This is a genomic window from Citreicella sp. C3M06, from assembly GCF_018860705.1.
Classification (GTDB): Bacteria; Pseudomonadota; Alphaproteobacteria; order Rhodobacterales; family Rhodobacteraceae; genus Salipiger.
Map to the genome: position 1 here is coordinate 1 of NZ_JAHKQA010000082.1, position 55,888 is coordinate 55,888.

The 55,888-nt window shown below is 64.9% G+C and carries 53 protein-coding genes, 1 tRNA gene and 1 pseudogene (1 of these 55 cut by a window edge); 30 read left to right on the forward strand and 25 right to left on the reverse strand.

Features of this window, described 5'->3' with window-relative positions; translation table 11 throughout:
* The 7 genes from KO516_RS19840 to KO516_RS19870 all read left to right on the forward strand — a co-directional run.
* A partial coding sequence (locus KO516_RS19840; protein ID WP_216005532.1) for a hypothetical protein occupies positions 1–315 on the forward strand: 315 nt, incomplete at its 5' end.
* Between the two features lie 137 nt (positions 316–452).
* Positions 453–680 carry a helix-turn-helix domain-containing protein gene (locus KO516_RS19845; RefSeq protein WP_216005533.1) on the forward strand — a complete coding sequence of 76 codons (228 nt, stop codon included), beginning with the start codon at positions 453–455 and terminating at the stop codon, positions 678–680.
* Positions 681–707: 27 nt separating this feature from the next.
* Complete coding sequence (locus KO516_RS19850; protein WP_252737728.1) at positions 708–2,813, forward strand: tyrosine-type recombinase/integrase; 2,106 nt, start codon at positions 708–710, stop codon at positions 2,811–2,813.
* Between the two features lie 37 nt (positions 2,814–2,850).
* Entirely contained in the window at positions 2,851–4,170 is a 1,320-nt protein-coding gene (locus KO516_RS19855) for a hypothetical protein (protein ID WP_216005534.1), read from the forward strand.
* 398 nt (positions 4,171–4,568) lie between these two features.
* Complete coding sequence (locus tag KO516_RS19860; RefSeq protein ID WP_216005535.1) at positions 4,569–4,961, forward strand: hypothetical protein; 393 nt, start codon at positions 4,569–4,571, stop codon at positions 4,959–4,961.
* On the forward strand, positions 4,961–5,365 hold the full coding sequence (locus KO516_RS19865) for a hypothetical protein (RefSeq protein WP_216005536.1): 405 nt from the start codon (positions 4,961–4,963) through the stop codon (positions 5,363–5,365). The genes KO516_RS19860 and KO516_RS19865 overlap by 1 nt, the downstream gene beginning before the upstream one ends.
* A 545-nt stretch (positions 5,366–5,910) precedes the next feature.
* Positions 5,911–6,198: a hypothetical protein gene (locus tag KO516_RS19870; RefSeq protein WP_216005537.1), complete on the forward strand. Its 288-nt coding sequence runs from the start codon at positions 5,911–5,913 to the stop codon at positions 6,196–6,198.
* 188 nt (positions 6,199–6,386) lie between these two features.
* On the opposite strand, the gene KO516_RS19875 is transcribed toward KO516_RS19870, so the two are convergent.
* The 5 genes from KO516_RS19875 to KO516_RS19895 form a co-directional block, all read right to left on the reverse strand.
* Positions 6,387–6,896 carry a hypothetical protein gene (locus KO516_RS19875; RefSeq protein ID WP_216005538.1) on the reverse strand — a complete coding sequence of 170 codons (510 nt, stop codon included), beginning with the start codon at positions 6,894–6,896 and terminating at the stop codon, positions 6,387–6,389.
* Positions 6,896–7,975, reverse strand: a complete 1,080-nt coding sequence (locus KO516_RS19880) for an ankyrin repeat domain-containing protein (RefSeq protein ID WP_216005539.1) — start codon at positions 7,973–7,975, stop codon at positions 6,896–6,898. Before KO516_RS19880 ends, KO516_RS19875 begins: the two co-directional genes overlap by 1 nt.
* Positions 7,976–8,167: 192 nt before the next feature.
* Positions 8,168–10,141 carry a tyrosine-type recombinase/integrase gene (locus KO516_RS19885; protein ID WP_216005540.1) on the reverse strand — a complete coding sequence of 658 codons (1,974 nt, stop codon included), beginning with the start codon at positions 10,139–10,141 and terminating at the stop codon, positions 8,168–8,170.
* 233 nt (positions 10,142–10,374) lie between these two features.
* Positions 10,375–10,449, reverse strand: a tRNA-Asn gene (locus KO516_RS19890).
* 74 nt (positions 10,450–10,523) lie between these two features.
* Positions 10,524–11,444, reverse strand: a complete 921-nt coding sequence (locus KO516_RS19895; RefSeq protein WP_216005541.1) for an MBL fold metallo-hydrolase — start codon at positions 11,442–11,444, stop codon at positions 10,524–10,526.
* A 43-nt stretch (positions 11,445–11,487) separates the two neighbouring features.
* On the opposite strand from KO516_RS19895, the gene KO516_RS19900 reads away from it, so the two are divergent.
* Positions 11,488–12,759, forward strand: coding sequence for an ATP-binding protein (locus KO516_RS19900; RefSeq protein ID WP_216005542.1), 1,272 nt, complete (start codon positions 11,488–11,490; stop codon positions 12,757–12,759).
* A gap of 186 nt (positions 12,760–12,945) precedes the next feature.
* On the opposite strand, the gene KO516_RS19905 is transcribed toward KO516_RS19900, so the two are convergent.
* On the reverse strand, positions 12,946–13,260 hold the full coding sequence (locus KO516_RS19905) for a DUF1476 domain-containing protein (protein WP_216005543.1): 315 nt from the start codon (positions 13,258–13,260) through the stop codon (positions 12,946–12,948).
* 162 nt (positions 13,261–13,422) lie between these two features.
* On the opposite strand from KO516_RS19905, the gene purC reads away from it, so the two are divergent.
* The 5 genes from purC to KO516_RS19930 all read left to right on the forward strand — a co-directional run bounded on the left by purC (position 13,423) and on the right by KO516_RS19930 (position 18,696).
* A complete protein-coding gene (gene purC / locus KO516_RS19910) occupies positions 13,423–14,184 on the forward strand; it encodes a phosphoribosylaminoimidazolesuccinocarboxamide synthase (protein ID WP_216005544.1) in 762 nt (253 codons plus the stop codon).
* Between the two features lie 87 nt (positions 14,185–14,271).
* Entirely contained in the window at positions 14,272–14,502 is a 231-nt protein-coding gene (gene purS, locus KO516_RS19915) for a phosphoribosylformylglycinamidine synthase subunit PurS (RefSeq protein ID WP_216005545.1), read from the forward strand.
* Between the two features lie 346 nt (positions 14,503–14,848).
* A complete protein-coding gene (gene purQ, locus KO516_RS19920) occupies positions 14,849–15,517 on the forward strand; it encodes a phosphoribosylformylglycinamidine synthase subunit PurQ (protein ID WP_216005546.1) in 669 nt (222 codons plus the stop codon).
* A gap of 37 nt (positions 15,518–15,554) precedes the next feature.
* Complete coding sequence (locus KO516_RS19925) at positions 15,555–17,321, forward strand: ATP-binding protein (RefSeq protein WP_216005547.1); 1,767 nt, start codon at positions 15,555–15,557, stop codon at positions 17,319–17,321.
* Between the two features lie 40 nt (positions 17,322–17,361).
* Entirely contained in the window at positions 17,362–18,696 is a 1,335-nt protein-coding gene (locus KO516_RS19930; protein WP_216005548.1) for a sigma-54 dependent transcriptional regulator, read from the forward strand.
* Positions 18,697–18,924: 228 nt separating this feature from the next.
* Here the strand turns inward: KO516_RS19930 and KO516_RS19935 are convergent, their stop codons facing one another.
* The gene (locus KO516_RS19935) at positions 18,925–19,926 is read right to left on the reverse strand and encodes a Fe(3+) ABC transporter substrate-binding protein (RefSeq protein ID WP_216005549.1); all 1,002 of its coding nucleotides are present in this window, start codon (positions 19,924–19,926) and stop codon (positions 18,925–18,927) included.
* Between the two features lie 82 nt (positions 19,927–20,008).
* Positions 20,009–20,821: a nucleoside triphosphate pyrophosphohydrolase gene (gene mazG / locus KO516_RS19940; protein WP_216005550.1), complete on the reverse strand. Its 813-nt coding sequence runs from the start codon at positions 20,819–20,821 to the stop codon at positions 20,009–20,011.
* Positions 20,822–20,884: 63 nt separating this feature from the next.
* Here mazG and KO516_RS19945 point away from each other — a divergent pair, with 63 nt between their 5' ends.
* From KO516_RS19945 to KO516_RS19970, 6 genes are all read left to right on the forward strand, one after another.
* Positions 20,885–22,045, forward strand: coding sequence for a M20 aminoacylase family protein (locus KO516_RS19945; RefSeq protein ID WP_216005551.1), 1,161 nt, complete (start codon positions 20,885–20,887; stop codon positions 22,043–22,045).
* Between the two features lie 39 nt (positions 22,046–22,084).
* Positions 22,085–23,053 (forward strand): agmatinase, encoded by a 969-nt coding sequence (gene speB / locus KO516_RS19950; protein ID WP_216005552.1) that lies wholly within the window; start codon positions 22,085–22,087, stop codon positions 23,051–23,053.
* 107 nt (positions 23,054–23,160) lie between these two features.
* On the forward strand, positions 23,161–23,571 hold the full coding sequence (locus KO516_RS19955) for a DUF1499 domain-containing protein (RefSeq protein ID WP_216005553.1): 411 nt from the start codon (positions 23,161–23,163) through the stop codon (positions 23,569–23,571).
* Between the two features lie 44 nt (positions 23,572–23,615).
* Entirely contained in the window at positions 23,616–24,665 is a 1,050-nt protein-coding gene (prfA, locus tag KO516_RS19960; RefSeq protein WP_216005554.1) for a peptide chain release factor 1, read from the forward strand.
* Entirely contained in the window at positions 24,662–25,534 is an 873-nt protein-coding gene (gene prmC / locus KO516_RS19965; protein ID WP_216005555.1) for a peptide chain release factor N(5)-glutamine methyltransferase, read from the forward strand. The genes prfA and prmC overlap by 4 nt, the downstream gene beginning before the upstream one ends.
* A gap of 203 nt (positions 25,535–25,737) precedes the next feature.
* A complete protein-coding gene (locus KO516_RS19970; RefSeq protein WP_216005556.1) occupies positions 25,738–26,415 on the forward strand; it encodes a DUF4167 domain-containing protein in 678 nt (225 codons plus the stop codon).
* Positions 26,416–26,496: 81 nt separating this feature from the next.
* Here the strand turns inward: KO516_RS19970 and rsmA are convergent, their stop codons facing one another.
* The 6 genes from rsmA to lptF are packed head-to-tail and all read right to left on the reverse strand — an operon-like array spanning position 26,497 to position 33,939.
* Positions 26,497–27,333, reverse strand: a complete 837-nt coding sequence (gene rsmA, locus KO516_RS19975; RefSeq protein WP_216005557.1) for a 16S rRNA (adenine(1518)-N(6)/adenine(1519)-N(6))-dimethyltransferase RsmA — start codon at positions 27,331–27,333, stop codon at positions 26,497–26,499.
* A gap of 28 nt (positions 27,334–27,361) precedes the next feature.
* Positions 27,362–28,336 (reverse strand): 4-hydroxythreonine-4-phosphate dehydrogenase PdxA, encoded by a 975-nt coding sequence (pdxA, locus tag KO516_RS19980; RefSeq protein ID WP_216005558.1) that lies wholly within the window; start codon positions 28,334–28,336, stop codon positions 27,362–27,364.
* The gene (locus tag KO516_RS19985) at positions 28,333–29,577 is read right to left on the reverse strand and encodes a peptidylprolyl isomerase (RefSeq protein ID WP_216005559.1); all 1,245 of its coding nucleotides are present in this window, start codon (positions 29,575–29,577) and stop codon (positions 28,333–28,335) included. The genes pdxA and KO516_RS19985 overlap by 4 nt, the downstream gene beginning before the upstream one ends.
* On the reverse strand, positions 29,568–31,745 hold the full coding sequence (locus tag KO516_RS19990; protein WP_216005560.1) for an LPS-assembly protein LptD: 2,178 nt from the start codon (positions 31,743–31,745) through the stop codon (positions 29,568–29,570). The genes KO516_RS19985 and KO516_RS19990 overlap by 10 nt, the downstream gene beginning before the upstream one ends.
* A complete protein-coding gene (gene lptG / locus KO516_RS19995; RefSeq protein ID WP_216005561.1) occupies positions 31,742–32,836 on the reverse strand; it encodes an LPS export ABC transporter permease LptG in 1,095 nt (364 codons plus the stop codon). The genes KO516_RS19990 and lptG overlap by 4 nt, the downstream gene beginning before the upstream one ends.
* Positions 32,833–33,939 carry an LPS export ABC transporter permease LptF gene (gene lptF, locus KO516_RS20000; RefSeq protein WP_216005562.1) on the reverse strand — a complete coding sequence of 369 codons (1,107 nt, stop codon included), beginning with the start codon at positions 33,937–33,939 and terminating at the stop codon, positions 32,833–32,835. The genes lptG and lptF overlap by 4 nt, the downstream gene beginning before the upstream one ends.
* A gap of 150 nt (positions 33,940–34,089) precedes the next feature.
* Here lptF and KO516_RS20005 point away from each other — a divergent pair, with 150 nt between their 5' ends.
* From KO516_RS20005 to KO516_RS20015, 3 genes are all read left to right on the forward strand, one after another.
* Positions 34,090–35,598, forward strand: coding sequence for a leucyl aminopeptidase (locus tag KO516_RS20005; RefSeq protein ID WP_216005563.1), 1,509 nt, complete (start codon positions 34,090–34,092; stop codon positions 35,596–35,598).
* A 37-nt stretch (positions 35,599–35,635) separates the two neighbouring features.
* Entirely contained in the window at positions 35,636–36,094 is a 459-nt protein-coding gene (locus KO516_RS20010; RefSeq protein WP_216005564.1) for a DNA polymerase III subunit chi, read from the forward strand.
* A 141-nt stretch (positions 36,095–36,235) separates the two neighbouring features.
* Entirely contained in the window at positions 36,236–38,461 is a 2,226-nt protein-coding gene (locus tag KO516_RS20015; protein WP_216005565.1) for a molybdopterin-dependent oxidoreductase, read from the forward strand.
* A 5-nt stretch (positions 38,462–38,466) separates the two neighbouring features.
* Here KO516_RS20015 and KO516_RS20020 read toward each other — a convergent pair whose 3' ends face one another.
* Genes KO516_RS20020 through KO516_RS24430 form a run of 5 tightly spaced genes read right to left on the reverse strand, consistent with a single transcriptional unit; the run spans position 38,467 to position 40,537 of the window.
* The gene (locus tag KO516_RS20020; protein WP_252737729.1) at positions 38,467–39,009 is read right to left on the reverse strand and encodes a hypothetical protein; all 543 of its coding nucleotides are present in this window, start codon (positions 39,007–39,009) and stop codon (positions 38,467–38,469) included.
* Positions 39,006–39,137, reverse strand: coding sequence for a hypothetical protein (locus KO516_RS24605; protein ID WP_256444198.1), 132 nt, complete (start codon positions 39,135–39,137; stop codon positions 39,006–39,008). The genes KO516_RS20020 and KO516_RS24605 overlap by 4 nt, the downstream gene beginning before the upstream one ends.
* Positions 39,134–39,688, reverse strand: coding sequence for a hypothetical protein (locus tag KO516_RS20030; RefSeq protein WP_252737730.1), 555 nt, complete (start codon positions 39,686–39,688; stop codon positions 39,134–39,136). Before KO516_RS20030 ends, KO516_RS24605 begins: the two co-directional genes overlap by 4 nt.
* Positions 39,688–39,918 (reverse strand): hypothetical protein, encoded by a 231-nt coding sequence (locus KO516_RS24425; RefSeq protein WP_252737731.1) that lies wholly within the window; start codon positions 39,916–39,918, stop codon positions 39,688–39,690. Before KO516_RS24425 ends, KO516_RS20030 begins: the two co-directional genes overlap by 1 nt.
* Entirely contained in the window at positions 39,881–40,537 is a 657-nt protein-coding gene (locus KO516_RS24430; protein ID WP_252737732.1) for a hypothetical protein, read from the reverse strand. Before KO516_RS24430 ends, KO516_RS24425 begins: the two co-directional genes overlap by 38 nt.
* Positions 40,538–40,916: 379 nt before the next feature.
* Here KO516_RS24430 and KO516_RS20045 point away from each other — a divergent pair.
* The 3 genes and pseudogenes from KO516_RS20045 to KO516_RS20055 form a co-directional block, all read left to right on the forward strand.
* Positions 40,917–41,309 (forward strand): annotated as a pseudogene (locus tag KO516_RS20045) (ABC transporter ATP-binding protein); the annotation flags it as partial.
* A 203-nt stretch (positions 41,310–41,512) separates the two neighbouring features.
* Complete coding sequence (locus KO516_RS20050) at positions 41,513–42,700, forward strand: DNA repair exonuclease (protein ID WP_216005566.1); 1,188 nt, start codon at positions 41,513–41,515, stop codon at positions 42,698–42,700.
* A complete protein-coding gene (locus KO516_RS20055; protein WP_216005567.1) occupies positions 42,697–46,065 on the forward strand; it encodes a YhaN family protein in 3,369 nt (1,122 codons plus the stop codon). Before KO516_RS20050 ends, KO516_RS20055 begins: the two co-directional genes overlap by 4 nt.
* On the opposite strand, the gene KO516_RS20060 is transcribed toward KO516_RS20055, so the two are convergent.
* The gene (locus KO516_RS20060) at positions 46,062–47,072 is read right to left on the reverse strand and encodes a substrate-binding domain-containing protein (RefSeq protein WP_371742118.1); all 1,011 of its coding nucleotides are present in this window, start codon (positions 47,070–47,072) and stop codon (positions 46,062–46,064) included. The genes KO516_RS20055 and KO516_RS20060 overlap by 4 nt on opposite strands.
* A 370-nt stretch (positions 47,073–47,442) precedes the next feature.
* On the opposite strand from KO516_RS20060, the gene KO516_RS24835 reads away from it, so the two are divergent.
* Genes KO516_RS24835 through KO516_RS20075 form a run of 3 tightly spaced genes read left to right on the forward strand, consistent with a single transcriptional unit; the run spans position 47,443 to position 50,019 of the window.
* Entirely contained in the window at positions 47,443–48,249 is an 807-nt protein-coding gene (locus KO516_RS24835) for an ABC transporter permease (RefSeq protein ID WP_371742119.1), read from the forward strand.
* Entirely contained in the window at positions 48,249–49,034 is a 786-nt protein-coding gene (locus tag KO516_RS20070) for an ABC transporter ATP-binding protein (protein WP_216005569.1), read from the forward strand. The genes KO516_RS24835 and KO516_RS20070 overlap by 1 nt, the downstream gene beginning before the upstream one ends.
* 10 nt (positions 49,035–49,044) lie before the next feature.
* Positions 49,045–50,019: an ABC transporter substrate-binding protein gene (locus KO516_RS20075; protein WP_216005570.1), complete on the forward strand. Its 975-nt coding sequence runs from the start codon at positions 49,045–49,047 to the stop codon at positions 50,017–50,019.
* Here the strand turns inward: KO516_RS20075 and KO516_RS20080 are convergent, their stop codons facing one another.
* From KO516_RS20080 to KO516_RS20100, 5 genes are all read right to left on the reverse strand, one after another.
* On the reverse strand, positions 50,020–50,664 hold the full coding sequence (locus KO516_RS20080; RefSeq protein WP_216005571.1) for an aspartate/glutamate racemase family protein: 645 nt from the start codon (positions 50,662–50,664) through the stop codon (positions 50,020–50,022). It abuts the gene before it with no gap.
* Positions 50,664–51,500, reverse strand: a complete 837-nt coding sequence (locus KO516_RS20085) for an ABC transporter permease (RefSeq protein ID WP_216005572.1) — start codon at positions 51,498–51,500, stop codon at positions 50,664–50,666. The genes KO516_RS20080 and KO516_RS20085 overlap by 1 nt, the downstream gene beginning before the upstream one ends.
* A 3-nt stretch (positions 51,501–51,503) precedes the next feature.
* Entirely contained in the window at positions 51,504–52,358 is an 855-nt protein-coding gene (locus KO516_RS20090) for an ABC transporter permease (protein ID WP_216005573.1), read from the reverse strand.
* A 129-nt stretch (positions 52,359–52,487) separates the two neighbouring features.
* A complete protein-coding gene (locus tag KO516_RS20095; RefSeq protein WP_216005581.1) occupies positions 52,488–53,753 on the reverse strand; it encodes a PotD/PotF family extracellular solute-binding protein in 1,266 nt (421 codons plus the stop codon).
* A gap of 28 nt (positions 53,754–53,781) precedes the next feature.
* Positions 53,782–54,750 (reverse strand): ABC transporter ATP-binding protein, encoded by a 969-nt coding sequence (locus KO516_RS20100; RefSeq protein WP_216005574.1) that lies wholly within the window; start codon positions 54,748–54,750, stop codon positions 53,782–53,784.
* 248 nt (positions 54,751–54,998) lie between these two features.
* Between KO516_RS20100 and KO516_RS20105 the strand changes: the two genes are divergently transcribed.
* Entirely contained in the window at positions 54,999–55,682 is a 684-nt protein-coding gene (locus KO516_RS20105) for a GntR family transcriptional regulator (RefSeq protein WP_216005575.1), read from the forward strand.
* Positions 55,679–55,888, forward strand: partial view of a GNAT family N-acetyltransferase gene (locus KO516_RS20110; protein ID WP_216005576.1) — the 5' end (the start) only. It continues 609 nt past the right edge of the window; the window shows 210 of its 819 coding nt (coding positions 1–210); its start codon is at positions 55,679–55,681; its stop codon lies beyond the right edge, outside the window. The genes KO516_RS20105 and KO516_RS20110 overlap by 4 nt, the downstream gene beginning before the upstream one ends.

The window sequence follows — 55,888 nt, forward strand, 5'->3', positions numbered from 1 at the left end:
ATGCATCCTGACCCTAAGAGGCAAATACTGTCGGCAATAAAATCTGTATTGGATTTATTGAATTGGACTATTTATATGGGGCTCGTTCAGAAGGAAGATGTGCCGGAACCGTCGCATTTCCATGTGCGTATAATCCACTCAGAGGCTAAATGGCGGTATCACTCCTACATGAAGTTTAAGAGAGCGAAGGTCATCTGGAAGATCGACGGCCTCGAGGTCCAGAAGTTCGATCCGGTGACGGTCCGAGATCGGCGCGCAGAATTGGTTTGTGCCGCCGACTTGGGTTGGGATCATAGGGGAAACGACTCGAATTAGGCCTCCACAGCAATGGCGCAGAGCAAACCAGTCGGTCCGAAGCCCTTGCACCGAACCGCCGTGGGCAACTTCGGTCGACCCGTTTTGATCCCTCGCCGCATTTTCCTAATTCCCCGTTGCCATCAACGGAGGAAAACATGTCGGCACCAAAATACTACTCAGCAAAGAAGCTCGGCCAGATGTTCGAGCGGCATCCGCACACGATCCGAGACTGGATCAACAAGGGATGCCCCACACCGGACGGACGGGTCCGTTTGCAGGCGGTCAAATTAGGGAAATCTTGGCAGGTGCGGGACGAATGGCTCGCGGTCTTCGAGCTTCGAGTCCGGCCTGACGCTGGAAGGCCGGATCTCGAGCTCGACTGAGCCGGTCACCAGTTCAGGAGACAGACCATGACCCTCGTCGAAACACTAAAGAAATACCTCGAAACCAGTGGGGAGTCGAAACGAGCGCTGTCACTCCGCTCCGGTCTCGGAGAAAGTGCGGTGAAAGACATTCTGCGGGTTCCCGGCCTGAAGCCTCGAGCTACGACGCTCGCGGCTCTATCGCGCACCACGGGAACTGACCTTTTCGCGTGCTTCGAGCTCCCGCAGGTCTACTACTCTGACCTCCTTGCCCGCTTCGACGCGAAGGGCGAAAAACGCAAAGCGAGCAGGGTGCGGTGGCTGACTCGCGTCGCCGGGTGGGTTCCTGAAACAACGATCGTGTGTCGACGCGACGTCACCGAGTTCCTCCGGACCCATCGTGCTGCGGAGTTCAACCTGACTAAAGGCAGCTACGCGACCTATTCGAGCGAGGCGATCAACATCGTCAGTGAGTTGGGCGTGCGCAATCGGAAGCGAGGTTCCTCTGACCTGACCGGGGAGCATGCGGCCATCCTGACGGCGATCTCTGACGAGGAGAGCGGTCTTCGGAAGTGGCAGGTAGGTGTGGCTCGACCTTTTTTGTTGTTCCTGCATGACCGGCAGATACAGGTCTCGGAGGTCACGTCGGAGACGCTCGCAGCCTACTATGCCGAGCGGCTCGAAGTGTCGTCGAAATCCGAGGAGAAGTGCCGGCGACATGTCATCGAAGTCGCCAAGTTTCTCAAGGACGCCAGCAGGTTAGATCTGTTGCAGATCTACGGCTTCCGTCCTGTGGAGCGGCCGTTCGAAAAATATGCTGGCAAATACGGCGTTGCGGACGAAGTCGTTTCCGGTCTGATGATGGAATTTGATCGCTATGTGGCGCCTTGGGCAACTGGGGAAGTATCCCGGACAGGCCAGCCGCTTGCCGCTTTCATCGAGGAGCTGGACAAACGCGAGACGTCGGTTTCCGATAGAAAGGCGCTGTTGCAGAAGCGGCGGGCGGAGAAGGCAGCGCGCCCTGGACAAAAACCGGTCGGGGACACCCGTTCGAATGACGATGTGCTTACCGCGAACGGCTTCCTGACAGACAAGCAGAAGTGGTCGGAGAAAACGCTGAAAACGCGACGAGGCTACGTCGTCTCGTTGGCGAAAGCGACCGTTGCGACCGTCGATATGGTGCCGGAATCCATGGAGGAGCTGCTCGATCCGGATTTTCTGGAAACCGCCATTGATGCCATCAGGGATGCCAATATCGGCGAATTCTCGAGCGGCTATCTCGGAAGCGTTCTGAAGTGCGCGCGGAAGATTGCCAAGGACTTTCAGTGCCGGTCGAAGGAGGACCTGGACCGGATCAGCAAGCTGATCACGATCCACGACCGAAAGCGCAGGGGCCTCGCGCCGCGCAACCGAGCAAAACTGCGCGAATTCGACGAATGCCGCATTCAACGCACCATCGATTTGGGAGACGTGATCATTGCCGATGTGAACGCTGAAATCGACCGGCGTCGGGTGGCCCACCGGAAAAAGCACGGCGTGCTGCCGTCCCGCGTCGAGGTGATCGACGCAGAGCTCGGTAGGGACCTCATGGCGGCGATTGCCCATGAGATTCTGCTCCGCAATGCACCGCGTAGCGACAACCTGATCAATGCACGACTGGATTGGATCAGCTGGCAAGGCGACTTGGCGCGCATCACTGTTCCTGCGGTGCGGGTCAAAATGCGCGGCCGCGATGATGAAGACCTCACGCTGTTCCTCAACGGGCGACAGAGCAAGCTCTTGAGGTCCTACCTCGGTATGGTGCGGGCGAAATGTCTCGTCTCCGGCGATAACCGGAATCCTTACCTTTTCCCCGCACAAGTTTGGAAAGAGGAGGCCGGGCAGCCCTACAAGACTATCCTCAAGCGGGTCACCCGCGTTCTAAACGAAAAGGTTGGCAGTCGGATCAATCCGCATCTCTACCGCCATCTGATCGGGTGGATATGGCTGAAGCAAAGCATCGACAACCTACCCAAGGTGCAGCGGATGCTCGGGCACACGCGTCTCCAGACGACGATCGACTACTACGCCGAGCTCGATGCCAGCCTCGTCTTCGACGACTGGAACGAGCATCTGAACAACGTGTCCACCACCGGCAAGGCCAAGGCCGCGTAGCAAATCCTGACCAACGCGCCTGAAAAGGAAAATAGTCATGAATTCCCATCTCGACATGCTCACGCACATCCGTGCGGATGGGCCGACACAGCCTGTGCCGGGCATCAGCGAACTGACCGAGCATCTGCGCGAGCGAATGGCGGCGGTGGGAGACACGGCCTTTCAGGAATTTGCCTACCTGCAAAGGGTCGCCGCCGAGACGTGGGGCGCGGCGGCGACAAGCCATTTCGCGCTCGTTCTGCGAAAGGCGCGTGTGGTGCCGAAAGAGGTCAGGGTCAGTCGCTGGAAGATGGCCAACACCGCGATTGATCGTCTTCCGTCCGAATGGCAGACCTCCCTGCGGGCGATCGCAGCGCGGTCCGAGGCAGGAAACGTTATGTCGGGCCTCCCCATTCTGAGCTCCGACTATCTCGGCGCAGTCACGACTGCGCTCTGCCGCTACGTCGACTATGCGCGAAGTCGCGGTGTCGCCCTGGTCCCCTCGGGGGCGGACTTGCATTGCTACGCGCTTTGGCTGACCGATCCTGAGAACACTCAATACGGCGTCTCCGTCAGGGCAGCGGCAGATTACCTGTCGCGGATCAAAGCAGGATTGAACCTCATGGAGCCGTCGATTGCGTCGCCCGCCCGGGAGTTCGTGTGCCGCTTTTGGCGGGAGAGGGGCAGGGCGGCCGGGACGCCGACCAAGACGGGAGATCAGCTTGTTGGCGCTGCCGCCATCTACAATCTCGGGTTTCGGCAGATTGGGGACGCCCGGCGGGCGCCCATGCGCGGAGTCCGGGCCGCCACTGTCTATCGTAATGGCCTGATTTTGGCCCTGGGCATTGCGTTGCCGCAGCGTGCGCGGGCGATCTCGGCCCTCGACTTCGGTAACACTCTGTGGATTGAGGCGTCTGATCGCCTTCATGCACGTATTCCCGCGCGGATGCTGAAGAAGCGCGAGGATCAGAAGGCTGGCGATCCCTTCGACATCGTGTGGCACAACGCCCGGCTTGTCGCAGCTTTAGAAGATTACCGTCGCTGCTACAGGCCGCTCTTCGATGATGGCACCAGCCTCTTTCCTTCGGTTCACGCCCCGTGGCAAACGATTAGCGAAGAACGTATCGGCCAGCTGTCCGCGGACATCACTGAAAAGAAACTCGGTGTTCGCATCCCGATACATCGCTTTCGGGACAACGCCGGAACCGACGCGGCAGAACATCTTCGTGCCGGACGTCTCGCGACGAAGGCTTTGCTGGACCACGCCGACATCGGGACTGGTGATCCCTATGATCACTCCGGCAATGCGAAATCAGCAGCCGAGTTTGGGGAGTTCATCGACAGCCGCCGGTCCACTCCGACGGATCTTCTGCTGTAACCTTGGCCCGGATCTCTTTGCGACCGTCGCCGTGCACCGCCGTAATTTCCGCATTTTCCGGATCGAGTTGAAAACGCTGTGTCATCATCCGCACGGGATGGAGTGGACCCGTTCTCAACTTCTTCCTCGACCCGCCGCAACTTCCCTGAGCCACCGGGTCTTCAAGCACGTTCTCTCAACTTGCTTGTGTCCATCGCATGCCGATCTGGAAATGAACGTGCGCGCGTTTGTTTGTGGACCTTGTTGGTCCGCGCCCCTCGGGTGAGGGCGCGGCCAAACCGGCCACAATTGGAAAATAGGAGAAATCGGAGGAAGCAGCAGCGCTGATATCGGACCGGAAGCGCGGTCCGAGCTTGACCCGGGACATTGGATGCCCGGAGTTCTCGAAGGAGATCAACATGGAATACAACAACAAAGAAATGCGTGCCTCGCTTCGGGCCGCTGCGCAACGCCGCGAATTCATTGCCTGGCTTCGAGCCGACGCGGATCGTCTTGTCTCGTCAGCCGAGCTTCTCGGAGGAAAGGACTGGGAGACCCGCTCACTGGCCGTGGCCGAAGCGATGGCGCGCGGGGAAGTGCCCGAGGCGGTGGAGGAAGACCTGAAAGACCTGCACCGGCTTCTGAAGCTCGAGTTCGCGGATGACATCGAAAGCGAAGAAGCCGCCCGCTTCGCTGCTGTGCATCCAGACGACCCCCGCGCCGACGATGCGCGCCTATGCGCCGAGGCGTTGGAGCGGGGGCTCGATGCGTTGCGCGCCTTCGCTGCCGTGTCGGTCAAGGAGGTGGCGTGATGGACAGGATCACAGAGATTATCGCCGACGCGCTCGGACAATCCCGCCTCGTGCGGAAATGTCTCGATGAGAAGATCATTCCGATGCTCGATACGCAGCATAAAACCTTTGCTGGCGACATCAGTCGGCGGATTTCATCGCGCAATATCGTTAACGAGGCGTTCCTGCGCGACATCGAGACACTGATCATTCGCTTTGGCGACGAGGTCGCAAGCGAGACCTCCTATGCCTGGCGTGGCCACGAACACGATCCGGAGTGCGGCTACTCTGTCCCGGTCCACACCGAGCGCGCGGGAGCGCTTCGGCTCGTGCAGGACGAGCTGGTCGAGCTTGCCACGCTTGTGCAGTCGGCACTCGACGCCGCCGAGGCCTGCGTCATCGCCAACAAGCTCTTCGACACATGACGGAAGCGGCGCATCGTCAGATGCGCCGTCTGCACCGAAGGGTTCTGGATAGCCTCTAATCTAAGATGCCTTCACGTGGCGGGTGCCTTACCCACCACATCTCCAAGCAATCTGTGCAGCGCTCTCGATCAGGCGGCCTCGGATCATCCGTCAAGCACTGCAAGAAGGGTGTGCGGTGCAATCCTGCACCTCGCACCCCACCGCCGGTCGCTCCTCCGGCGGTGCTTGACGATCCGATTTGCCGGTCGCGCGACAGCTGACGCAAAGCTCTGGAGAGTGCCTCATAGGCGCACATTCCTCGCTCAATGCCGGGCTGGGCTTCGACAGCCTTGCCACGGCACAGGAGTTCCGTCGCGTGACCGGGTCGAACTTGTTCGGTGGCATTCTCAACGAAGCAAGCCTTCGGGCCACCAACCAGATCCGCGATGCCCGAGGCCGACATGACGGGCTCGATCACCACGTGCGGGATATCCTTTGTCTACGCGGCGAAAAGGAAATGAGCTTGCGCTGCCGTCATCCGGCGGTCGCTTTTCAGGAGAATTGTCATGCCGCTGAAGATAGACCTGAGCGATGTCAGGATCGTTCATGACATCGAGACCCAGAATCTTGTGGCCTATTACGGGCACGCCTTGCTTTGGTCGACACCGGTGGAGACGCTTGGTTCAGAGGGCGAGGCAACCGAATTCTATACGGTAACGATCATCGCGCTTCAGAACGCGTGGTCTGGCATGTCGAACCATAAGAGAATGGTCCTTGCTTCGGCCTGCGACCCAAGCACCGTGGACGCCGCTCACCCACAAGACCCTGTTTTGGGAGTGTATCGCGCCGCCTGAACGGCGTGCTTCCAGCCTGGACGCATCATGTGTCCGCTTACCGGGCCCGGCTCTTGAGCTGGGCACGGGCAGCCCGAACATCGGTTTTACGCGCTACCGGAACCGGCGCGCTGCCGATCTCACTCCATTCTCCTTAGTCCAAGGCCTTAGGGCGTCCGTATTCGCTCTCGCTCGGTCGCCAGGGATGCTCAAAAAGGAATTCCGATCAGCAGGCGGACCAATGAGAAAACACCGAACGGTGAGACGGCGTCCTCGAACAGCGTGTCCGTGACCGCGCTTTCCAGCGCGGCGTTCTCGATTCCTGCATCAATGACCACGTCCGATCCGATCTGGGCCGCGACCTCGGAGGTCACTGCGAAAGCGATTTCGGGATCATCCTGCATGGCGGCGGTCACGTAGCTCACGGAATCCGTAGCTTTCAGCTGTATCTCCGTCACGGCATCGATATCTCCAAACACGATGACATCCGTGCCGGGGTGGTTGGTATGCTCGAAAAGGCTTGCTTCTATCCCGCCTGTCTCCAGAGCGTCTGTGTATTCCTGTTCGAAGAGAATACCCTTGATGTGGTTCGAATGCCCCAGAATACTCGCTGGTTCTACGGCGTCGAAATAGGCCGTGATTTCTTCCTCGGATGCCACTTCCAGTTCGGCGTATCCGCGCCTGACAGCATCGAAGACATCCTCACGGACGATTTCCATTATCGACCACCGAACTCTTTCAGGACAGCTTCTGTCGAACTCATTCGGCTTCCGAGGCCGCTTGGGGCAAGAGTGTAGGGGGTCTTTCCCCTGTCGTTCGCGCGGTTTTGGTCTGCGCCGTGCTCCAATAGTAATTTCACAGTGTTGGCGTGACCTCCCTGTGCAGCGAGCATCAATGCCGTGTGTGATGCATGCCCAAGCTGATCGACTGATGCGCCGGCTTCGAGTAAGAGCTTGCACAGTTCCGATTGACCATAGCGCGCGGCGAGGTGGATCGCTGCCCAATTGGGCCCTTTGACATTCACAGACGCGCCATGCTCAACAAGCCGAATAGCAGCCGGGCACTGTGCATTTGCAATAGCGCTCACCAAGGCTGGATCGCCTGTGGTGTCCCGAATATTGACGTCCGCACCCGCGCTCAGAAGGCGATCAAGCATCGCAAGGTCGCCGCGTGCAATGGCGAGAATGAGAAGAGGTTGCCCATCCGCCGTTCCGATATTCACGCTGACGCCATCGGAAATAAGGGATGTCACAATCTCCGTTGAGCCGTGCTCATAGGCCGACAATAGGGCAGCCTCTTGATATTTCTCCCCGAACTTTGCGCCGTTGCCTGCCAGGAGCTTCACGACCGATGTATGATTCTTGAAGAACGCACCGGTGATCGCGTTCCAGCCGTCATTGCAGCACACGTGGATGTCGGCGCCTCGGGCAATCAGAAACTCGACCATCTTCTCCCGGCCCTTGATCGCAGCCCATATAAGAGGGGTCCAGCCTTTCTGATCACGAATAGAGATCTCTGCGCCGTGGCTCAGCATGAGGTCCACCAATTCGAGATACTCGTTCTCCAACGCCGTGACGATCGCACACTTTCCTCGTCCCGCCGCCGCGTTCGGGTTTGCGCCGTGCTTCAAAAGACGCGTGGCGAGGTCCAGATAGCCAAGTTCGATAGAGATTTTGAGTGGTAGGCCGTCCTGCGCGTTGACGTCAAATCCGGGCGCGTCCATGGCACTCAGAGCGCTTCGTTTGAGGCCTTTCTTCAACGCGTCGATGAATTCCTCTGCGAGGTCGGCCGATTGCACTGAGGGAGGACTATCTTCCAAAACAGACTACCTTTTTTAGATACCGTGCATCATAGGGCTTCGAGCCGCAATGGTTCTCGCTGAAGTGCCTGCTGCGGCGAGGTGTCATTCCTGAGCTGGACAAGCAGCGGCAGGCACGGCGCCGTGCGTGTTCGGCGAAATCGGGCTTCTAACCAGTTCTCCGAGGGCAGGTCAGGCAGTTGTCTTTGTCCGATGGGCAGCAAGGTCCATAACACGGGCTGAATTGACCTCGGCGAACGGCGAGCGGATCATCGATATGTCGATCTCGACGGCATTGACACAATCCCGGAGCGTTTTCATCGAGAAGCCACTCGGGTTGTAGTTTGTGATGCCCACGTCGCGTTCCACATGGCCCATCAGTGCTCTTCGATGGGAGTCTTGGCGTTCGGTCTGAATCAGGAAGTGGTTGAACGTCGTGCGGAAGCTGTAGAAGTCCCGCTGCGCGTCGTAGATGTTGTGATCCTGGCGATACCTGGTGAACCGCTTAGAGAAGGTCTCGGTGTATGTCTTCTTGGACTGGCTGCGCTCCAGCCATGGGAAAAGGCGGGGCTCCTCCTCGCGCCGTCGAAAGGCGACAAGTTGCATGAGACCCAGTTTCAGCAGGTTGTCGTGGATCGGTATGGTTCGGCGCGATGCCTTGCTCTTGAGACTCTGGCCTGGACCCTTTTTAAGCACGATGCACGGGATGTCATCGATGACCTGGATATCGTCAATGTAAAGCTGGAGGACCTCTTCGCTCCGAAGGCCCATGTGGACGGCGATAAGTGGCGCCCAGAACATCGGATCGCCCACATCGTCGAGCTTGCCCTGGAAAATCGGCGTGCGGAACAGCCCCTTGAGCTTGCCGCACCAGGTCTGGCGCTCGTTGTCTTCCTGAAGGATTTCCCTGCGTTCGTATTCCGCCTTCTCCCAGATGTGATCGGCCATGATGTTCGTCAGCAGCTGGCCCTTCTTGACGAGGAATTTGCAGATGCGCTGGGCGTCCTGCATGTGGCGGTAGATCGTGGCGGGCCGCAGGCGTGGGATGCGATCCTTCAGAAGCTCGGATTCGATCTTGCCCGGGCTGGCGCCCTTCTTCTCCAGCCTCGCGCGCGTGAGCCCGTGGTTGCGCCTCTCGGTCGCATCCGCATCGTCGACAGCCTCCTGGGGTGATTGCTTGCTCGTCTTGGCCTGGTAGTTCTTGGGCAGACGCGCCAACAATTCCCAGATCATTTTCAGTTCGGCATCGGTGATGTCGTCAACAGACTTGTTGCCGACGATCCGCGAGAGCAGAAGGCCGGTTGACTTGACGTTCGGTCCGCTGTTTCGAGCCCAGTTCGCGCCGGCTGTCTCGTCCGCCTGTTCGGTCGGCTTGAACGACTTATATCCCCGGCTGCGCGCCTCGACGTAGAGTTCCGTGGCCTCCGTAATCTTGGGGCATGGATTGCAGTTTCTGGATGGCTCTGACGCTGGAGGGACAGCTGCGATGCGGTCGTGCGCAGGGGCCGCTGTCGGCGCGCTTGCAGGCGCACCCGGCCGCGTCACAGGCGCCGCTGTTCGGCAAGTCGCGGCGCCGTTGTGTGCTGACGGCACCGCAGGCAACGCGACTGGATTAGGGCGGGGAGCCGGGCTGAATGTGGCGGGTGTCGGCGCGCTGCTGATCGGGACTGTGCCGTCGACGAGCGGCCGGGCGGCCTGAAGGGCAGCGGAGGGCCCCTGAAATTCGCCGCGGTCCCGTCGGGCGTTCTCTTCCTCCGCCTCCAGCATGACCCGCAGCGCACGGAACGCGAGCCTCTGCCAGTCCGGATCGCTCTCGTCGAGCGCGATACCGAGCCGATCGGCGACCTCGCGAAGCGGGTTGCGCGCTCTCTCGCGGTCTCGGATCGCGATCGCGTGCCGCAGGGTCTCGACGGCTGCATTGGCGCAGGCCAGCTCGTAGGCCGCAGCTTCGGGTGTGCGCGCGGGAGCCATTTCGCGGGCAACATCGGCCGCCTCGATCAGGAAGCGGCAGAGCTCCACGAGGAGCTTCTCCATGATGTCGGGCGCGATCGCCATCGTTCTCTCCGTCACTCCGGCGAAGGCGATGTCGCTCAGAAGTGTGAGCTTCTGAGCGAGCACCTTCGCGTCGCGCATGACATGGGAACGAAGTGGAAAGAGGAGTGACATTTTTTTGGGAGCACTCTCTTGCCCTTTAGCGCGCAGGGCCTGGGGCCAGCGACGGCGCCAATGGAATCCGCTGGGCCGATATTCGAGATGGGGCTGTGAAGGGGTCCTGAAACGCAAATGCGCGACTCCTGTGCCAACGATTGTGCCAATCGCGGAGACAGGAGTCGCGCATTTCAGAGCGTCTGCGATTCTCATCGCATTTTTGCCAAAAACCTCAGTAACTTAGAGATTTTTGGCTCCGGCGGTAGGGATCGAACCTACGACCAATTGATTAACAGTCAACTGCTCTACCGCTGAGCTACGCCGGAACTTGTGAGGGGGCGTATAGCAACCGCGACTGACGGGGTCCAGAGGCTTTCAGCAGTTTTTTCCATTTTTCTCGTCACGCCGCGGTGGCTCCATAAAAATAAGCGTTTTCAGACAGCTCTCCGGCAAACGTCACTTGCTGGCGAAGCGACAGATCGACGAGGTGGGCAAAAACGTTGCGCGTTGCTGCGGGCAGCAGGGCCGGGGATAGCTCTGTGTAGATTCGAGCCGCGATCGATGCGGCGTTGCCGCCGCAATGGGCGAGGGCGTCGAGGATCTGGCCTTCGCGCGCGCGTCGGTGGTTTGCCAGAAAGCCGATGCGCTCGGATGGCGTGTGCACCGGCGCTCCGTGCCCGGGGTGCAGCACCGACCAGTCGCGGGCGGTGAGCTTGTCCAGCGAGGACAGGAAGGCCGCGATGTCTCCATCCGGGGGGGATACCAGCGAGGTTGCCCATCCCATGACAAGATCGCCGGAAAACAGCGTGTCGTCCCAGGCAAAGCACAGGTGATTGCCAAAATGCCCCGGCGTGTGCAGCGCTTCGAGCGCCCAGCAGTCGCCCGACAGGGTGGCGCCGTCGGCAAGCACCTCATCCGGCGCGAAGGCGGCATCGACGCCTTCGCCGCCGCCAGCGAGGCCGCTCGCAGCAAGGCGCTGCATGATCGGTGATCGGCCCTCCAGCGCATCGCCAAAGGCGCAGACCGGGGCGCCGGTGGCCTGCGCCAGCGCGCGCGCCAGCGGCGAATGGTCAAGATGGGCATGGGTGACCAGCACTGCCGCAACCCGCGCGCCGCCGATCGCCGCCAGCAGGGCATCAAGATGTTCGGCGCTATCCGGCCCCGGATCGATCACCGCGACCTCGTCTTCGCCGAGGATATAGCTGTTGGTGCCTCGAAAGGTCATGGGCGAGGGATTCGGCGCAAGGATTCGCCGCAAACCGGGCGCGAGCCAGTCGGCCTCTCCGGGAACGGGATTGAATTCGGCTTGCGGGTCCTGCATCGGTCGGGCTTTCTGTCATCGGTCCGGCGCAAAGGGTACACGGATGTTCGACTGGCTCAAATCCTATATGCCGCGCGGTCTTTACGGGCGGGCGGCGCTGATCCTGTTGTTGCCGGTGGTGACGCTGCAACTGGTGGTCTCGGTGGTGTTCGTGCAGCGCCACTTCGAGGGCGTCTCGTCGCAGATGAGCCGCGAGCTGGCGCGCGAAATCCGCCTCGTGCTGGCGGAGCCCGAGCTTGCGGCGCGGCTGGAGCTCGAGGTCAGCGATGTCGCGGCGATGCCAGAGGTGGATGAGCGACGCTGGTATGATTTCTCGGGGCTGGTGGTGGCCCGCACGCTGCGCGACGCGGTGCCGGGGGTCGACCGCATCCTGCTGCCCGATGATTTCACCGTGACGCTGTATTTGCGCGAGGGGGATCGCATCGTCGAGATCGGGTTTCCGCGCCGCAGGGCGTCGCCAACCAATGCGCACCAGCTGTTCGTCAACATGATGGTGTTCGGCGTGGTCATGACGCTGATCGCGTTCCTGTATCTGCGCAACCAGTTGCGGCCGATCACGCGTCTGGCGGCAGCAGCCGAGGCCTTTGGGCGCGGGCGCAGCGTGCCCTATTCGCCCGCCGGGGCGGTCGAGGTGCGGGCGGCGGGCAGCGCCTTTCTTGATATGCGCAACCGGATCGAGCGTCATATAGAGCAGCGCACCCTGATGCTGTCGGGGGTCAGTCACGATCTGCGCACGCCGCTGACGCGGCTGCGGCTTGGCATTTCAATGCTTGATGACGAGGATCGCGAGCCGCTGGAACGCGACGTGGAAGACATGCAGGGGCTGATCGACGCCTTTCTCGATTTTGCCCGTGGCGACAGCCAGTCCGGCGAGGCCGAGCCCGTCGATCCAGCGGAGTTTCTACGCCACATCGCCGAGGATGCGCAAAGGGCAGGGCGCGCCGTGGTGCTGCGCGAGGTCGAGGGGAGCGGAGAGGTCATGCTCAAACCCGGCGCCATGCGCCGCGCGCTTGAAAACCTCGTGGGCAACGCGGTGCGCCATGGCACGCGCTGCGAGGTGTCCGTGGCGCTGACCGAGCGCAGCCTGCGCTTTCGGGTCGAGGACAACGGCCCGGGCATCGCGCCCGAACAGCGCGGCGATGCGCTGCGCCCGTTCGTGCGGCTCGATCCGGCGCGCAATCAGGACAAGGGCTCTGGCGTGGGGCTAGGGCTGGCCATCGCGGCGGATGTAGCGCGCGCTCATGGCGGCATCTTGCGGCTGGGGAAAAGCGACGCGCTTGGGGGGCTGCGGGCGGACATTGTCATCGCACGCTAAGGGCGCATGGTGGGGTGGCTCCGGCGGCAACCTGCGCGGCACCTCACACCCCGCCGAGGCTAGATCATGGCGCCTGCGATGCCCATACCAATCGCCACGAGCGCAGGTGGCGGTCCGGAGCATTGGCGCCGTCCTTGGCGGTCGTTCCAAGCGGTTCAAAGCCGCCGGAAGGACCGTGCGGGCCGATCAGCTCTCTAGCAGGATCTGTCCGCGCGCCTCGACCAGCAGTTCGGCGCGGCGCTGGCGGATCTCTTCGGCGTTGGCCTTGCCACCAAGATCGGCAACCAGCTTGCGCACCACGTCTTCATGGCCGGCTTCTTCGAAATCGGCCTTGACGACCTCGCGCGCGTAGGCATCGGCGTCGGTGCCCTGCTTGCCGAGCAGCTCTGCGGCCCAGAGCCCGAGCAGCTTGTTGCAACGCGCCTCGGCGCGGAAGTTCAGGTCTGCATCGTGAACGAAACGGGCCTCGAATGCGGCTTCGCGATCGTCGAATGTGGTCATGTCGGTCTCACTCCCCAATCGTTATCAAACGATATAAGGTTTATTCCACTGGGGCGTGTATGCGCAACTGAAACCGTTCGCTTGCGACCCGGCGAGGCATGATTTATAGGGCCTCGCAGGACGCAACGTGTTTTCGCTGCCGGTCCCCCTGAAAGGAGTCCCATGGCACGCCGCAAGAAGATCTACGAAGGCAAGGCAAAGATCCTTTATGAAGGCCCCGAGCCGGGGACCATCGTTCAGTATTTCAAGGACGACGCAACCGCTTTCAACGCCCAGAAAAAGGACGTGATTGAAGGCAAGGGTGTGCTGAACAACCGCCTGTCTGAATTCTTCATGACCGGGCTGAACAACATCGGCGTGCCGACCCACTTCCTCAAGCGCCTGAATATGCGCGAACAGTTGGTGCGCGCCTGCGAGATCATCCCGCTCGAGATCATCGTGCGCAACTTTGCCGCTGGCTCGCTTGCCTCGCGGCTGGGTCTCGAAGAAGGCACGCCGCTGCCCCGTCCGATCGTGGAATACTGCTACAAGGACGACAAGCTGGGCGACCCGCTGGTCACCGAAGAGCACATCGCCGCCTTTGGCTGGGCCAGCCAGCAGGATATGGACGACATTCTCAGCCTGTCGCTGCGGGTGAACGATTACCTGTCCGGGCTGATGTATGGCGTTGGCATCAAGCTGGTCGATTTCAAGATCGAAATCGGCCGCGTCTATGATGGCGATTTCCAGCGGCTGATCGTGGCAGACGAGATCTCACCCGATTCGATGCGCCTGTGGGACATCGAAACCGGCAAGAAGCTCGACAAGGATGTGTTTCGCCGCGATCTGGGCTCGCTGACCGATGCCTATACCGAAGTGGCGCAGCGCCTTGGCGTGATGCCGCGTCAGGCAACCCATGTCAGCAAGCCCACGCTGATCAACTGATCAAGGCGGCGCCCATGGCGGGCGTCACCTGCAAATTTCTGGAAAGATGAAAGGCATGTGCCTTTCGCAAGCGATGGAGAGAGTGCCATGAAGGCTCGGGTTCACGTGATGCTCAAGGATGGCGTTCTCGATCCGCAGGGCGAAGCAGTGCGTCATGCGCTGCTGGGTCTGGGGTTCGACAAGGTTGGCGGTGTGCGTCAGGGCAAGGTGATCGAACTCGATCTGGCCGAGGGCACGACCGAGGCCGATGTCACCGAAATGTGCGAAAAGCTGCTCGCCAATACGGTGATCGAAAGCTACGCCATCGAACTGGCCTGAGACGCTGACGTCTTCGGAACAGACAGCGAAATGAACGGCTCTGGACGCCCCGAAAGGTTTCTTTCGGGGCGTTTTGGCATGGCGTGAGCAACTTGGCGTTCTGACGCCGCGCTGGCCTTGGGGCGCGTATCTGGGCCATGCGCTGGCAGGGATTTCGCGCGCAGCGAATTGCCCGGCGCAAGACGGCGGCGAGCGGATTGATGTTCGTGGCAAAGACGGCTAAGGGATTCCAAGGCCGCACAGGACGCCGCGCCGCGTTCCCGGCCTGCGCAGGTTTCGCGGCGGTGGGTCGCGCGCCGCGTTCAGAACAGCAACCGGGCCGCCTGTCGGCCAGTGGAGACCGCCCATGAAAGCTGCCGTCATTGTCTTCCCCGGGTCCAACTGCGACCGCGATCTAGCAATGGGATTCCGCCAGGCGGGGCTCGATGTTCAGATGGTGTGGCACAAGGACACGGCGCTGCCGCAAGGCATCGACATCGTGGGCATTCCGGGCGGGTTCTCGTTCGGCGATTACCTGCGCTGCGGCGCCATCGCGGCAAACTCGCCGATCTGTCAGGAAGTCAAGGCGCATGCCGAGCGCGGCGGATATGTCTTTGGCGTGTGCAACGGCTTTCAGGTGCTGACCGAAACCCGCATTCTGCCGGGCGCACTGCTGCGCAACGCCGGGCTGAAATACATCTGCCGCACCGTCGGGCTGTCGGTTGCGGAAAGCCAGTCGGTGTTTACCCGAGCCTATGAGACTGGCGAACAGATTCAGGTTCCGATCGCCCATCACGATGGCAATTACACCGCCGATGCCAAGACGCTGGATTTGCTGGAAGGCGAGGGGCGCGTTGCCTTCCGCTACACCGACAATCCGAACGGGTCGGATCGCGATATCGCGGGCATCCTGTCGGAAAACCGCCGGGTGCTGGGGATGATGCCGCATCCCGAACGGGCCTGCGACCCGCTGCAGGGCAACACCGATGGTGCGCGCCTTTTCGCCCATCTGACCACAGAGCTTGCCAGCGCATGACTTGAGGCCGCCGCCCGCGCAGCGTAATCTGCGCGGCATGGCCAACAGGACACGGGATCAGATCTTGCGACCACGACGACAGGGCCCGCTTGGCTGGCGGGTACGGATTGCGCTTGTGGTTCTGGTGGTTTTCGCTGTGGCGACGATCTGGGTCACCAACCTGACGCTGACCGACCGGTTCACCGAATCCACCCGCAACCGGTCCGAATTGCGGCTGGCGCTGTATTCCGGCAACCTGTTGTCGGAACTGCGCCGCAACGCCATCGTGCCGCAGCTGCTAGCGCGGGATCCGGCGCTGATCGGGGCGCTCAATTCCTCTGATTTCAGCCAGTCCACCCAGAGGCTGATCTCGTATATCGACGAGATCGGCGCGGCATCGCTGATGCTGCTTGACCGCGACGGGCGCACGGTGGCCGCGACCGACCGCAACCGGCTGGGCGAACAGCACCGCAACCTGCCGCATTTTGTCGATGCGCTGCGCTCGAACACCACGGTGTTCACCACGCAGGCGCGCGAGGCGGGGGGCTACAGCTTTACCTACAGCCGCCGCGTCGAAAGCATGAACAGCACCGTCGGGGTGATCGTCGTCGAGGTGGATCTTGCCAAGTTCGAACGCGCTTGGGCGGGGATTTCCGACGCGGTGGCGGTGCTCGACAGTTCTGGCACCATCGTGCTGGCGACCGAACCGCGCTGGCGCGGCCGCACCATGGACGAGGCGCTGGAACGTCAATCTCCCGAAAGCGCCATCGAACGCGCGATAAAGGCCACCGCCGACTGGACGGCGCTGCCGCCCGATGCCTATCTGCGCGGCGAAGCGGTGATGCGCGTCGACGGGCGCATCCCGTTCCGCGGCTGGACCATGTCGACCTTCACCACCTATTCCTCGGTGCGCGAGCGGGTCAACGCGGTGCTTGCGCTGGAAATCATGGGCTTTGCGCTGCTGGCGGCCTTGGCATTTTACGCGCTCAGCCGCCGCACGGCGCTGCGCATGGCGCTGTTCCAGCGTGAATCGCTTGAACTGCGCCGCCTGAACGCACGGCTTCAACGGGAAATCGCCGAGCGCGAGAAGGTGCAGCAAAGCCTCGCCTCGGCAGAGCAGACGCTGGAACAAAGCTCCAAGCTGGCCGCGCTTGGCGAGATGTCGGCGGCTGTCAGCCATGAGCTGAACCAGCCGCTGGCGGCGATGAAGACCTATCTGGCGGGGGCGCGGCTGCTGCTGCGTCGCAACCGCCCCGACGAGGCGATGACCGCCTTTCACCGCATCGACGATCTGATCGAACGCATGGGGGCGATCACCCGGCAGCTGAAATCCTATGCCCGCAAGGGGCAGGACGGGCTAACCCCGGTCGATATGGCCGGGGCGCTGGCCTCGGCGATGTCGATGATGGAACCGCAGCTCAAGGCGCGCCGGATGCGGATCTCGAAGATCCTGCCGGTGGAGTCCGTGCGGGTCATGGGCGATCAGATGCGCATCGAACAGGTTCTGGTGAACCTCTTGCGCAATGCCATCGACGCCACCAAATCCGAAGCACAGCCCGAGATCGAGATCATTCTTGCGGGCGGCGAAACGGCGGTGCTCTCGGTGCGCGACAATGGACACGGGATCGAGGATTTCGACAAGCTCTTCGAACCCTTCTACACCACGAAACAACCCGGCGACGGCACCGGCCTTGGCCTTGCGATCAGCTCGGGGATCGTCGCGGATCTGGGCGGCCGGCTCACGGCGCGGAACGGATCCGAAGGCGGTGCGGTTTTCGAAATGCAACTTCCCATCCTGAACGACGGGGCCCAGGCGGCGGAATGAGCCGCCCCCCGCAACAGGCAGAGAAAGGCGACGACGCAGAATGACCAAGGCCATGAAGATTGCCATCGTCGATGACGAAAAGGACATGCGACAGTCGATCAGCCAGTGGCTGGCGCTGTCGGGCTATGACACCGAAACCTTTGCCAGCGCCGAGGAAGCGCTTGGCGCGCTGGGGTCGGATTATCCGGGAATCGTGATTTCCGATATCAAGATGCCCGGAATGGATGGCATCCAGTTCCTGCGCAAGCTGATGGGCAGTGACAGCGCGCTGCCGGTGATCATGATCACCGGCCACGGCGATGTGCCGATGGCGGTCGAGGCCATGCGCATCGGCGCTTTCGATTTCCTTGAAAAGCCGTTCAACCCGGACCGCATGTCGGAACTGGCGAAAAAGGCGACCAATGCGCGGCGGCTGACGCTCGACAACCGTGCCCTGCGGCGCGAATTGTCCGACGGCAGCCAGATGATGAGCAAGCTGATCGGGCAAAGCGGCGCGATGGAGCGGCTGCGCGAGGATGTGCTCGACCTTGGGCAGGCGGATGGCCACGTGCTGATCGAGGGCGAAACCGGCACCGGCAAGACCCTGATCGCCCATGCGCTGCACGCGGTGGGCAGCCGGGCGGGCAAGAAATTCGTGCTGATCTCCTGCGCGGCGATGGACGAGGACGCGCTGACGCGCCGCCTCTTCGGGCCGATGCAGGACGATGACAGCCGCCTTCCGGCGATGGAAGAGGCGCGCAATGGCACGCTGGTGCTAGAGGATATCGAATCGCTGTCCGACAGCGCGCAGGCGCGGCTGCTCTCGGCGATCAACGATCAGGGCACGCCGCCCGAAACCCGCATCGTGGCGATCTGCAATCTTCAGGACGAGGGGCGCACCTGCGAAAACGCCCTGCGCCCGGATCTGTATTTCCGCCTTGCGGCGCTGAAGATCACCGTGCCGCCGCTGCGGGCGCGCGGCGAGGACATCCTGACGTTGTTCACCCGGTTCACCGAAGGCTATTCCGACGAATACGGCTGCGACGCGCCGCAGGTCAGCGCGCAGGAGGCGGCGCAGCTGCTTCAGGCGCCTTGGCCGGGCAACGTGCGCCAGCTGATCAATCTGGCCGAGCGCGCGGTGCTGCAATCGCGGCGCGGGCAGGGCACCATTGCCTCGCTGCTGATGAACGATCACGACGACATGCAGCCGGTGATGACCATCGAGGGCAAGCCGCTCAAGGAATATGTCGAGGCCTTTGAACGGATGCTGATCGACAACACCATGCGGCGGCACAAGGGCTCGATCTCGGCGGTGATGGATGAATTGTGCCTGCCGCGCCGGACGCTCAACGAGAAGATGGCGAAATACGCGCTGCAGCGGGCCGATTACCTGTGATCCGGGGCCGGGCGCGCGGCGCCCGGCTTTGCAGACGACGGCAAGATGGGGCGAGCCCGCCCGGTTCGGCCCGGATAAGCTGTCGGCGGCGCACTCCATCATCAAAACAGCGGCGGCGGCGCATGTCGCACCGCCGCCGAAAATCGGTCTTAACGCTTTCGCCGTGGGGCGGTGGCGCGGACAGTCCTCAGACTGCCGACGCCGGTCCGCCCATTCGCGACGGGATCGTCAGCCGTCGTAATCAACCTCTTCGATGAGGCGCAGCGCGTCGGCCCGACGATCGGCCAGCGCCATCAGGTTGACCGGGTCGGCCTCATAGCTGCCCCAGCTTTTCACCAGATCATCCGCTTCGGAGCCCGGCGCAACGGGGTATTCAAAGTTGGCGTGGGCATAGATCTCCTGCGCCTCGGGCGAGGTCAGGAATTCCATCATCTTCAGGGCGTTGTCGCGATTGGGCGCGGATTTGGTCATCGCAACGCCCGAGATGTTCTCGTGGGTGCCGCCATCCTCGAAGACGGGGAACAGCACGTTGACCGCCTCGGCCCATTCCTTCTGCTCGTCATCGGACAGCATCTGGCCCATGTAATAGGTGTTGCCAAGCGCGATGTCGCATTCGCCGGACCAGATCGCTTTGACCTGCGCCCGGTCATTGCCTTGCGGCTTGCGGGCGAGGTTCGCCTTCAGCCCTTCGAGCCATGCCTTGGTGGTCTCTTCGTCGTGATGGTAGAGATGCGCGGCCGCCAGAGCGACGTTATACGGGTGGGTGCCGGACCGGGTGCACAGCCGTCCGCGCCACTTCGGATCGGCGAGATCCTCATAGCTCGTCACCTCGGAAGGATCGACGCGATCCTTGCTGGCATAGACGATGCGGGCGCGGGTGGTCAGGCCCCACCAGCTGCCATCGGGGGCGTGATACTGCGCCGGAACATTGGCTTCGAGCACCGGGCTGGTGACCGGCTGGGTGACACCAGCGTGGACGATCGCCGCCAGTCGCGACACGTCGACCGTGAACACCAGATCCGCCGGCGAGCGATCGCCCTCGGCCTGAAGCCGTTCGACCATGCCGTCGCTCAGATAGGCGACGTTGACCTCGATGCCGGTCGCCTTGGTGAAGGCCTCGGTCAGCGGTGCAAGCAGTTCAGGCTGGCGGTAGGAATACAGGTTCACCTCAGCGGCCAGCGCAGGCTGGGCCGCCGCAAGCAGGGCGATGACGGGGAGGGCTTTTTGCATCGAGTCGACTCCGGGTCTGCGTAAAAACATGGCACGGTTAAAGCCTGACAAAAAAGATCGGGTCAAGTCGTGTCGTGAAAAATCACAGCTTCGCGCTTTTCTCAAGCCGCTTGGCGGCGTCCCACAACCCATCCATTTCCGCCAGCGTGCTGTCCTCGGGGCGGCGCCCCTCGGCGGCCAGCGCGGCTTCGATATGACCAAAGCGGCGGGTGAATTTGGCATTGGCGGCGCGCAGGGCTGCCTCGGGGTCGATGTCGAGATGGCGGGCAAGGTTGGCCATCACGAACAGCAGATCGCCGAATTCCTCGGCGCGGTGGTCGGGATCGGTGGCCTCGCGCAGCTCTTGCGCCTCTTCAATCACCTTGTCGATGACCTCGTCGGTGGACGGCCAGTCGAACCCGACCCGCGCCGCGCGCTTTTGCAGCTTCACCGCGCGCAGCAGGGCCGGAAGCCCCATCGCCACCCCGTCAAGCACGCCGCGTTCCGCCTTGGCGGCGCGCTCGGCGGCTTTGATGGTTTCCCAGTCGGCGGTCTGCTGCTCGGGGGTCTTGTCGTTGGATTCCTCGCCAAAGACATGCGGATGGCGTGCCACCATCTTGTCGGACATGGTGTTGGCCACGTCGTCGATATCAAACAATCCGCGCTCTGTGGCCATTTGGGCATGGAACACCGACTGGAACAGCAGATCGCCCAATTCGCCCTTCAGCTCGTCCCAAGCTTCGCGCTCGATGGCATCGGCGACCTCATAGGCCTCTTCGATGGTATATGGCGCGATGCTGGCGAAATCCTGCTCTAGATCCCACGGGCAACCAGTCTGCGGGTCGCGCAGCCGCCGCATGATTTCAACCAGCCGCGGCATGCCGCCCTTTGGATCGTGAACCAGATCGTCGCTCATGGACTTCCCCCGTGTTTCGGTATTGTGTTCAGTCCTGCGTCACGACAGCCACGGAGTCCACCCATGCCCATCATCAACCGCATCGCCGAATATGCCGCCGAGATGACGGGCTGGCGGCAGCACCTGCACCGCAACCCCGAGCTGAGCCTCGATTGCCATGAAACCGCGCGCTTCGTGGTGAGCAAGCTGCGCGAGTTCGGCATTTCGCACATTCACGAAGGCATCGCGCAAAGCGGTGTCGTGGCGATCATCGACGGGCAGGGCGCGGGGCCGGTGACCGGCCTGCGCGCCGATATGGATGCGCTGCCCATGGAGGAGGAAACCGGCGCGGATTATCGCTCGCAGGTGCCAGGCAAGATGCATGCCTGCGGCCATGACGGCCACACCGCTATGCTGCTGGGCGCGGCGAAATACCTTGCCGAAACGCGCCGCTTCAGCGGCAAGGTGGCGCTGATCTTTCAGCCCGCCGAGGAAACCATCGGCGGCGGGCGCATCATGGTCGAAGAGGGCATCATGGAGCGTTTCGGCATCGAAGAGGTCTATGCGCTGCACACCGATCCGGCGCGCCCGCTGGGCTGTTTCTCGACCCGGCCCGGCCCGTTGATGGCGGCGGTCGACGATTTCGAACTGGTGTTGACCGGGCGCGGCGGCCATGCGGCGCATCCGGATGCCTGCATCGACCCGGTGCCCTGCGCGCTGGCCATCGGGCAGGCGTTGCAGACGGTGGTTTCGCGCAACACCGACCCGCTGCAATCCTTGGTGGTGTCGCTGACGGTGATCCAGACCGGCTCTGCCAGCAATGTCATTCCTGAAACCGCGCGGCTGGCCGGCACCGTGCGCAGCTTTGATCCGGCCATTCGCGACATGGCCGAACGCCGCATCCGCGAGATCGTCGACGGGCAGGCGCAAGCCTATGGTGTGAGCGCGCAGCTCGATTATCTGCGCAGCTACCCGCCAACCATCAACCACGCGGCGCAGACCCGCTTTGCCGCCGATGTTGCGCGGGAAATCTCGCCCGATGTGACCGAAGAGGCGGTGCCCTCGATGGGGGCCGAGGATTTCTCGTATATGCTCGAGGCGCGCCCCGGTGCGTTCCTGTATCTCGGTCAGGGCGTCGGCCCGTTCTGTCATCACCCGAAGTTCGATTTCAACGACGAGGCCGCGCCGATGGGCGCCAGCTTCTTTGCGCGGCTGATCGAAACGCGCCAGCCGTTGAACGTTTGAAAACCCAGCAAGACCAAAGACCTGAAAGGACAAGCTGATATGGCACTCGAAGACGCCAAGACCCAGATCGACCATGCTTTCACCCGCGACGACCTCAAGGGGCCAAGCTTCGAGAACGTGTTTGGTGGCGCCATGTCCTTTTTGCGGCGCAAATACACCAAGGATCTGCAAGGCGTCGATGTGGCGGTGACCGGCGTGCCCTTCGATCAGGCGGTGACCAATCGCACCGGCACGCGGCTGGGCCCGCGGGCGATCCGCGAGGCATCACTGCTGCAACCTTGCGATGCGCCATATGGCTGGGGCTATGACGTTCTGTCGGAATTCGCGATTGCCGATTACGGCGATCTTGCCTTTGATTACGCCAATGTACCGGCTTTTCCTGAAACGTTGTATGAACACGTGGCCGGCATTCTCGACGCCGGGGCGGCCTGCATCACGCTGGGCGGCGATCATTCGATCACCCTGCCGATACTCAAGGCACATGCCGAGAAATACGGCCCGTTGAGCGTGATTCAGGTCGATGCCCATAGCGACACATGGGCCGATGACGATTTCTCGCGGATCGACCATGGCACGTTCATGTATAAGGCGGTGAAGCTGGGCTACGTCGACCCGACACGCTCGGTGCAGATCGGCATTCGCACCGACAATCCCGACACGCTGGGCTTTCACATTCTGGATGCCCGCGAGGTGCACCGCGAGGGCCCCGAGACCATCGCCGCCCGCGTGCGCGACATTGTCGAGCGCCACCCGGTCTACCTGACCTTCGATATCGACGGGCTGGACCCGGCCTTTGCCCCCGGCACCGGCACACCGGTCTGGGGCGGGCTGAGCAGCCATCAGGCCGCGGTGATGTTGCGCGAGCTGGCGGGGATCAACCTCAAGGGCGGCGACGTGGTCGAGGTCTCTCCGCCGTTCGACACCACCGGCGCCACGGCGATCGCGGCGGCGCATGTGGCGACAGAGCTGCTCTGCCTCTGGGGTTGGACCCGTCGCAGCGCGGGCTGACACTTTTAGGCGATTTGTCGCGGATCAGAGTGGATCGGCCTTTTCCTGCCACCGGGAATCGTGAAAACAGGGGGCAGCCCGCGTCGACCTGTTGAAAGGAATGCCCTTTGCGGATCATCTTCTGGCTCGTGTTGCTTGCCATCATCGGCGGACTTGCGTGGATCAGGCTTGCCCCGTCGGACCCGGCGGTCTGGCATGTCGATCCGCAGGTTACCGCCGATCAGGATCTGGCCTCTGGGGTGCGTCGCCGCCTACCGGGCTCCGAGACGACCTTGCGCGCGCTGCACGGCATCATCCTGCAAACCCCGCGCACCGAAGTGGTGGCGGGCGATCCGTCAGAGGGGCGGGTGACCTATGTCACCCGCTCGCTGTGGATGGGCTTTCCCGATTACACCACGATCCAGCTCGAAGACGGCTCGGTCGAGATCTACGCCCGGCTGCGCTTTGGCCAGTCCGATCAGGGGGTGAACCGGGCGCGGGTGCTTGGCTGGATGAACGCGCTGAACGCGCAGGACTGATCGCGCCCCTTGACCGCCCCTCGGGGATCGGGAAAAGAGGGCGCATGATCCCCTCAGACCGCCTTCGGCAAATCCAGGACCGTTTCGAATATCTCGAGGCCCGCATGGCACAGGGCGGCGGCGATATTGCCGCGCTTGGCCGCGAATATGCCGAGCTGCGCCCGGTGGTCGCGCAGATCGCCGAATGGGACCGGCTTCAGGCCGATCTGACCGAAGCGCAGGCCATGCTGTCCGATCCCGAAATGAAGGCGCTGGCCGAAGAAGAGCTGCCCAGCCTGCGCGCCCGTCTGCCTGAGGCGGAAAAGGCGCTGCAACTGGCGCTGCTGCCGCGCGATGCCGCCGATGGACGCCCGGCGATCCTTGAAATCCGCCCCGGCACCGGCGGCGAAGAAGCGGCGCTGTTCGCGGGCGATCTGGCGCGAATGTACCAGCGCTATTGCGACACGCGCGGCTGGCGCTGGGAAGTGATCGAGGAAGCCCCGACCGAGCTTGGCGGCCTGCGGGAACTGGTGGTGCGCATCGAGGGCGAGGGCGTGTTCGCCCGGCTCAAGTACGAATCCGGCGTGCATCGGGTGCAGCGCGTGCCCGAAACCGAATCCGGCGGGCGCATTCATACCTCGGCGGCGACGGTGGCGGTACTGCCCGAGGCCGAGGCCGTGGATATCGACATCGCGCCCGGCGACATCCGCATCGACACCATGCGCAGCTCTGGCGCAGGCGGGCAGCACGTCAACACCACCGATTCCGCCGTGCGCATCACCCATATCCCGACGGGCATCGTGGTCACGAGCTCGGAGAAATCCCAGCACCGCAACCGCGAGATCGCGATGAACGTGCTGCGCGCCCGGCTGTTCGACGCCGAGCGGCAAAAGGCGGCCGACTCGCGCGCCTCGGATCGCAAATCGCAGGTTGGCAGCGGCGATCGCTCGGAGCGCATCCGCACCTACAATTTTCCGCAGGGCCGGATGACCGATCACCGCATCGGGCTGACGCTGTATCGGCTCGAGGCGATTCTGGGCGGCGATCTCGACGAGATCGTTGATGCGCTGACCGCCGATGCGCAGGCGGCGCTGCTGGCCGAGATGGGCGCGTGACCGGATCGCAGCTGCTGGCCGCCGGGGCGCGCATCCTGACAGAGGCCGGGATCCCCGACGCGGGCCGCGATGCGCGCCGCCTGCTGGCCCATGCGCTTGGCGTCACTGCGGGGCGGCTGACGCTGTTCCTGCCCGATCCGGTCGAGGACGCGCGCGCGAGCGCCTTCGATGCGCTGATCCACCGGCGCGCCGCGCGCGAGCCGGTGTCGCATCTGATAGGGGTGCGCAATTTCTATGGCCGCGAGTTCCGTGTCACCAAGGATGTGCTCGACCCGCGCCCCGAAACCGAGATCCTGATCGAAGCGGCGCTGTCTGCCCCATTCGCAACGGTGCTCGACCTTGGCACCGGCTCTGGCTGCATTCTTCTGACGCTGCTGGCCGAGCGCCCCGCCGCCACCGGGCTTGGCACCGATCTGTCGCAGGCGGCGCTGGATGTGGCGGCGAGCAATCGCACCGCGCTGGCGCTTGAGCCGCGCGCGGCGCTGGCGCAGGGCAGCTGGTACGAGGCGCTGGGGCATGCGCCGCGCTTTGATCTCATCGTGTCGAACCCGCCTTACATCGCGCTGGACGAGATGCCGTTGCTGACACCCGAACTCACCCACGAGCCGCGCCTTGCGCTGACCGACGAGGCCGACGGGCTGACCGCCTATCGCGCCATCGCCGCCGGCGTGCTGCGGCATCTTGCCCCACAAGGGCGGTTGATGGTCGAGATCGGCCCCACGCAGGGCGCCGCCGTGTCGGCGCTGTTGCGGGCACAGGGGCTGGCCGATATCGCGGTGATCGCCGATCTTGACGGGCGCGACCGGGTGGTTTTGGGACGTTTGCCGGGGCCGCAGGCGGCGCAATCTGCGGATTTTCGGACGAATTGATTGGAATTGCTTGGGCCTCGCACGATTTTCGCTTGTTTGTGGTCCCCACAATGAGTAGCTAAGAGGGGTCGGAGCGGTGGATGCCAAGCAGGCGGTCCCGCTCGACATCAACCCCAAATTGGTTGTGACCAGACATCCACAGGCGCCCGAGGGTGCTGTCAGGTCACAGGGACGATCAGACACAAGGCTGATAGCACAGTACAATGCGATCCTCTAAATCCCGATCGCGGTCGAAGAACAACCGCAACCGCAATTCGTCGGTAGGCAACGTCGTCAACCGTGTGTTCGACAGCAGTGGCCCCGATGGCAAGGTGCGCGGCACGCCGCAGCAGATCATCGACAAGTACAACCAGCTTGCGCGCGATGCGTCGCTTGGCAATGATCGCGTGGCCGCCGAAAACTTTCAGCAGCACGCCGAGCATTACATGCGCATGCTCTCGGAGGCGCAGCGCGAAACCGAACAGCGCCGCGAGCAGCAGGAGCGCGAGAACCGCGAGCGTCAGGCGCAGCAAGAACGCGAAAATCGCGAGCGCCAGTCGCAGCGCGACAAGGAACGCGACACGCGCGAGCAGCAGCGCGGCGAAGCCGACGCCGATCAGCCCGCTGCGGAACAGCCGGTGGCCGACGCGCCTGCTGCCAAGCCGGTGGCCGACAGCGCCCCTATGGCGGAAAACGCGCCGCAGCCCGATGTGATCGACATGGGTGAGAGCGCTGAAAGCGGTCTGGTCGAGACGCCGGAAAACCGCGAGGCACCGGCGCCCGCGCCTGCCGCCGAGGAAAAGCCCAAGAGGCCGCGCCGCCCGCGCAAAAAGCCCGAGCCGCGCAAAAAGCCCGAGGATGCCGCGCCCAGCGATACCCCGGCCTCTGGCGCAGCGGAATAACACCGCGCCAGTCTCACGCTACACAGCACCACGCCCTTCGGGGCGTGGTGTTTGCGTTTCAGGATGTGGGGTGGGGCCAGATCAGGCCAGTTCGCGCGCCAAGGCGCAGAACTGTTCCAGCGACAGCTGTTCGGCACGCTCGGTCGGCTCGATTCCCGCCGCGCGGAGCCGATCTTCGATATCGGGCGCAAGCCCCTTGAGGGCGGCGCGCAGCATCTTGCGGCGCTGGTTGAACGCCGCCGCAACGACGCGTTCCAGCACCTTGCGATCCGCCGGAAAGCGCGGCTCGGGCAGGGCCTTCAGATGCACCACCGCCGAGGCGACCTTGGGCGGCGGCGTGAAGGCTCCCGGCGGCAGCGACAGGACGATGCGCGCCTCGGCCCGCCATTGCGCCAGAACCGCCAACCGCCCGTAGGCCTTCGATCCCGGCGCGGCGACGATGCGTTCGGCCACCTCGCGCTGGAACATAAGCGTCAGGCTCTGCCAGAACGGCGGCCAGATGTCGGGCGTGAGCCAGCGCACCAGAAGCTCGGTGCCGACGTTATAGGGCAGGTTGGCGCAGATCGCGATCGGCGGGGTGAGATGCGCCAGCGGGTCGATCTCCAGCGCATCGCCCGAGATCACCTCGAGCCGTCCGGGCCAGGCCGCGCCGATCTCGGCCAGGGCCGGCAGGCAGCGTTCGTCTTTCTCGATGGCCAGCACCCGGCGCGCGCCCTCGGCCAGCAGCCCGCGTGTCAATCCGCCCGGTCCGGGGCCGATTTCCAGCACATCCATTCCCGACAGATCGCCCGCCTGCCGCGCGATCTTGGCGGTCAGGTTCAGGTCGAGCAGAAAGTTCTGCCCCAGCGATTTCTTCGCCGACAGCCCGTGCGAGGCGATCACCTCGCGCAGGGGGGGCAGCCCGTCTATGGCGCTCATGTCTTCATCTTTCCAATAGCGGCGCGGCTCACGCCTTGCCCCCGGCCATGCGCCACGCCATCTTCAGCGCCTCGATGGTCGAAGACGGATCGGCAAGGCCTTGCCCGGCGATGCCAAAGGCGGTGCCGTGGTCGGGCGAGGTGCGCACAAAGGGCAGCCCCAGCGTGACGTTGACGCCGCTGTCAAAGGCCAGCGTCTTGATCGGAATAAGCGCCTGATCGTGATACATGCAGACCGCAGCGTCATAACCGGCGCGGGCCTTGGCATGAAACATCGTGTCAGCAGGCAGCGGGCCGATCAGATCGAAGCCCTCGGCGCGCAGCTTGTCCAGCACCGGAATGATCAGGGTGATCTCTTCGCGGCCCATGCGCCCGCCTTCGCCTGCGTGCGGGTTCAGCCCGGCGATGGCGATGCGCGGCGCGGGAATGCCGAATTGCGTGATCAGCGCGTCGCGGGTGATGCGCAGCCGCTTTTCCAGCAGCTGAGGCGTCAGCGCGGCGGGCACATCCGCCAGCGCGATGTGAATGGTCACCGGCACCACCCGCAGCGCGTCCGAGGCAAGCATCATCACCACCTCGTCGGCCCCGGCCAGCGCTGCCAGATATTCGGTGTGGCCGGGGTAGGCAAAGCCAGCGCCCTCGGCCAGCGCCTGTTTCGAGATTGGCAGCGTGCACAGCGCGCTGCAGGCGCCCTCCTGCACCAACGAAACGCCGCGCGCGATGCTGTCGATCACCCCGGCGGCCTGCGCGGGCTGGGGCACGCCGGGCACGCGCGGGCCGGGAATGTCCAGCGGCAGCACCGGAAGGCCGTCATGCACCGCATCGGCGGCCTCGTCGATCGAGGACAGCACCACATGGGGCACAGTGCCGGGCAGATGCGCGGGCGCGCCGATGTAGACAAAGGGCAGCGACGCCCCAAGGGCGTGCCAAGCGGATTCGGCCAGCTCGGGCGCGATGCCCGACGGCTCGCCGCAGCTCAGCGCGATGGGCGCGGGCGTGCTCATTCCCCGACGATGCGGGCGTTGGCGCGCAGCTGCGCAAGGTAGCTGTCCGACAACGCCCCAAGGCGCTGGTTGCGCAGACCCATCTCGACAGTGTTGCGATCGGCGTCCTCGGCAACCTTGGCGGTGCGCCCGCACAGCATCAGGAACATCAGCGTCTGCCCGTTCGAGCGGGTCAGCGCGGTCGACACCTCGCCGGGATCGAGCTTGGACAGCTCGAAGGCCACATCGGTCGGCAGCTGCGACGGCGGCAGCGTCTCGCGGGTGAGCACCGAGGCAGGCTGCCCCTTGGCAATGCCATAGAGATCGTCGCAGCGATCGACGCGTTGCGCCAGCACGCGGGCCTTGGCCAGCGTTTCGGTGCTGCGCCCACCGGCCATGTAATAGGCGGCGTATTCGACCGAGGCGATCTCGGGCGGCGTGTAACCTGCCTCTTCGATGTCGCGCAGCTGGAACAGCGCAACCGCGCCTTGCAGCGGGATCGGCGCGGTGACCTCCCCGGGCGACAGCGCCATCAGGATCGAGCGCAACTGCGGCGGCAGCTCGTCAAGCGCCTTCCACGGCAGGCGGCCGCCATTGTCACGGGTCGCGGTGGCGGAATATTGCCGTGCCGCAGCCGAGAATTCGGCAGTCGAGGTGGTCTGCGCCAGACGCTCGGCGCGGGCCTGAACCGCGGCGGCCTCTTGCGGCTGTGCCGGCATGATGATCTCGGACAGCAGCAGGCGCACGTTGGACTGCCCGCCAGCCCCGCTCAGCGCCCGGTCGATCTCGGTCTGCGAAATGGCGCTTTGCCCGCCGAATCTCGCCTGAACCAGCTGGCGCCACGACAGGCCGGCCTGCACAAAATCGCGGAAAGTCTGCTCGGCCACGCCCTCGCTTGCCAGCGCGGCGGTGAAGGCTTCGCGCGACAGATTGGCGCGTCCGGCGAATTCTTCCATGCCGTCAAGCACGTCCTGTTCGCTGGGGGTGATCCCGGCGGCGCGCGACGCCTGAAGCCGCAGCCGGTCTTCGATCAGCTGTTCGCGGGCCATCTTGGACGGATCGCCCGGCGCGTTCAGCACGGTAAGCATGCGGGCGCGTTGCTCGATCTCGTAATTGGTGATCACGGAGTCATCGACGGTGATCGCCGGAGCGAACAGGTTCTGAGCATGGGCGGGGGTCGGGGCGGCAATCGGGGCGGCGCAAAGCGCCAGCGTCGCGCAGAGCGCCACGGGCCGGATCAGCCGGGCAAAGGTCATTTGCATGTGCGTCGATACTCCTTGTCGCTGCCCGCAGTGCCGAACCCTGTCAGCGCGACCGAAAGGCCAAAGTCCGTCGACGGCTCGACGTTGGTCGAGGACGCGAACTCGCGCAGCACGGTAAAGTCCACCTGGACGCATTCATTGCGGTATTGCAGGCCAATCCCGCTGCGGTCAACCCGCTGGTCTGCAAGGTCGTAGCTCCATTCGCCAGAGGTCGTCCAGTGGCGGCTGACGCGGTAGCTGCCCTCGACGGTCCATTCGGCCTGTCCCTCGTCGCGATCCTCGCCCGGGTCCTCGACAAGCATCACGTAGGTGGCGGAAAATTCGGTAAGATCGTTGGACCACGACGCGCGCCCCTCGGCCTTGTCGAAGCTGCCGTGGTCGTCCATCAGCCCGCGTGCCGAGATCGACAGGCCGAGCGGGTTGATGAACCCGCCCGAAATCAGCCAATCGGATTCGGTGCCCGACAGCCCCGAGGACAGCGTGAACTCGCTGTCGGCATCCTCGCGCCATAGACGCCCGAGGGTCAGGTTGGATGACCAGCCCGACGGCGCCTCGTGGACCCAGCGCAGACCGGCGGCAAGCATTCGGCCGCGTTCACGCCGATCGGCAGCGGGATAGCGTGACAGGCTCAGCAGGTTGGCTTCGTCGAATTCGACGCGGGTGCTTTCGTCATTGGGGATGTTGGGCCTCTCGTTGCCCACCCAGCCGTACATCATCACCGGTTCCAGCAGCGTTTTCGCCCCAGAGCTGGAGCGGCGCACAAGGGGCCAGCGCAGTTCCACCGATGCCGCGGGGGTGAGGACCGAGGCGTTCTCATCGGCATTGGCATCGTCGTAAACCTTGAACCGGTCAGCCCACAGATAGGCATTCGTCCCGACCCGGATGCCGCCCGCAACGGTCCAGCGGCGCTGCCAGCTGGCCTCGGCGCTAAGCCGGGCCATGTCGCGCCCGTCCACGGCGCTGTCGTCGTCAGGGCCGTCGACGTCGACATTGCTGCGCCGGTAATGGGCGTGCCCCTCGACACCAAGGCGCAGCTCGCCGCCGAGCCACCCGCCGGGAAAGAACCTCTGTTCCCAGGCCGTGTCGTAGATCGCCGACGGCTGCTTGTCGTCTTCTTCGGAGGCGAGCAGATATTCGTAATAGGTCAGGCTGGTCTCGACGTAGGTGTCGGGCTTGTAGCGCCCGAGCGTGATTTCCGAGATCAGCAGCTCGTCGTCGTCGCCGTAATCGTAATCGTTGAAGTAGCTGTCGTCCGAGACCGACTGCGTTTCAAAATCGAGCTTGAAATCGTTGCGCAGCCCGAATTCCCCTTCGAGGAAAAGATAGCCGCGCGTTTTGTCCGGCACGAGCGTGTCGCTGCTGAACGCGCCGTTCGCTTCGATGCTGCCATTGGTAAAGGCCTGCCGGTAGCGCAGTTCCATGGTGCGGGTTTCGGACGACAGGTAGGGCGTGACGGTCAGGTCCTTGCTGTCGCCGATGGGGATGAAATAGGGCAGGCGCACACCCGTTCCCAGCAATGTGGTCGATTCGAAGGTCGGGGTCAGGAACCCGCGCGCCCGCGTCAGGCTTGGGTCGGGCAGGCGCAGCTGTGGCCACCAGAACACCGGCACGTCGAGCACGCGCAGCTGCGCGCCTTCGAACCACATCTGACGGGCGTCCTCGTCATGGATCACCCGGTCAGCGCGGATCTGCCACAGCGGCACATCGTTGGCGCCGCAGACCTGACAGGAGGTCACGGACACACGGTTGAGCTGGGTGTAACTGCCATCGATCCGCTGCGCCTCGACGGCGGCCAGCTGAAGCTGGTCGTCCATCACCATGCGCGCGCCCTTGAGCAGCCCGTTGCGGAAATCCTCGTCCAGCTCGGCAGTATCGGCCAGCAGCAGATTTCCGCTCGCGTCGGTGATGCGGATCGGGCCTTCGATGGACAGCGTACCGCTGCCCTGATCAAAGACGATGCGGCTCGCCATCAGCCGCATGCCCCCTTGCAGCGCCTCGACATTGCCGGTGGCAACAAGGCGCTTGTCGCTTTCGACAAAGACGCTGTCGGCGATCAGCAGCGCCGGTTCCGACGCGGCGTCGGCATCCGCGCCAAGGGTGGTGGTCTGGGCATGGGCGGCGTTTGCGAGAAACGCCGCCAGCACAAGGGGGAGGAACCTGCGTGTCATCCGTCCTCCATTTGCAGAACGAGGCCCAATGCCAGCAACAGCGAGGCAACGGGCGGAATCCAAGCGGCGAGAACCGGGGGCAGTTGCCCGTTCTCACCCATGATCTGCGCAAAATTGCGCACGTAATACAGGCCAAAGCCCATCAGCACCGCGCCGAGCACATAGAGCCCGGTGCGGCCCAGACGGGCGGGACGCATGGTGAACCCCGCCGCCACCAGCACCATGGCGACCAGAAACACCGGACGGGCCAGTTCCATCTGCAACCAGACCTCGTAGCGCCGGGCGGAAAAGCCAGCCTCTTCGAGCCCGTTGATGAAGGCGGGAAGATCCCAGATTGCCACCGCCGAAGGCTGGCCGAAGCGGTCGCGGATGTCATCTTGCGTCAGGGTCGAGGGCAGGCGCATCTCGGTATGGCTCTGGGCGCTGACCTCGGGGTTCTCGCCGGGGAGCAGCTGCCATTCCTTGGCATCGCTCAGCACCCATGCGCCGGTGTCCAGCCGCGCTTCAGCCGCAACGATGCGCCGCTCCGGCCCGCCATCGGGCGTGTAGGCAAGAAAGCTGGTGTCATACAGAATGGTCGCATCGGGGTTGGCGCGTTCGGCATGAATGACCACCTGCCCATCTTCGCCGCCCTGACGCAGCCACAGCCCCTCGCGCCCGATCGACACCACAGAGGCCCCGTGGCTTTCATAGCTTTCGGTCAGATCGCTGGCCCGTTTCGACGTGGCCGCCACCAGCGGGTTGAGGATCGCCACCGTCAGCCCCGAGATCACCAGCGCCACGGCCACCGGCCCGGCCAGTGCCACCAGCCCCGAGCGGCCCGCCGCGCGCACCACCACCAGCTCGGACGAGCGCGCGAGCATCAGGAACAGCGCCGCCGTGGCAAGGATCATCACCAGCGGAAGGATCTCGTAGATGCCGCCGGGCAGCTTCAGCACCGTCACCCATGTCACCTGCCCGAAGCTGGCGCTGCCGGCGAACTGGCGCAGCTGTTCGACCAGATCGAGCAGGCCGAGGAACAGCGCGAACACCCCGAGGATCGACAGGAACATCATCGCGAAGCGGCGGGCGAAATAGATGTGCAGCGTCATGTCGTGGCCTCTCGCGGGGCGCAGCCGGGACGGAAATTGCGCGAGGCCCGCGCCAGCAGCCCCCCGGCGATGACGATGCCGGTCAGGCTGGGCAGATAGACCAGCGGCCACAGCGCTGCATTGGCCCGCACCGGCGTGTTGACCGCCGATTCCACCAGCTTGACCAGCACCAGAAGGAAGATCGCACCGACGATCTGCCTCGTGACCCCGAAGCGCGAGAAATTGGCAGACATCAGCGACGCATAGCCGATCAGCGCGGCGACGATGCAAAGCAGCGGCTGCTCGAAGCGGCCATGAGCCTCTTGCAGCACCTCGCCGGGGCTGTCATCGACCTCTGTGGCGACGGCGTCGGTCTGGGTCAGCAGCTCCCATGTCGGGATTTGCCGGGCGCGGCGGCGCGGCGTGCTGCCGATGCTTACCAGATCCGAGATGTCATAGGTCAGGTCGGTGAAATTGGTCATCGACAGCGTCGCGTCATCCTCGCGGTATTCCTGCGCCAGCCCGGTGCGCATGGTCAGCCGGGTGCCCTCGTCGTCGCGCAGCACATAGGCGCGCTCGGCGGTATAGGTCATCACCCGCCCCGCAGAGCGGCGATCCGACAGGTAGACATCGCGCAGCTCGCCCGCGGGGGTGATCTGCCGGATGTAAAAGGTGACGCCGCGCGTAGGATGCAGAAAGGTGCCCTCGTGCAGCAGCCGGGCCGATACCGAGGCTGAGATTTCCGACTCGCGCTGGCGCAGCGTACCGCTGGCGCTTGGCACCAGCACATGCGCCAGCACCGAGGCCATCAGCGCCACGATCACCCCGAACACCAGCACCGGCCGCGCCAGTCGCCACGGCGACAGCCCGGCGGCCTTGAGCACCGTCAGCTCGGATTCGTTCGACATGCGGTTGGTCACATAGACAGCGGCGCCAAAGGCCGCCATCGGCATCACCATGGCAATCACCGCCGGAAGGCTCAGCAAGGTGAATTCAAGGAAGATCCCCGCCGAATGCCCATCAGTGATCAGATCGTCGAACAGACTGACCGACGCGTTCACCCAATAGACCATGACAAGGACCAGCGCGAAGAAGCTGAACACAACCATGAGCTGCGACAGCATGTATCTGTCGAATCTCTGCACCGCCTGCCGCCCCTTCGCTTCTTTTTCTTCGCCTGCATCCTAGCGCCTCGTCTCGTGATCGAAAAGCTGCCTCTGGTCAATGGTGGCGGGCCGCTCTACCACTTGTGGCAACAATGACAGGAGATCCTGATGACCCAATTGCGCGAGATCAGCTTTGCAGAACCCGACCTTGATGCGCTGGCCGGATGCGAGGGGCGCGTTGCCGTGTTCATCAACGCGGCCGGCCAGCTTGGCAAGGGGGCGCGGCGCATCAACCGGCTGACCCGCGGGGCGCTGGCGCGACTGGTCGAGGATGACAGCTGGGGCAAGGCCGCTGCGGGCAGCGTGACGAGCCTGCGGTTTCCGTCGGGCATGGCGGCGCTGGCAATCGACGTGGTCAAGATCGAGCGCCGCCCGGAGGTGATCGAGGCGCGCAAGGCGGGCGCGGCGCTGGCGATTGCGGTGGGGGCATCGGGTGTGACGCTGGTGGGTGACACGCAGGGGCAGCTGCCACAGGTGGCGCTTGGGCTGGCGCTGCGCGGTTATGCCTTCACCGATCACAAGAGCGACAAGGGCAAGGCGCCGGCCCCGGCCTTGGTGCTGTGTTCCAAGCCCGGCGACATGCAGGCGGCCATCGCGCCGCTGCTGGCGGTCGCCTCGGGCGTGCTGTTCACACGTGATCTGGTGAACGAGCCGTCCAACGTGCTGACCACCACCGAATTCGCCGCCCGCCTCGAGGCGCTGCGCGAGATCGGTGTCGAGGTCGAGGTGCTGGACGAGCCGCAGCTTGCCGAGCTGGGCATGGGCGCGCTGCTGGCCGTGGGGCAGGGGTCGGCCTCCCCGACCAAAGTGGTGGTGATGCGCTGGCGCGGCTCGGACGATGCGCCGCTGGCGCTGATCGGCAAGGGCGTGGTGTTTGACACCGGGGGTATCTCGCTCAAGCCGGCGGCGGGCATGGAAGACATGACCATGGATATGGGCGGCGCGGGCACCGTCGCGGGGGTGATGAAGGCGCTGGCGCTGCGCAAGGCGCGCGCCCATGTGGTTGGCGTGGTTGGAATCGTCGAGAACATGCCCTCGGGCACCGCGACCCGTCCGGGCGATGTGGTGCGCTCGATGAAGGGCGACACTATCGAGGTGATCAACACCGACGCCGAGGGCCGCCTCGTGCTGGCCGATGTGCTGTGGTACGCGCAGGAACATCTCGCCCCCGCCGCGATGGTCGATTTGGCAACCCTGACCGGGGCCTGCATCGTGGCGCTGGGGCATGAGAACGCAGCGGTTTTCGCCAATCAGGACGGCTTTGCCAATGGCTTCCTGCGGGCCGCCGAGGCTGAGGGCGAGGGGGCATGGCGGATGCCGATGGGCAAGGCCTATGACGCGCTGATGGATTCGGCGATTGCCGACATGAAGAATTCCTTCGGGCGTCCGGCGGGCTCGATCACCGCGGCGCAGTTCCTGCGGCGCTTCGTGCGCGAAGACATGCCGTGGGTGCATCTGGACATCGCCGGGGTGGCATCGCGCAAGACGCCGTCGGATCTGGCGCCCAAGGGCGCGACGGGCTGGGGCGTTCTGGCGCTTGACCGGCTGGTGCGCGACCGGTTCGAGGCCCCCGCGCCGATGGCCAAAAATCCTGATGCCGGGCAAGATCCGGCATGATCCATTCGAAGACGCGGCGTGATGGGGGCCGGGCCTGATGGGCGCTGCGATGTTCTATCATCTGACCCAGCGCCCGCTGGAGGCGACGCTGCCGGTGCTGCTTGAACGCTCGCTGGCGGCGGGCTGGCGGGTGGCGGTGCGCGGCGTCGATCCGGGCCGGATCGACTGGCTGGATCAGAAGCTGTGGCTTGGCGCTGAGGACGGGTTCTTGCCGCATGGGGTTGCGGGCGGGCCGCATGATGCGTTGCAGCCGGTGTTGCTGACGGTGCAGAGCGCACTGCCCAACGATCCCGCCTGCCTGATGTCGGTGGACGGCGCCGAGGTGTCGGCGGAAGAGGTCGCGGCGATGGAGCGGGTCTGCGTGCTGTTCGATGGGTTCGATGAGCGGGCGCTGGACCGGGCACGGGCTCAGTGGCGGGCGCTGAAATCGGCCGGGTGCAAGGCGCAGTACTGGTCCGAGGAATCGGGGCGTTGGGAAAAGAAGGCCGAGACCTGAGCCTGTGGTGGGCGCCGAGGGGGGCCAGCCCCCCGCCTACGGCTCCCCCCGGAGTTTACCGGGCAAGATGAAGACGGGGGCGGCGCCCCTTTGTGAGATGAAGACGGGGTTTGCGGCCCCTTGAGACGACGGAGCGCGGGCATGACGGACTGGCAGGTGACATCGAGCCATTGGGGCGCCTTTGAAGCGCGGGTCGAGGACGGGCGGATGGTGGCGACGCGGCCCTTTGCCGCCGATCCCTCGCCCACGCGCATCCCCGAGGCAGTGCCGGCGGCGGTGCATCACCGGTTGCGGGTGGCGCGCCCTTCGGTGCGGCGCGGCTGGCTGACGTCGCGCGAGCGGGCCGGGCGGGGCAGCGACGAATTTGTCGAATTGCCATGGGACGAGGCGCTGGACATTGCGGCGGCCGAGATCGGGCGCGTCCGCGCAGAGCATGGCAACGAGGCGATCTATGGCGGCTCTTACGGCTGGAGTTCGGCCGGGAGGTTTCACCATGCGCAAAGTCAGGTGCACCGGTTTCTCAACAGCATCGGCGGCTATGTGGCCTCGTTCGGCAGCTATTCCACCGGCTGCGCCCAATCGATCATGCCGCATGTCTTTGGCATCGATTTTCTGTCGTTTCTGTACAGCCATCAGGATGGCTGGAAGACCATTTGCGATCACACCGAGACGCTGGTGATGTTTGGCGGCGTCAATCAGAAGAACGCGCAGGTCAGCATGGGCGGCGTGACCGAGCATGAGACCGAAGGCTGGTTCGGGCGCTTTGCCGACAAGGGGATGGTGCGGGTGAACGTCGGGCCTCAGCGCGGGGATGCACCCGAGGGCTGTGACTGGCTGCCGGTGCGGCCCGGCTCGGACACGGCGCTGATGCTGGGGCTGGCTTATGTGCTGGAAACCGAAGATCTGGCCGATCGCGATTTTCTGGCGCGCTGCTGCGAGGGTTACGAGCGGTTCCGCCTCTATCTGCTGGGCGAGAGCGACGGGGTGGCAAAATCGCCGGACTGGGCGTCAGCGCTTTGCGGGGTTGCGCCGGGGGCCATCGTCGCGCTGGCCCGGCGCATGGCATCGACCCGGTGTTTCATCACCGTGGCATGGTCTTTGCAGCGCGGCGAGCGCGGCGAGCAGCCTTACTGGATGTCCGCCGTTCTGGCGGCGATGCTGGGACAGATGGGGCTTCCGGGCGGTGGCGTCGGCTATGGCTACGGCGCGATTGGCGGTGTTGGCAAGACCATGCGCGCGGTTGGCGGCATGACCTTGCCGCAGGGCATCAACCCGGTGCGCCGGGCGATTCCGGTGGCGCGGGTTGCCGACATGCTGCGCCAGCCCGGCGGCCCCTATCAGTTCAACGGTCGGAACGAGACCTATCCCGATATCCGGCTGATCTGCTGGGCGGGGGGCAACCCGTATCATCACCATCAGGATCTCAACGCCCTGCACGAGGCGTGGAAGACCCCGGAGACGATCATCGTCAACGAGCCGTGGTGGACCGCCACCGCCAAACGCGCCGACATCGTCTTTCCCGCCACCACGCCTTATGAGCGCGAGGATATCGGCCGTTCGAGCATGGATGACTACCTGTTCCACATGCCCGCGCTGGTGCCGCCGCAAGGCGAGGCGCGCGACGATTACGACATCTACGCCGGGCTGGCCGAGCGGCTGGGCGCGGGCGCGGATTTCACCGAGGGGCGCAGCGCGGCCGAGTGGATCGCGCATCTGTATGAGGGGTTTCGCGCCGGGGCTGGCGATCTGGATCTGCCGGATCTGGACAGTTTGCGCGCGCGCAACTGGATGCGTCTGCCGATCCGCGAGGATGGTGCGCCGCGCAGCCTGTTCCGCCAGTTCCGCGCAGACCCCGAGGCGCATCCGCTTGGCACGCCCTCGGGGCGGATCGAGATCTTTTCGCAGACCATCGACAGCTTTGGCTATGACGATTGTCCCGGCCATCCGACATGGCTGCCGCCCGCCGAATGGCTGGGCGCCGCGACGGCGGAGGCGCCCTTGCATATGGTCTCGCCCCAGCCCGGCGACAAGCTGCACAGCCAGCTTGAGGCGGCGCTGGCCGATGCCCCCGGGGCGCGCCCGGAAACGCTGCTGATCCATCCCGAGGATGCCGCCGCGCGCGGCATTGCCACGGGCGATCTGCTGCGGGTGCACAACGCGCGCGGCAGCGTCCGGGCCCGCGCCCGGGTCACCGACGATATCCTGAGCGGAGTCGTCGCGCTGCCGACCGGTGCGTGGTACGGCGATCCGGGCGGGCAGATCGACCCGAATGGCAACCCCAACGTGCTGACGCGCGATGTGGGCACCTCGCGCCTTGCGCAGGGGTGCAGCGCCCACAGCGCGCTGGTCGAGGTGTCGCGGCTCTGACGCGGTCAGAGCGGGATCTGCGCGATCATCCGCTCCAGTCGTTCCATGGCGCGCACCTCGTCGCCGATGTCGGGCACATCGCGCGACTCGCCCCGCAACAGCGCGGCCATATCGGCCAGCAGTGGGGCGTAGCCCTTGTGATCCTCGTTGGCGGCGGCGGTGAAATTGGGCCGCCAGCAAAGCGTGTCAGAGGCCGGGTCCAGCACCGCGCCGGGATCGTCGGCCTTGAACGGCGGGTCGCGATACAGCGCCACGTCGATGATATTGTCGACATGCAGGCGGGTGTGATCGCCCATGATGCGGATTTTCTCCATCGGGGTGCCGCGCGATTGCACCGTGCCCATGACGATATTGCCGATCTTGCCCTGCGGCGTGGTGAAATTCAGGTGCAACAATAGCTTGCCGGGTCTGGGGGGCACCGAGCGCACCGTCATGTCGCCGAAATCCTCGCCCGCGAACCATGGGATCAGATCCATGTAATGTACGCAGTGATGCAGGAAGAATCCGGTGTAATCGGTCTGTCCTTCGAAATAGCCCGACGCGGTCATCCGCCCGCCGGAACGGTACCAGCGAGATCGGCCCGCCGTAAGCCTACCTGCGCCAGCGCGCGCATCACTGCGGGCCAGTCGATATGGCCGGTGCCGTCATCCGAGGCCACCGAGCGCTGCGTGCTCACCCGTGCGGCCAGAACGGTGAAGATGCCCGCACCCTAGGCTGCGCGTTGCGCCCGCCAAGGGTCAATGCATAGAGATACTCGTTCCACGCGGTGATGAAGAAATAGATTCCGGTGGCGATGATCAGTGCCAGATGGGTGTCGAGCAGCCCCAGCACCCGCATCAGCACGAACAACGGCAGGATCAGCAGCATCAGCGGGAACATGTTGATCAGCGGGAATTGCAGCATCAGGATACGCTTGCCGCGAAAGTTGAAGCGCGAAAAGTTGTAGGCGGCGGTGACGCTCAGCCCCAGGCCGACCACGACTGTGCCGCCTGCCACGATGAAGCTGTCCAGAAGGTTGTCGCCAGACCCCACGGTGCGGAGCAGGCGGGTGTAAATCTCAAACGTGGCGTTGAGCAGCGACGGGCCTTCAGTGAACAGTGTTTCCTGCGGGCTGAGCGAGATCAGCGCCATCCACAGATACGGGCCAAGGGTAAAGCACGGGATCGCCAGCATCGGCAGGTCGGCGGTTAGGATGCGGCGGGCGGTGGTGACACGGTGCCGGGCCATCAGCTCGCCGTCTTTCCGGTGCGCCGCAGATAGACCACCACGACATCGATCAGCAGCAGGGCGGTGATCAGCACCAGCGCCAGCTGCGCCGGGATCGTGGTGCACATCCAGATGATGGTGTGCCTGAGCGATATCCAGAACACCTCGTCGGCCAGCGCCGCCTTGAAATTGTCGAGCCCGTCCCAGGTGAAATCATTGGGCCGGAACAGCACGTAGTCGTGCAGGCCCATCCACGTGGCCTGCAGCATCGGCAAAAAGGCGATGGCCAGAGTCACCAGCACAGCGGGGGGAGAGCATCGCGTAGGTCAGGATCTGGTGGCCCAGAGAGGCGCGCGGGCGGGGGTGCTTGAGGCATGTCTCATGGTCGCGTCCGTCATGAGGCACGTCGCTTTTGCCATCGGGAAAGGGGCGCCTGGCCGAGGGGCAGTCGTTGAACAGCGCGTCGATCTTTTCGTTCATCTGCGCCGGTTCGATGTCGCCGGTCAGCACGCGCTGCATTTCGGTTGGCCAGACGGTGTTGACAAAATCCGCCGTGGCCGAGCTGCTGGGCAGTATGTGGGTAAAGGGCAGGCTGTCCATCGTCGCCTTGACGAAGTGCTGGGGGTGCAGTGTCCAGTTTTCGCTGTCGGCCTTGACCACCGGCAGCTGGCCGGTCGCCTCGTTGAAGATTGTGTTGTTGCCTTCGCTCGACAGGAAGCTGATCCACTTCCATGCTGCCTTGGGGTCTTCGGCATTGGCCATCACCGCAGTGCTTTTATCGCCAAAGCTGGTCCACTGGCCGCCGCCGCAGGCAGGCTTCGGCGCGCCCGTCGGCTTGTCGGCATTGTCGAAATGGTACCAGAAGCGCACCGTGCTGCGGCCTGCGCCAGGCCGGCGCACAGGCTCAGCGTGGTGGCCAGCGCCATTGTCAGTCGTCTCATGTGTCTCTCCTCCGTGTTGTCCACTTCTCCCGTGGCGGTGAATTCAGCCTGTGATCGCGGCAAAGGCCGCGCCGGCGGCGTTGAGGTAGAGCGGCGGCAGCGCCCGCAGCGCTTCGTCCAAGGCGGCGAGCGGTGCGGGTCTCCTCACGCGTGTGCCAATCCCAATAGTGCATCATCTTGCCACGGGTCAGGCCGGGGCCGTCGGCGTGCTGGTGAGAACTTGGCGTTTCGAAATCCGCGCCATAGACGCCGTAAAACAGCAGCCCGCAGGCGGGGCTGGCCCCGCGCGGCATCAGCGCCAGCTCAAGATCAAGGCGCGGGTGCAACAGGCGACGGACGTGCTGCAGGTCGGTGCTGAGCTCGATCGCAAGCCGGGGCAGCTGTCGGGAGGGCAGCGCCAGCGGGTCGCCATGGGCCGGGCCATCGTGCGCGAGCCCTCGGTGTTCCTGTTCGACGAACCGCTGAGCAACCTCGATGCCAAGCTGCGGGTCTAGATGCGCACCCAGATCAAACGCCTGCACGCTATGCTGGGCACCACCACCATCTATGTCACCCATGATCAGACCGAGGCGATGACGCTGGCCGACAAGGTTGTGGTGCTGCAAGCGGGGCGGATCGTGCAGGAAGGCCCGCCGATGGAGCTGTATTCCCGCCCCAACTGCCGCTTTGTCGCGGAATTCATCGGCTCGCCGCAGATGAACATCTTCTCGGGGGGCTTGATCGCTCGGGCGCGGTGCCGCTTCTGCGCATGCAGGGCGCGGCCATCGGGCTGGGCTACGATCCGGCGCGGCTGCATTACTTTGATGCGGGCAGTGGGCAACGGCTCGCGGCGGCCTGACCCGATAAGCCCTTGCAGCGGCAGGTCAAAGCGGCATGATGGGGCGATTCTTTCCCCGGAGATTTGATGAAATTCCTGCATCTTGCCGACCTGCATCTCGACAGCCCGCTGCGGGCACAGGCCGCCCGCAACCCCGAAATGGGCGAGGCCCTGCGCGATGCTTCGCGCCGGGTGCTCTCGGCCATTGTCGAGCGCGCCATCGAGCACCGCGTCGATGCGGTGCTGCTGGCGGGCGACACGTTCGATTCAGGCGTGGCCGATGTGGCGGCGCGGGCGGCGCTGGCCGCGGCGGTGTCGCGGCTTGCAGGGGCGGGGATTCCGGCGGTGCTCATTCAGGGCAACCATGATGCCATGCTCGATCTGGGGCGTTTTGGCCCCATGGCCGGGCTGACCCAGCTGACCCCCGAGGCGCCGTCTGTCGAGATTGGCGAGGCGGTGGTGCATGGCATGGGCTTCACCACGCCGCATATGCGCGAGAGCCTGCTGCCGCGCTATCCCGCACCGGTGGCGGGCAAGTTCAACATCGGGTTGATGCACAGCTCGCTTGACGGCTCGCCGGGGCATGATCCCTATGCGCCCTGCGCGCTGGGCGACCTGCTGGCCCATGGCTATGATTACTGGGCGCTGGGCCACATCCACAAGCGCAGCGAACATCGCGGCGAGCGCAGCCTTGCGGTGATGCCCGGCATTCCGCAGGGCCGCAGCGTGCGCGAGACCGAGGGCGGCTCGGTCACGCTGGTGGAACTCGACCTCGACGGGGTGCGCGCCACGCCGCTGCCGGTCGAGCTGTTGCGCTTTGCCCGGCTGCCGGTGGCGCTGGACGGGTGCGAGGATGCCTCGGCGCGGCTGCATGCGATCCGCACGGCGCTGGGCGCGACGATGGCGCCGGGGGTGTTGCTGGCGGCGCGGCTCGACCTTGTCGGCAGCGCGTCGGAAATTGGCGATCTGGGCTTTGCCACCGAACAGGCGCGGCAAGAGGCCGCCGAACTGGACGGTGTGTTCATCGAAAAGGTCCGCGCGCAGTTGCGCCAGGGGGCGCAGCCGGACGGCGCGGCGGGCGACATCGCGCAGGCGATGCGCGCCGATGCCGCGACCCCCGGCTTTCGCGACGAGGCCCGTGTGCTGCTGGCCGACTGGCGCAGCGCACTGCCGCGCGACATTGCCGACCTGCTGGACGAAGACCAGCTCGATGCGCTCATCGATGAGGGGGTCGAGACCATGGTATTGCGCCTCGGCGCGGGGAGCGAGACATGAGGCTGAATCGGCTTGACCTGATCCGCTACGGGCGGTTCGAAAACCACACACTTGATTTCGGCGAGGCCGCGGATGGCCCCGACGTGACGCTGGTGTTCGGTCAGAACGAGGCGGGCAAAAGCACCGCCTTTTCCGCATGGCTCGATCTGCTCTACGGCCTGCCGTTGCAACATTCCTACGATTTCCGCTTTTCCCGAAGCGATCTGATGGTGGGCGCGGTGCTTGACGGGCCCGAGGGGCCGCTGACCCTGCGGCGCACCGGCAAGCGCAAGGGGTCATTGACCGACGATGACGGGCGAGAGGTCGATGAGGGCCGCCTTGCCGCGCTGCTGCACGGGCTAGGGCGCGATGCGTTCCGCACCCGGTTTTCGCTCGATGACGCCACCTTGCGGCGCGGTGGCAAGGAGATCGCCGAGGCGCAGGGCGATCTTGGGCAATTGCTTCATGCCGGGTCTTCGGGCCTGTCGGGGGTTTCCGACATCCTGTCGCAGACCGAAAAAGAGATCGACGATTTCCATAAAAAGGGCCGCAGCAAGAGCACGTTGGCGCTTGGCAAGGCCGAGCTGAAACGCATCGACGCGGCGATGGCCGACGCCCAGCTTGACCCGCGCGAACATGACCGGATGCGGCTTGCGCTGGACGAGGCGCAAACCCGGCTGAGCGCCGCCACCACGGCGCAGGACGAAGCGACCCGGGCGCTGGCCCTGCGCGAGGCTGCCGATGCGCGGCGCGCGCTGGCCCGCCGCATCGCCGAGATCGACACCGCGCTGCAGGCCTATGCCGATGGGCCGGACCTGCGGCCCGACGCCGTTTCTGGCGTGCGCGTTGCGGCGGCGGCGATCCGCTCTGCCCGCACCGCTCAGGCCGAGGCCACGCAGGAGGGCACCCGCGCAGCCGAGGAGCTGGAAACCCTTCAGGCCGATCCGCAGGGGCTTGAGGTGGCGGCGCTGATTGCGCAGCTCGAGGCGGCGGAATTCGAAGATGGAAAGCCGCTGCTGGGCCGGGTCTACGGCGCGGAAGCCGACGCTGAAAAGCTGGGCGCACGGCTTGAGGAGATCCGCGCCGAGGCGCGGGCGCTGGCCGAGCAGATCGCAGGGCCGGGCGCTGATCCGGCGCAGATTGCCCTGCCACGCGCCACGCTCGCCAGCTTGCGCGAAACGGCGGATGCCGCCCGCGAGGCGGCGCGCGATCGGGACCGCGCGTTGAAGGCTTTGGCCGAGGCCGAGGCAACGCTGGGCGAAACCCAAGAGATGCCCGATGGCTGGCAACAGCTGGGCGATGCGCTGGATGCGCTGGCCCCGGACCCGGCCGATCTTGCCAACAGCGCCCAGCAAGCGGGCGAGGCGGCGCGCCGGGCCGCGAGCGGCCTGCCGCAAGGCTGGGCCGCGCTGGCGCAAGCGGGCCTGCCCGAACTGGCAGAGCTGCGCGCGGTGGAAAGCGCGGCGCAAGCCAGCGAACGGGCGCTCGCCGATGCCACACTGCGGCTTGAGGATACGCGCGAACAATTGGCCGAGGCCAAGGCCAGCTATGATGCGCAAACGGGCGCGGGCGCGGTGGTCAGCGACGCCGCCATCGCCCAGACCCGCGCCCTGCGCGATACGCTCTGGGCCGATCATCGCGCCGCGCTCAGCCCTGAAACGGCGGACAGCTTCGAAGCAGCGATGCATGAGGACGACGCGGCACGCCAGCGCCATGGGGAAACGCGCGAGGCGCGGGTGCGGCTCGAAGGCATCGTGGCCACGATCGACCGTCTGACGGCGCAGCTTGCGCGGCGCGAGGCCGACGCGCGCAGCGCCGCCGAAGCAGCCCGCAGCGTGGCACAGCAAGCGGATGCAATGGCGGCGCGGCTGGGGCTTGCCGCTGGCACCACGCCCGGCGCCTTTGCCAGCCGCTGCGATGCCATACGCGCCGCATCGCTTGCCGCGCTGGAGGCAGAGGCCGCCAGCAAGGCCCATGACGCCGCCAGTGCCGCGCGCGCCGCGGGGCTGGAACAGGTGACATCCGCATGCATAGCCCTTGCCGGACAGCCGCTGAGCCTTGCCGAAGCAGAGCGTCTGCGCGCCGATCTTGAAGCCCGCGCCGCACGCATCGCACAACAGGAAAAGGCGCGTACGCTGGTTGCCGATCAGGCCCGCGCGGCAGAGCAATTGCAGGCCGCCGAGGCGACGGCGCAGGGCACATATGACGCGGCGGTCGCGGGGCTGTGGTGCGCAGGGCTGTCGCCGCAAGAGCTGCTCGCGCAACTGGATCGCGCGGCAGAGCTGCGCGAATTGCTCGACGATGAAAAGGACAAGGCGCGCCGCGTCGGGCTGATGCGCCGCGCGCTTCAGGCATTCGAGGCGCGGGCCGGGGATTTGCGGGCGCTGCTGAACCTGCCGCAGGCCAGTCCGGCCGCGCTGATCCGTGCCGGGATCGTGCGCAGGGATGCGGCCGAGCATACCGCGCGCGCCATCGCCGCCGCCGAGGCGGCGCAGCGCACGGCGCAGGTGACGGCGGAGAAACAGGCCCAGATCATCACGCACTCGCAGGCCGAGATCGCCCGCCTTCTGGCAGGCCAGTCGCTGCCCGAGGGCGGCGATGCCGAAGCGCAGGTCGCGGCGCTTTCCAGCCGCGACGCCCTGCGCACCGAGCGGCGCGAGGCCGCAAACGCCTATGCCGCACAGGCTGCCGGTCACGATCAGGATCGGCTGGCGCTGGAAGAGGCCGACCCCGACCCGGCCCGCAGCGTGCATCTGGCCGATGCGCTCGAGGCGGCAAAATCCGACCGCGACGCGGCGCTGGTGGCGCAGACCGAAGCGCGCCAGACGCTCAGCGATGCGCTGCGCCGCACCGGGGCGGCCGGGCTGGCGCAGGAGCGCGCCTCTCTGCTGGAAACCCTGCGCGAAGAGGCCCGCCACGCGGTGCTGGCCCGCGTCGGGTTGATGGCGGCGCGCGGGGCGCTGAGCCGCCTGCGCGAGGATCGGCGCGGCCCGATGCTCACCGCGACGCAGGCGGCCTTTGCCACCATGACAGGGGGCGACTGGCCACGGCTGGAAACCCGGCCCGGTGTCAATGGTGAACAGCTTGTCGGTGTGCGCGAGGATCGCAAGGTTGCCGCCGAGGCCATGTCGACCGGCACCCGCGCGCAGCTCTACCTTGCGCTGCGCATCGCCGGGCACGCGGATTTCACCCGCCGCTTTGGCCCGCTGCCGTTTGTCACCGACGATATTCTGGAAACCTTCGACGATGGTCGCGCGGGCGCGGCGCTCGAGTTGACCGCGAGCATGGGGCAGCTTGGTCAGGCGATCATGTTCACCCACCACGCGCATCTGGTGACGCTGGCACAAGAGCGCATTCCGGGGCTGCGGGTGATCTCGCTGGATTAACCCACCGTCGAGCTGCGCACCACGAGGCGCGGCTCGGGGCCGGTCAGGATCGGAGCGCCGCCGGTTTCGATGGCGCCGATCAGCCCGGCGGTGGCGATCTGCGCCACCTCGTCGAGCCGCAGGTTCAGCGCGGTCAGCGGCGGCGTCTCGCTGCGGGCCCGGAAGCCGTCATAGCGAGTGGCGACCTTGACGTCGCCGGGCACCGACAACCCGGCCTGTCGCAGCGCCGCCATGGTGCCTGCGGCCATGGCGTCGATCGGGGCCAGCACGCCATCGATCGGCAGCCCCGCCGCGATGTCTTGCAGGATCGCCGCCGATGCGCCGCGTTCCGCGTCGGCCTCTGGCACCACATGGACCCGTGCCGCCAGCCCGGCCTGCGCCATCATCCGCTCGTAGGTCTGGCGGAAGAACAGGTTCGACTGCCGGGTGCTCTGGCCAAGGATCAGCGGCATGTGGCGGACCCCGGTCTCGAGCAGATGCGAGATCAGCAGCTCTGCCATCCGCTGGAAATTCATGGTTACGCCGGGGCCGGGTGCACCGTCGCGCAGACCAATCACCATGGTCGGGATGCCGCGCTGGCGCAGGCGGGCAAGATTGGCGTCGTCCTCTTCGGGTTCGATCATCAGCAAGCCGTCGAAGGGCACGCTGGACAGCGCCTTGCTGGCCTCGCGGATCGGCGGAACCAGCACCAGCGCCATGTTGTGTTCCAGCGCCGTCACCGCTGCCGAGGCGGCAACCTCCATCAGAAAACCCAGCCGGGCAGAACCCGCAGCCACCGCTGTCGGCATCGAGGAAAACACCGCAATCGTGTTGGTGCGCCCGGTACGCATGCCGCGCGCGGCAAGGTTGGGCACGTAGCCAAGTTCGAGAATCGCCCTGTCGATGCGCGCGCGGGTGTCCTGATCGACCTTGCGCTTGCCGCTGATCGCGTTTGACACCGTGCCCGGAGAAACCCCGGCCGCACTGGCGACATCTACCACGGTGACCCTGCGCCGGGGCCGTCTCACCTGATCTTCCATATCAAGTCTGCCCGATCATTGTGCGTGTAGGACCAGTGTACGCATGGATTGCCGCTATGGGCGAACGGAATTGACGTCACGACCTTATAAAACGATTTTCATCGTAAACGCCCCCATCGTCAGGCAGTGCAATCGTTTTGCCCGGCCCGCTAAGAACGATCCGGCCCTGTGGCTGGCACTGGTCGATTGCGGTGGTTTCGAGTTTGCAACGCAGGTCTCGAACAGGTGCAATCGGCCCGGTGGCGGTCTTCTCCGGGCAACGCTGCGCATCACGCTGGCGCGATGTCCACCGATAGAGGGGTTCCACAACCCCGGATTCCATGCGCATCGTTCGCGGGCAGGAACAGGTATCACGGCCGTGAGCGAACCGCCCGATCATATTCCCTCGCAAGGGGCCAGGCGCCGCAGATCGCCAACCAGAGCGCGCGCGCTGCTGCCATTGCTGTCCTTCGTCTTTGTGCTTGGGCTGTGGTGCGCCGTCGCCACCTCTGGCGTGGTGCGCGAGATCATCTTTCCGGCGCCGTGGTCGGTCTGGTCCGCCACGGTCGAGATGTGGCGCAACGGCACCTTGCAAAAGGATCTGGCGGCCTCGCTGAGCCGGGCCGCGGTGGGCTATGGTCTCGGCGCGGCGCTTGGGGTGGCGATGGGCGTGCTGAGCGGGCGCATCGCGCCGGTGCGGGTGCTGCTGGGCCCGTTCCTGAGCCTGCTGCGCCCGATCCCGGCGATCGCACTGGTGCCGGTTGCCATCGTCTGGTTCGGCATCGGCGAGGGGGCGAAGTATTTCGTCGTCAGCTACACGGTGTTCCTGACGGTCTGGTTCAACACCCATCAGGGCATGGCCTATGTGCCGCAGGTCTGGCTGCGCGCGGCGCGCAGCCTTGGTGCATCGCGCCTGCGCGAGCTGTGCACCGTGGTGTTGCCCGCCGCCGCGCCGCATATTCTTGCGGGGCTGCGGCTGGGGGTGGCGCTGGCCTTTCTCAGCCTCGTCGCGGCAGAGCTGTCGGGGGCGTCATCGGGCCTTGGCTTTCGCTTGCAGGAGGCGCGGCAATACGTGCGCACCGACCGGATGTTCGCGCTGCTGATCATTCTGGGGCTGCTCGGGGCGCTGGCCGATCAGGCGGTGGCGTGGCTTGGGCGCAAGCTCGTGCACTGGGAGCGGGCCTGATGCCGACAGGTCGGGTCAGGATCGAAAATCTGACGCTGCGCCATGACGGCGACGCCGGGTGCATCGACGCGCTGACCGGCTGTTCGCTGACACTGGCGCCGGGCAGTTTCACCGCGCTTGTCGGCCCGTCGGGCTGTGGCAAATCCTCGTTGGTAAGCGCCATCGCCGGGTTTCTCGCCCCCGTCGACGGGCACATCACGCTTGACGGGCGGCGCATCACGGGGCCGTCCCCCGAGGTGGGCGTGATCTTTCAGCAATACGCGCTGTTCCCGTGGTTCACCGCGCTGAACAACGTGCGCTACGGGCTGCGGCAATTCGCGCTGCCCCGGCACGAAGAGCGCGCGCGCGCGCAGGCGGCGCTGGCCGAGGTCGGGCTGGAAGCCGATGCCGACAAGTACCCTGAACAGTTGTCCGGCGGCATGCAGCAGCGCGTGGCCATCGCGCGCACCTTTGCCACCGACCCGCGTGTGCTGCTGATGGACGAACCCTTTGGCGCGCTCGACGCGCAGACCCGGGCGCAGATGCAGGATCTGCTGCTGGATGTCTGGCACAAGCACCGCGCCACGGTGCTGCTGGTGACCCATGATGTTGACGAGGCGCTGCGGCTCGCCGACGATGTCCATGTCATGAGCCGGGGGCCGGGGCGGCTGATCCGCCATTATGCGCTGAGCCAGCCGCGGCCGCGGACGCTGTCGCACTCCGGCGATGCACTGTTGCAGGTGCGTGACGAAATCTTCGCGCTGCTGCGCCAGCAAATCGACCGTCCCGCAGACCTTTCCACGTAAAGGATCGCCGATGACCCGCCTTGCCCTGACCGCCCTTGCCGCGCTGCTGCCAGCGCTCGCCCATGGCGAGCCGCTGGTTCTGGCATGGAGCCCCAATCCACATACCCCGCAGATCGATATCGCCCTGCAAAAGGGCTATTTCGACGCCGCCGGGCTCGAGATCGAGCTGGTCTCTTTTCCCACAGGGCGCACCGGGTTCGAGGCGCTGACCGGCGGGCAGGTCGATGTGGCCTTCATGGCGGAATTTCCCGCCGCCATCGGGGCGCTGGTCGGGCAGGAGTTTTCGGTGATCGGCGATCTGGCGCGGTTTACCGGCAACCGCGTGATCCTGAATGGCGCCACGGTTCTGCGCGGGGGCGAGGGCAGGGCTGCCCTCCCGGAGGATCTCGCCGGTAGGCGCATCGGCACCACCATCGGCACCAATGTGGATTACGCGCTGGACCGTCTGCTGCATCAGGCCGGGGTCGAGGCCGAGGTGGTCAGCGCCGCGCCCTCGGATCTGGTTCCGGCGCTGGCGCGGGGCGATCTTGATGCCATCATGGCGTTTCCGTCCTTCTACAGCGCTGCGCGCGACAGGCTTGGCGCGGATTACGCGGAACTGCGCCTGCGCGGCTATGCGGCCCATTTCATCCTTGCCGCCGGGCCGGGGATGACCGGCGCGCGGGCGCAGGAGCTTGATGCCTTTATGGCGGCGCTGGTCCGGGCCGATGCCGATGTGCGCGCCGACCCTGCCGCGGCGATGGCCGCGGTCAGCGCGTCGATGCAGGGGGCAATCACCCCCGAAGCGCTGGCGACGATCTGGCAGGATGTCGATGTCGGGCTGAGGCTGGGCAGCGATCTGGTCGAGCTGCTGGTATCCGAGGCGGATTGGATCACGGTGCAAGGCGTCATCAAGGCCGAGCCGCTGAGCTTTGACGAGATGCTCGGGGTGATCGATGCCGGGCCGCTGCGCCGGGCCGCGCCCGAGGCGGTCGATCTGCCCTGATCAGCTGGCGCGAAAGCCGATGGCCGCCGCCGCCAGATGCGCCGAAGCGCTGACCCCGTCGATCAGCGGCACGGTGCAGCGCGCCGACAGAGCACCCGTCAGCGGTGCCATTCCGGCGCAGCCCAGCACCACGGCCCCGGCGCCATCGACTTGCGCAAGGGCGATCTCGTCGGCCAGCCGCGTCAGCACCGGCGCGCCGCCCGCCTCGATCTGCAACACCGGCAGCCCCGACGCCCGCACCGAGGCGCAATTGCCCGCATAGCCGCCGCGCGCGATGTTCTCTTCGATCACCGGGATCGAAACCGCCAGCGACGTGACCACCGAGAATTTCCGCCCCAGAAGCTCCGCCATCACATAGGCAGACTGCCCGATGCCCAGCACCGGAAACGGCACCATCGCCTGCGCCTGCGCCAGCCCGGTGTCGTCGAAACAGGCGATCACCGCCGCATCGGCGCGGCACTTTGCCAGCAGCGCCAGCATCCCCGGCACGGCGGCATCGCCATCCTCTGGCCCCTCGATGGCGGGTGGCCCATCGGCATTGGTCAGCCCGGCGATCTGCGCGCCCGGCAGCGCGGCGCGGGCGGCGGCGACAATGCCATCGGTCATCGCCTGCGTGGCGTTGGGGTTGATGTAGACGATGCGCATCACACACCTTTGCCAGCGTCGGACCCCATCCGCGCCCGGCGCTTGCCAAGGGCCCAGACGGTGGCAAGAAACACCCCGATGATGGCCAGCGAAAACAGCGTCGTCAGCGTGCCAAGCGCATAGATCACCGGCGTGGTGACATTGGTGGTCATCCCGAAAATCTCGAGCGGCAGGGTGTTGTAGCTGCCCGAGGTTAGCAGGGTGCGGGCAAATTCGTCATAGCTGAGGGTAAAGCCAAACAGCGCAACCCCGATCAGCGACGGCGCGATGATCGGCAGCACCACGTATTGAATGGTCTGCCAGGCGGTTGCGCCCTGATCGCGTGCGGCTTCTTCGTAGCTGCGGTCAAAGCGGTTGAACACGGCGAACATGATCAGCAGGCCAAAGGGCAGGGTCCATGTCAGCTGCGAGCCGAAGCCCGAGGTCGCCCAATGAACCTTCAGCCCCAGTTGCTGAAAGATCAGCCCGACGCCCAGCGAGATCAGGATCGACGGGATCACCAGAGACGTGATCGCCAGATAGAACAGCACCGCCGAGCCGGCAAAGCGCTTGCGAAACGCCAGCCCCGCCATCACCGACACCACCACCGTGGTGACCATGACCATCAGCCCCAGCGCGAGGCTGCGCCGGAAGGCGCCCCAGATGTCGCCCACGGCCTGCTGCTCGAACAGATCGGCGAACCAGTGCAGCGACACCCCGTTCATCGGAAAGGTCAGCCCACCTTGCGGTCCCTGAAAGCTCAGGATGCCGATGGTCACCGTCGGGCCATAAAGAAACAGCACGAACAGCACGAAGATGGCCGCCAGCACATAGAAACTGCGGGGACGTTGCTCCATGGCTCAAAGCTCCTTGCGGATGTTCACGAAGCGCAGCAGCACAGCGATGATGATCAGAACGGTGGCCAGCAAGACCACGGCGGTGGCGGCCGCAGACGGGTATTGCAGCAAGGCGATGTCGTTGGAAATCAACCGCCCGACATTGGCGCTCTGGCTGCCGGACATAAAGCGCACGGTGACGAAATCACCCATCACCAGCGTGACCACGAAAATCGTGCCGATCATGATGCCGGGCTTGGTCAGGGGGATGATGACATGGCGCAGGATCTGCGCGCCGCTGGCGCCATTGTCGCGCGCCGCTTCCAGCAAAGAGCGATCGATGCGCATCATGGTGTTGAAGATCGGCACCACCATGAACAGCGTATAGAGATGCACAAAGGCCAGAATGACCGAGAAATCCGAATAGAGCAGCCACTCCAGCGGCTCATCGATCAGCCCCCAGTTCTGCAGGGCGGTGTTGGCGATGCCATTGCGCCCAAGGAACGGGATCCAGCTGATCATCCGGATGATGTTCGAGGTCCAGAACGGGATGGTGCACAGCAGGAACAGCGCGATCTGCATGGTCTGCGAGCGCACGTGAAAGGCAAGGAAATAGGCCACGGTAAAGCCGATGAGCAAGGTCAGCGCCCATGTCACCGCCGCGTATTTGAAAGTGGCAAGGAACACCTTGTAGGTGACCGGCGAGCCGAACAGGAACTGGTAATTGTCGAACTGAAAGGCCGGGTAGATGGAAAATTCCGTCGCCCCCCAGAAACTGACGATGACGATCATCACGATGGGCGCGACCAGAAATGCGATCATGACCAGCGCCAGCGGCGTCGCCTGAAGCCAGCCAAATAGCGTGCGATGCGCGTTCATTTCGCCAGAGCTTTCGACATGTCCCGCCTCTTCATCTTGCCAGGTAAACTCTCAGGGGGGTCCGGGGGGGCAGAATGCCCCCCCGGCGGGTCGGCGCGTAAGCGCGCCGATACATCACGGGGTCATGCGTTACGACGCGATGAACTCATTCCACTTGCGCACCATGTACTGGTTCTCGTCCATCACCGCGTTCCAGCAGGCGACCGAGCCCATGCGATCATAGAATGAGCCGCCATCGCGGGTCTCGCCCGCCTGCGCCAGCACATCGCCGAAGGGCGAGGTGATCTCGCCGGTGGCTTCCTTGCCTTCGAACCAGTAGCCCCACTCGTTCTCCGACATGTGCTCTTTCGACGTTTCGGGAACAGCCGAGTAATAGCCCTGACGCATCAGGAAGCCGCCAACCCAGCCCGACAGGTACCAGTTGATGTATTCATAGGCCGCGTCCAGCTCGAGGCCGGAAAGCGATTTCGACAGGCCGATGCCGCCGCCCCACGACCGATAGCCCTCTTCCAGCGGCTGGTAGACGCAGGGAATGCCGCGCGATTTCACAGCGGTGATCGCGGGCGACCACATCGACTGGATCACCACCTCGCCCGATGCCATCAGGTTGACGCTCTCGTCGAAGGATTTCCAGAAGGCGCGGAACTGGCCGTTCTGCTTGGCCTCGGTGAAGATCGCGAAGGTCTTGTCGATCTCTTCGCGGGTCATGTTGCCCTTGTCGCCGTACTGGATCTCGCCCATCGATTCGCAGACCATGGCCATGTCCATGATGCCGATCGAGGAAATATCGAGGATCGACGCCTTGCCCTTGAACTCGGGGTTCAGCAGTTCAGACCAGTTGTTGATCGGGCGGCCGATCAGGTCGGGGCGGATGCCCAGCGTGTCGGCGTTGTAGATGGTCGGGATCAGGGTCATCCACTGGGTCGGCTCATCGGCAAAGCCTGTTGCGCCCGGCTTTTCGATAAAGCCCACCGAATGGGGGGCGGTGCCCTGCGCGATCACCGACTCCGGCGTCAGCTTGCCATCCTTGAAGATGCCGACGATCTTGTCGTAATTGGCGATCTTCGAGGTATCCATCGCCTGAAGATTGCCGGTCGGCCAGACCTTCTTGCAGATCCAGTATTCGATGTCGGCAATGTCGAAGCTGTCGGGCTGGGTGGCGGCGCGCTGCGTCACGCTGTCGGAATCCAGCGCCGTCATTTCCAGCGTGAAGCCAAGGTCTTCCTTCACCTTCTGGCCGACCTCGTTGAGGTTGGACACGCCAGTGCCGAACTGGCGCAGCGTCACGTCCTTGATCTCCTGCGCCCAGATCATCGGCGCGGGCAGGGTGGATGCGGCCACGGCCGCTGCGCCGCCCTTGAGCATGGAGCGGCGGCTGTATCTCATCTTCGACATCATGTGGTGTCTCCCGGTTGTATGTCGCTTACGCTTGCAGACGGTTGGCCCGTCTTTCATCCCAGGATAGGCGCACCGCCTCTCCGGGGTTTTTCGGTGCCGCAAAGAAGGTCTCTTCGGGCAGCAGGGCCAGCAGCTCTTCGCCGCTGTCCAGCGCGGCGGTCATCGCGACCGATGCGCCCTGATATTCCACCGCCGTAACCGTGGCGGGCAGGCCGGCATCCGAGATGCGCGTCTCGTCGGCCCGGAACGACACTTTGCCCGAGGGCGTGGCGATCACGTTGTGCCCGCCCATGAACCGCGCCACGAATTCGGTGCGCGGCGTGCCCCAGACCTCGCGGGCGGGGCCGGCCTGTTCGATCACCGCGTTGTTCATCACCACGACCTCATCGGCGAGGGCCAGCGCCTCGTCCTGCCCGTGGGTGACGTGGATGAACGGAATGCCCAGTTCACGCTGAAGCTTCTTCAGCTCGGCGCGCATGCGGATGCGCAGGAATGGGTCGAGCGCCGACAGCGGCTCGTCCAGCAGCAGCACGCGTGGCTGCGTCACCAGAGCGCGCGCCAGTGCCACGCGCTGTTGCTGCCCGCCCGAAAGCTGCGCCGGCAAACGGTCGCCAAAGGCCGACATATGCACCAGTTCCAGCATCTGGTTGGCGGTGGCGTTGCGCTCGGCCCGCTCCACGCCCTTCATCCGCAGCGAGAACGCCACGTTGTCGCGCACCGACAGATGCGGGAACAGCGCATAGCTTTGAAACATCATCGCGGTGCCGCGCTTTGCGGGCGGCAGGTGCGAGATATCAAGCCCGCCCAGCAGGATCGATCCCTCGCTGACGCTTTCATGCCCGGCGATCATCCGCAGCGTGGTCGACTTGCCGCAGCCCGACGGGCCAAGCAGGCACACATAGGCGCCAGATGGAAAGCGGTGGCTGATGTCCGCCACGGCGACGGTGTCGCCATACCGCTTGGTCAGGTGCACAAGTTCTAGATCGTCGCTCATCTGATGATCGTCCCCGGATCGCAGGTTCTGCCCAAAGCTGGCCTTGGCGCGTGGCGACTGTCAGTCGAAACCCGACGCGGCGGTGCAGGGAAACATCATTTGCCCAAAGATTAAGCATCGACGCCTGCACTTTGCGCAATATCGCGGACAAACTTGTATACAATGATGGCCACGATCCGGGCGCGCCCGCTGCGGCTTGCCCTTGACCGGGGGCGACGTAGGATTCTGGGCAAGGCTGAACGGTGTGGATGAACAGGATGCAAGGCAAGGCGGCTTCGGCACAGACGGTGGCCTCGGCGCTCGAGGCGGCGATCCATGACCATCGCCTGCCGCCGGGCACGCGGCTGGTCGAAGACGAGCTGTCCGAGATCTATGGCGTGTCGCGCACCCAGATCCGCGCCGCGCTGCAAGCGCTGTCGCATCGCCGCCTTGTCGAGCATCAGCGCAACCGGGGAACCTTTGTCGCGCAGCCATCGGTGCGCGAGGCCCGCGAGGTGTTTGAGGCCCGCGCCCTGCTCGAGCCGCGCACCGCGCGTTCGGCGGCGCTGCGCATGAGCGATACCAATATCTCGGCGCTTCAGGCTCATATCGACGCCGAACATGCTGCGCTGCACGCGGGACAGAACGGGCGGGCGGTGTCGCTGTCAGGGCAGTTCCATGTCGAGATCGCCCGCGTTGCCGATCAATCCACCATCGAGGCGATGATTTCGCAGCTGGTGGTGCGCAGCTCGCTGATCATCGCGCTGTACTGGCAGCGGCGTTCGGCGCTGTGCGAAAGCCACGCCCATGGCGCGTTGATGCGCGCCTTTGTTGCCCGCGACGGCGCGCTGGCCGAAGAGCTGATGGCGCAGCATCTGCTCGATCTGGTGACATCGCTCGACCTGCGCAACCAAAGCTCGACCCCCGGCTCACTGAGAGAGGCCCTGATATGATCCGTTACCGGCAGGCAGACACCGTGCAAGAGGTGGCGCAGATTCTGGATTGGGCCGCGAACGAGGGCTGGAATCCCGGCCTGTCAGATGCTGCCGCCTTTCTGAACGCCGATCCGGGCGGGTTCTTTCTGGCCGATAGGGATGGGGAGCCGGTGGCGGCGATCTCGGTGGTCAATCATAGCGAGACTATGGCGTTTCTGGGTCTG

What these genes read in the sequence shown, in the direction of transcription:
- KO516_RS19845 (WP_216005533.1), top strand. Translation starts at nt 453, where the DNA reads ATGTCGGCACCAAAATACTACTCAGCAAAGAAGCTCGGCCAGATGTTC.
- KO516_RS19850 (WP_252737728.1), top strand. Translation starts at nt 708, where the DNA reads ATGACCCTCGTCGAAACACTAAAGAAATACCTCGAAACCAGTGGGGAG.
- KO516_RS19855 (WP_216005534.1), top strand. Translation starts at nt 2,851, where the DNA reads ATGAATTCCCATCTCGACATGCTCACGCACATCCGTGCGGATGGGCCG.
- KO516_RS19860 (WP_216005535.1), top strand. Translation starts at nt 4,569, where the DNA reads ATGGAATACAACAACAAAGAAATGCGTGCCTCGCTTCGGGCCGCTGCG.
- KO516_RS19865 (WP_216005536.1), top strand. Translation starts at nt 4,961, where the DNA reads ATGGACAGGATCACAGAGATTATCGCCGACGCGCTCGGACAATCCCGC.
- KO516_RS19870 (WP_216005537.1), top strand. Translation starts at nt 5,911, where the DNA reads ATGCCGCTGAAGATAGACCTGAGCGATGTCAGGATCGTTCATGACATC.
- KO516_RS19875 (WP_216005538.1), bottom strand. Translation starts at nt 6,896, where the DNA reads ATGGAAATCGTCCGTGAGGATGTCTTCGATGCTGTCAGGCGCGGATAC.
- KO516_RS19885 (WP_216005540.1), bottom strand. Translation starts at nt 10,141, where the DNA reads ATGTCACTCCTCTTTCCACTTCGTTCCCATGTCATGCGCGACGCGAAG.
- KO516_RS19895 (WP_216005541.1), bottom strand. Translation starts at nt 11,444, where the DNA reads ATGCAGGACCCGCAAGCCGAATTCAATCCCGTTCCCGGAGAGGCCGAC.
- KO516_RS19900 (WP_216005542.1), top strand. Translation starts at nt 11,488, where the DNA reads ATGTTCGACTGGCTCAAATCCTATATGCCGCGCGGTCTTTACGGGCGG.
- KO516_RS19905 (WP_216005543.1), bottom strand. Translation starts at nt 13,260, where the DNA reads ATGACCACATTCGACGATCGCGAAGCCGCATTCGAGGCCCGTTTCGTT.
- purC (WP_216005544.1), top strand. Translation starts at nt 13,423, where the DNA reads ATGGCACGCCGCAAGAAGATCTACGAAGGCAAGGCAAAGATCCTTTAT.
- purS (WP_216005545.1), top strand. Translation starts at nt 14,272, where the DNA reads ATGAAGGCTCGGGTTCACGTGATGCTCAAGGATGGCGTTCTCGATCCG.
- purQ (WP_216005546.1), top strand. Translation starts at nt 14,849, where the DNA reads ATGAAAGCTGCCGTCATTGTCTTCCCCGGGTCCAACTGCGACCGCGAT.
- KO516_RS19925 (WP_216005547.1), top strand. Translation starts at nt 15,555, where the DNA reads ATGGCCAACAGGACACGGGATCAGATCTTGCGACCACGACGACAGGGC.
- KO516_RS19930 (WP_216005548.1), top strand. Translation starts at nt 17,362, where the DNA reads ATGACCAAGGCCATGAAGATTGCCATCGTCGATGACGAAAAGGACATG.
- KO516_RS19935 (WP_216005549.1), bottom strand. Translation starts at nt 19,926, where the DNA reads ATGCAAAAAGCCCTCCCCGTCATCGCCCTGCTTGCGGCGGCCCAGCCT.
- mazG (WP_216005550.1), bottom strand. Translation starts at nt 20,821, where the DNA reads ATGAGCGACGATCTGGTTCACGATCCAAAGGGCGGCATGCCGCGGCTG.
- KO516_RS19945 (WP_216005551.1), top strand. Translation starts at nt 20,885, where the DNA reads ATGCCCATCATCAACCGCATCGCCGAATATGCCGCCGAGATGACGGGC.
- speB (WP_216005552.1), top strand. Translation starts at nt 22,085, where the DNA reads ATGGCACTCGAAGACGCCAAGACCCAGATCGACCATGCTTTCACCCGC.
- prfA (WP_216005554.1), top strand. Translation starts at nt 23,616, where the DNA reads ATGATCCCCTCAGACCGCCTTCGGCAAATCCAGGACCGTTTCGAATAT.
- KO516_RS19970 (WP_216005556.1), top strand. Translation starts at nt 25,738, where the DNA reads ATGCGATCCTCTAAATCCCGATCGCGGTCGAAGAACAACCGCAACCGC.
- rsmA (WP_216005557.1), bottom strand. Translation starts at nt 27,333, where the DNA reads ATGAGCGCCATAGACGGGCTGCCCCCCCTGCGCGAGGTGATCGCCTCG.
- pdxA (WP_216005558.1), bottom strand. Translation starts at nt 28,336, where the DNA reads ATGAGCACGCCCGCGCCCATCGCGCTGAGCTGCGGCGAGCCGTCGGGC.
- KO516_RS19985 (WP_216005559.1), bottom strand. Translation starts at nt 29,577, where the DNA reads ATGCAAATGACCTTTGCCCGGCTGATCCGGCCCGTGGCGCTCTGCGCG.
- KO516_RS19990 (WP_216005560.1), bottom strand. Translation starts at nt 31,745, where the DNA reads ATGACACGCAGGTTCCTCCCCCTTGTGCTGGCGGCGTTTCTCGCAAAC.
- lptG (WP_216005561.1), bottom strand. Translation starts at nt 32,836, where the DNA reads ATGACGCTGCACATCTATTTCGCCCGCCGCTTCGCGATGATGTTCCTG.
- lptF (WP_216005562.1), bottom strand. Translation starts at nt 33,939, where the DNA reads ATGCTGTCGCAGCTCATGGTTGTGTTCAGCTTCTTCGCGCTGGTCCTT.
- KO516_RS20005 (WP_216005563.1), top strand. Translation starts at nt 34,090, where the DNA reads ATGACCCAATTGCGCGAGATCAGCTTTGCAGAACCCGACCTTGATGCG.
- KO516_RS20010 (WP_216005564.1), top strand. Translation starts at nt 35,636, where the DNA reads ATGGGCGCTGCGATGTTCTATCATCTGACCCAGCGCCCGCTGGAGGCG.
- KO516_RS20015 (WP_216005565.1), top strand. Translation starts at nt 36,236, where the DNA reads ATGACGGACTGGCAGGTGACATCGAGCCATTGGGGCGCCTTTGAAGCG.
- KO516_RS20020 (WP_252737729.1), bottom strand. Translation starts at nt 39,009, where the DNA reads ATGACCGCGTCGGGCTATTTCGAAGGACAGACCGATTACACCGGATTC.
- KO516_RS20030 (WP_252737730.1), bottom strand. Translation starts at nt 39,688, where the DNA reads ATGGCCCGGCACCGTGTCACCACCGCCCGCCGCATCCTAACCGCCGAC.
- KO516_RS24425 (WP_252737731.1), bottom strand. Translation starts at nt 39,918, where the DNA reads ATGGGCCTGCACGACTACGTGCTGTTCCGGCCCAATGATTTCACCTGG.
- KO516_RS20050 (WP_216005566.1), top strand. Translation starts at nt 41,513, where the DNA reads ATGAAATTCCTGCATCTTGCCGACCTGCATCTCGACAGCCCGCTGCGG.
- KO516_RS20055 (WP_216005567.1), top strand. Translation starts at nt 42,697, where the DNA reads ATGAGGCTGAATCGGCTTGACCTGATCCGCTACGGGCGGTTCGAAAAC.
- KO516_RS20070 (WP_216005569.1), top strand. Translation starts at nt 48,249, where the DNA reads ATGCCGACAGGTCGGGTCAGGATCGAAAATCTGACGCTGCGCCATGAC.
- KO516_RS20075 (WP_216005570.1), top strand. Translation starts at nt 49,045, where the DNA reads ATGACCCGCCTTGCCCTGACCGCCCTTGCCGCGCTGCTGCCAGCGCTC.
- KO516_RS20080 (WP_216005571.1), bottom strand. Translation starts at nt 50,664, where the DNA reads ATGCGCATCGTCTACATCAACCCCAACGCCACGCAGGCGATGACCGAT.
- KO516_RS20085 (WP_216005572.1), bottom strand. Translation starts at nt 51,500, where the DNA reads ATGGAGCAACGTCCCCGCAGTTTCTATGTGCTGGCGGCCATCTTCGTG.
- KO516_RS20090 (WP_216005573.1), bottom strand. Translation starts at nt 52,358, where the DNA reads ATGAACGCGCATCGCACGCTATTTGGCTGGCTTCAGGCGACGCCGCTG.
- KO516_RS20095 (WP_216005581.1), bottom strand. Translation starts at nt 53,753, where the DNA reads ATGTCGAAGATGAGATACAGCCGCCGCTCCATGCTCAAGGGCGGCGCA.
- KO516_RS20100 (WP_216005574.1), bottom strand. Translation starts at nt 54,750, where the DNA reads ATGAGCGACGATCTAGAACTTGTGCACCTGACCAAGCGGTATGGCGAC.
- KO516_RS20105 (WP_216005575.1), top strand. Translation starts at nt 54,999, where the DNA reads ATGAACAGGATGCAAGGCAAGGCGGCTTCGGCACAGACGGTGGCCTCG.